We start from the raw sequence: 40,382 nt of genomic DNA, 5'->3' as shown, positions 1-40,382 counted from the left end.
TCCGCCGCCGTCCGGAACGGCAACGGCAACTCCTTCTTGGACTCCTCCAACTCCTGCTGCGCCGCGTTCTCCTCACCCTCACGAACAATGAACCCACCACCGACCGAAAAGAACGTCGCCTCCTTCACGACATTCCCCTCAGCATCGGAAACAGCGAACTTCATCCCATTCGTATGCCGCGGCAACACCGTCAACGGATGCAACACCATATCCTCCACCGCATACGGCAACTCCACACCCCCACCGGAAGCACCAGCAAGATTTAAGGTCCCAGTCTCCGCGATCGCAGCGAGCCGCTCCTCCACTTCCTCGGGAAGGATCAGCTCAGGGTGGTAGCCCTCCAAACCCAACAACGTGGCAGTCATCGTCCCGTGCCCACGGCCCGTGGCAGCCAACGAGCCATAGAGGTCCACCCGCAACGACGCCACCGACCCCAGGACACCACTGTCCTTCAGCTCGCCAGCGAACACCGCACCAGCCCGCATCGGCCCCACAGTATGCGAACTCGACGGACCAATACCCACAGAGAACAGATCGAAAACACCAACAGCCATAGCCGGGATCCCTTTTATACAGCTTGAAACGGTCCGGCAGATGGTCCTGCCGGATGGCCACTTCCGCTCGTGACGGAAGTCGACCGAAGCACGACGCCGGATGGCCCCCAAAGGCGGCAACCCGGCGTCGCAAGTTATTCAGTTACTACAATCCACGCTACGCCCGCGAAGTCCGTTTCGGGGCTTCGCTGCCGAACAAGCCGTGCTCACGGCATATTCCGCAGCTGGCCAACGAATCGGCGGGAGGACGAGCCCGGACGTGGCCCCAATGGGACCGGCGGCCCCATCGGGCCGCCTCAGGTACTTAGGAGAGGTCTCCGCCATTCTTGGAGGCGTATTCCTCGGCCGAGAGCAGCGGGCCGTCGGACTCAGCGGCGACCTTGAACAGCCAACCTGCACCGTAGGGGTCGTTGTTGATCAGGGCGGGGTCCGAAACAACGGCGGCGTTGATCTCCGTGACCTCACCCGTGACGGGCGAGTAGAGATCGGATACGGACTTGGTGGACTCAACCTCGCCGCAGGTCTCGCCGGCAGTGACAGTGGAGCCGACCTCGGGCAAGTCAACATACACGATGTCGCCCAGTGCGTCGGTGGCAACCTCGGAAATACCAACTGACACCGAGTTGCCCTCCCCGCGGGAGACCCACTCGTGCTCGTCGGAGTACTGAAGTTCGGGCGCTACTTTGGGCATTCTGTTTCCTAACGTGTGGTGAATGAAAAACTTGCTATTTTTGGCGCTTGTAGAACGGTAGCGCAACGACTTCGAAAGACTCCGTCTTGCCACGCAGGTCGATGTCCAAGGCCGTACCAACCTCGGCAAATTCGACGTCGACATAGGCCAACGCCACCGGGTATCCAAGGGTCGGGCTCGGCTGGCCCGAAGTCACTTCGCCCACCACGGCACCGTCTTTGAGCACCGGGTAGTGGCCGCGTCCAGCACGACGCCCCAGGCCCTTGAGACCCACCAGCTTGCGTCCGGTAGTGGACCCGGCGCCGTCAGCCTTCAACGCGGCCAGCGCATCCTTGCCTACGAAGTCGCCTTCCTTGGACAACGCGACCACGGGGCCGAGCCCTGCTGCGAAGGGGTTGCCTTCGCGGGAGAGTTCGTTGCCGTACAGGGGCATACCGGCTTCCAAGCGCAGCGAATCGCGGGATGCGAGGCCGGCGGGGACCAGTTCCCCTTCCTCGGCGACGGCGGTGATTGCCTGCCACAGGGCGGCTGCGGATTCGTTGGAAACAAAGATCTCGAAACCGTCTTCACCCGTGTATCCGGTGCGCGCCAAGAGCAGGTCCTGGCCGCTGCCTGCCATAAGGAAGGTCACCTCGACGGCGGCGTAGTACTTGAGCCCGGTGACCAGTTCGTGCTGTTCGGCCGGAACCAAACGCAGGAGGATGGCTTCCGCGAGGGGACCTTGGACGGCGATGAGGGAAGTGGACGCGGAGGCGTCCTCAACCACAACATCGAAACCTGCTGCACGCTCCAACAACGCCCCAGCTACAACCTTTGCATTGCCCGCATTCGGCACCACGAGGAACTTCTCCGCACCGCGACGGTAAACGATCAGGTCATCGATAATTCCGCCGTCTTCCTGGCAGATCAGCGAGTACTTGGCCTTGCCGTCAGCCATGGCGGAGATCTTGCCTACCAGGGCATAGTCCAAAAACTCTGCGGCCTGGGGGCCGGTGACCCAGACTTCGCCCATGTGGGAGAGGTCGAACAGGCCGGCCGACTTGCGGACTGCATGGTGCTCGGCCAGCTCGGAGCTGTACTTGAGCGGCATCTGCCAGCCACCGAAATCGGTGAAGGACGCGCCAAGCTTTTTGTGCTCTTCGTAGAGCGCTGTGTAGTTCTCAGTCATCGCGGGAACCCCTTAGTTCTCGAAGTCTTCGATCGGAGGGCAGGAGCAGACGAGGTTGCGGTCCCCTGCTGCGCCGTCGATGCGGCCAACCGGCGGGAAGTACTTGTCCTGCTTCAGGTGGTGGACGGGGAAGGCGGCCTGCTCGCGCGGGTACGCACGGTCCCAATCGGAACTTACGACGGCGGCTGCCGTGTGGGGCGCGCGGCGAAGCGGGGAGTCCTGCACGGAGAAGTCGCCGGCAGCAACCTGGTCGATTTCCTTGCGGATGGTGATCATGGCTTCGATGAAGCGATCGATCTCCACGAGGTCCTCGGACTCGGTGGGCTCCACCATCAAAGTGCCGGCCACCGGGAACGCCAAGGTGGGAGCGTGGAAGCCGAAGTCGATGAGGCGCTTGGCCACATCTTCAGCGGTGACGCCTGTCTTGGCGGTCAGTTCGCGGAGGTCCAGGATGCACTCGTGTGCCACGAGTCCGCCCTCGCCGGTGTACAGGACCGGGAAGTGGTCGTTAAGACGGGACGCGATGTAATTCGCGGCCAGCAGCGCGGACTTGGTGGCTTCGGTCAGGCCCTTGCCACCCATGAGCTTCACGTACGCCCAGGAGATCGGGAGGACGCCGGCGGAACCGAAACGGGACGCCGAAATCGGGACATCCTTGCCCTCGGTCCACGACGCGGCATCGCCGGGCATGAACGGAGCCAGGTGCGCCTTGGCTGCAACCGGGCCAACACCGGGACCGCCACCGCCGTGCGGGATGCAGAACGTCTTGTGCAGGTTCAGGTGGGACACGTCGCCACCGAACTTGCCTGGCTGAGCCAAACCAACAAGGGCGTTGAGGTTGGCGCCGTCGATGTAGACCTGGCCACCGGCCTCGTGGATCGCGTCGCAGACCTCGCGGACGTCGGCATCGTAGACACCGTGCGTGGACGGGTACGTGATCATGATGGCCGACAAGGCGTCGCGGTGGGCTTCGATCTTCGCCTTCAGGTCAACGTGGTCGATGGTGCCATCGGGGGCCGTCGCCACAACAACCACCTTCATGCCGGCCAGTACTGCCGAGGCAGCGTTGGTGCCGTGGGCAGAGGCCGGGATCAGGCAAACATTGCGCTGGTCATCGCCATTGGAGAGGTGGTAGCCACGGATGGCCAGCAGGCCGGCGAGCTCACCCTGGGAGCCGGCGTTCGGCTGGATGGACACCTGGTCGTAGCCGGTGATCTCGGTCAACTGGGCCTCGAGGTCGGCGATCAGTTCGCGCCAGCCGGCCGTCTGGGAATCCGGAGCGAACGGGTGGATGGAGGCGAACTCCGGCCAGGAAATAGCTTCCATCTCAGCCGTGGCGTTGAGCTTCATGGTGCACGAACCCAACGGAATCATGGTGCGGTCCAGTGCGAGGTCGCGGTCCGAGAGCTTCCGGATGTAGCGCAGGAGCTGGGTTTCGGAGCGGTGGGTGTTGAACACGGGGTGCTGCATGAAGTCACTCGTGCGCTCAACGGAAGCCTCCAGTGCAAAGCCTTCCACGGCGTCGGTAACCGAAGCACCAAAGACATCAAGAACACCGCCGACAACCTCAGACGTAGTCGTTTCATCGACGGAGATTCCCACCAAATCGGCGTCGATGCCGCGCAGGTTGATCCCCTTGGCTTCGGCGGCGGCGATGATCTCCGCCGCTTTGCCCGGGACGCGGACCGTGACGGTGTCGAAGAACGAACCATGGAGGACCTCGACGCCGGCAGCCTTCAGCGATGAGGCAAGGGTGCGGGCGTGGCCGTGGGCGGTCTCGGCGATTGCCTTCAAGCCTTCGGGGCCGTGGTAGACGGCGTACATCGAAGCGACGATCGCCAGCAAAGCCTGGGCCGTGCAGATGTTGGACGTGGCCTTCTCACGGCGGATGTGCTGCTCGCGGGTCTGCAACGCCAAGCGGTAGGCGGGGACACCGGCGTCGTCCTTGGAAACACCCACCAGGCGGCCCGGCATGGAGCGCTCGAGGCCCTTCTGGACGGCCATGTAGGCAGCGTGCGGGCCGCCGAAGAACAGCGGCACACCCAGGCGCTGCGCGGAACCGACGGCGATGTCAGCGCCCTGCTCGCCCGGAGGGGCAATGAGCGTCAGGGAAAGGAGGTCGGCGGCTACGGTGACCAGCGCACCGCGTTCCTTGGCCTCGGCGATCACGGCGGAGTGGTCGAACACGCGGCCGGAAACGCCGGGCTGCTGGAGGACGACGCCGTTGATGGCGCCTTCCGGGAGGCCTGCGCTCAAGTCAGCGACCTCTACTTCGAAGCCGAGCGCTTCGGCGCGGCCCTTCACGATGGCGATCGTCTGCGGCAGGCAGTCGGCGTCGAGAACCGTCTTGCCGTCCTGGGCTGTCTTGTTCTTGTTCGCGCGGCGCATCATCAACACGGCTTCGGCTACTGCAGTTGCTTCGTCCAGCAGGGAGGCATTGGCGATCGGCAGGCCAACGAGGTCCTGGACCATGGTCTGGAAGTTCAGGAGCGCTTCGAGGCGGCCCTGGGAAATTTCCGGCTGGTAGGGGGTGTAAGCCGTGTACCACGCCGGGGATTCGAGGATGTTGCGGCGGATCACCGGCGGGGTGATGGTGTCGTAGTAGCCCTGGCCGATCATCTGGACGGCGGTCTTGTTCTTGGAAGCGAGCTTGCGGAGCTCGGCCAGCACCTCGACTTCGCTCAGCGCGTTCTGCAAGGTCAGGGCAACGTCCTGGCGGATGTCGTTGGGAACGGCGGTGTCGACCAGCGAATCAACGGAGTCGAAACCAACTGACTTAAGCATGGTGTCGATGTCGGCCTGGCGGCGGGCGCCGATATGCCGATCGACGAAGGTGGTGGAGGCAGAACTAACCGTCACGAAGGAACTCCAATACTTGGGCGGCGTTTGGGTACGCCACAGCGGCTCGGGTTCCTCCCCGCTCTGTATTGGACCTGAGAGTTTCCGCGTGTTGTCCGCACAACGAATCGCTTGCACCGTCGGTGAGCACAGCATCCAACGCCAAGGGCGCAGAGTGCCTGCTGCTTTCCAGAGTTGCCTCGCCGCGGCGGTGCGTGGGCCTGAGAGATTCCTGGGGAGGGTTTGCTCCTACGGCGCCTGCATCACGTGCCTGCAGGACTCTCCCGCCGCAGATCAAAGGCATGTTCAGTTGTCTATGGGCACCGCTTTGGGCACGCCACAAGGGTTAATTGTCCTACGTTCAGAGCCCTGCGGCAAATGCATGCAGCGTCACTTCCGCAGGCGGTCCAAGACTCCCAGCAGGATTTCGACGTCGGCCTCCCGGTCAGTGTTGCCGGCGTCCTGCCCGCCTTCGAACATCGCATTGAAATACAGCCCGTCACCCATGTAGCTGACAGCCTTGGCGACCTCCGGTCCGACGTCCTCAGCCAGCACGCCCAGCCATTGCCGCTGAATTCCGGCGAACCTGCGACGGGTTTCTTCGTGCGCCACCTCGGCCAGGCGGGTCGCGGCCACGAAAGCCCGGTCCATGGGGGTCCCACCCCACAGCGAAGTGCGGATGAAGTACGCGGCTGCACCGTCCGGCGCCGCCTTCATCCGCTCTATGTCCTCCTGCGCCAGCTCATCCAGGCGCTCCAGCAGGGCGCTGATCAGGGCTTCCTTGTTGGGGAAGTGGTACAGCAGCCCGCCCTTGGAGACCCCAGCCCCCTTTGCAACGGCGTCGAGGGTGGCCGCCCGCTCCCCCACCTCGATGAGGAGGGATTCGTAGGCATCCAGGACAGCGTCCCGGGCAACTGGTTTTCGTGGCATGTGTACATCATTCCCTAAAGGCTGGCTGGGATTCCATTTGAAACTATACCGTCTGGACGGTACAGTTAGAGTCATGTTCTCGCCGTCCTCCACCCAAGCACCCCGTTCCGCACGTCCATCCCTGGGCAAGGCAGCTCCGTGGCGCGACTGGACGGCCCTGGCATTGCTGATGTTTCCGGTGCTGCTGGTGGCCGTCGATAACACCGCCCTCACCTTCGCCCTGCCCGAAATCGCCCGTTCCCTGGACGTCGGCGGCATACAGCTCTTGTGGATCGTGGACGCGTATCCGCTGGTGTTGGCGGCCCTCCTGGTTTCCATGGGCAACCTCGGGGACAGGATCGGACGACGCCGGTTGCTCCTGCTGGGCAGCACAGGTTTCGCTGCCGTTTCGGCTGCTACAGCCTTCGCGCCATCCGCTGAATGGCTGATTGCCGGACGGGCCGCACTCGGCGTCTTCGGTGCCATGTTGATGCCGTCAACGTTGTCCTTGATCCGGAACATCTTTACCGATCCCAACCGCAGGCGGCTCGCTATCGCGGTGTGGGCTGCAGGCTTTTCCGGCGGCGCTGCCCTCGGTCCCATCTTCGGCGGCTGGCTGGTTGAGCACTTCTGGTGGGGCGCAGTCTTCCTGGTGGCAGCCTTCCTGCTCCTGCCGCTCCTTGCCTTTGGCAAGGTACTGATTCCTGAATCCAAGGACGCCAACCCTGGCCGGGTCGACGTACCCAGCATTGTCCTGTCGGTCATCACCATGGCGCCCTTCGTGTACGGCATCAAGGAATTCGCAGTCCACGGCTTCGGAGCGTCGGCAGTTGCTTTCATGGGCTTCGGCCTGGTGATGGGCATCCTGTTCGTCCGCCGCCAGCAGAGGATCGAAAGCCCCATGCTGGACGTTGGCTTGTTCAAGAACAAAGTGTTCAGCACCGCGATCGTGGCCAACATCCTGTCCCTGTTCTCCATGACGGGCTTCATCTACTTCTTCGCCCAGCACCTGCAGTTGGTTGAAGGGCAGTCCCCCATGGAGGCCGGAATCGCCATGATCCCAGCGCTCCTGGCGACCGTGGTCGCCGGCCTGCTGGTGGTACCGCTCGTCAGGAAAGTCAGGCCTGGTTTTGTTGTGGCTGGCGGACTGACGCTAAGCGCAGTCGGGTATCTGGTGGCTGTCATGGGCGACCACGGCAGTGGACCCGTATTCCTCCTCGCAGCCCTGACGGTGCTGGCAGTGGGAGTTGGCGCCGCGGAGACCATCTCGAACGACTTGATCCTGGCTTCCGTGCCGGCAGACAAGTCCGGAGCGGCCTCTGCCATCTCCGAGACCGGCTACGAACTCGGTTCACTCATGGGAACTGCGGTGCTCGGTTCGATCCTCACGGCGTCCTACCAGCACAACCTCGTCATTCCCGACGGCGTACCCACCGAAGCTGCGAGGAAGTCCGGGGAAACCCTCGCCGGCGCAGTTGACGCTGCATCCGGCCTGCCCACCCAGCTGTCCGAGGCATTGACCACCGCCGCCCGGATAGCCTTCGACTCCGGCGTCCACATCACTGCGGCGATTGGGCTGGTATTGATGGCCGGTGCGGCAGTGATGGCCGCCGTCGTACTCCGCAAGGTTCCCAAAGCGAAGTAGGAACTACACCGCTTCGGTAGGTGCGGCCATGTTGTCGACGCCGGCAGTCAGTTGGTCGATTCGGTCAAGGGCATCGCTGAGCTTGCCAACAGTGGTCCACAGACCGGGGTGCTGCTCCCTGACCTCCTCAAGCGGAGTCCCCGCGGAGGTCAGGGACGCCAGGTCAAAGCTCACGTTGGTCCGGGCCCCAGCAATTGCCGCCCTCAGGGCGCCAAACCCCACCACAACATCGGCGATGAGGGCTGGGTTGCCATGGGATGCAAGCCAGCCAAGGTCTTCGATGGCCTTCATAGCGCGCTCGCCCAAGACAGCGGAGGCCTTGGCTGCTTCCACAGAGGCGCGGTGAATGGCCTCCTCGCGTTCCGGACCGGGGTCAAGGCGGAACGCGGCCCCGAAGGCGTCGGAAGCAGCGGCGTCGTCGTCCGCGAGCTGGAGGGCAGTTTTCCTGAGCTCCTTGGCCCTGGCGTGAATGGCAGAAAGCTCGTCCCGCTCATGGTCTTCGGGCTCCGTATAGCCAGCCACCATGGAGGTCAGGGCAGCCGCAATGGAGAGCATCACCCCGGTCCCGGCACCACCACCGGGCGAACCGCTCGACTCTGCCAAGGCTTTAGTCCAGTCCTCAACTGTGGAACTCTGCGTGGTGACGGGTTGGGCTTTGCTCATGCCATCCAGTCTGCCGCGACTGTTCAGTCTTCGCACATACCGGGTGGATACACTGGCCAGACCGAAGGCGTCGAACGAAGAGGGTAGAACCATGACCATTGACCTCGAAGAACTTTACAAAGACCTGCACGCCAACCCGGAGTTGTCTTTCCAGGAGACCCGGACTGCCAGGATCGCCGCCGGGCACTTGGAAAACCTGGGATTCACGGTTCACCGCAACATCGGCAAAACCGGCGTGGTGGGCCTTTTGGAGAACGGCCCCGGACCCGTCGTAATGCTCCGGGCGGACATGGATGCCCTCCCGGTCAAGGAATCCACCGGGCTGGCCTACGCAAGTAACGCCATGGGTGTAGACCCCGACGGCAACGATGTCCCGGTTATGCATGCCTGCGGCCACGATGTCCACGTCAGTTGCCTGGTCGGAGCGGCCGAATCGCTTGCCGGGCAGCGTGACCAGTGGCAAGGAACCCTCATTGCCGTGTTCCAGCCTGCCGAAGAATGGGGTGGCGGCGCGAAAGCCATGGTGACCGACCGCCTCTACGACACAGTGCCCAAGCCGGATGTGGTCCTCGGACAGCATGTTGCGCCCTTCCCCGCTGGTTGGTTCGGCATCCGGGCAGGCGTCACCATGGCTTCAGCGGACTCCCTTAACGTCACCCTGCACGGACGAGGCGGACACGGATCCCGTCCCGAAACCACTGTTGATCCCGTCCTCATGGCCGCTGCCGCCACAGTCCGCTTGCAGGGCATTGTGTCGCGTGAGCTCGCCGCCAGTGACTCCGCCGTGGTGACCGTTGGGCAGATCCACTCCGGAACGAAGAACAACATCATCCCCGAGACTGCAACCCTGGGCCTCAGCGTCCGCACTTTCAGCGACTCCACCAGGGACAAGATCCTCGGCTCGATTGAACGCATCGTGCAAGGCGAAGCGACAGCCTCCGGCGCTCCCAAGGACCCGGAAATCCATTTCGAGGAGCACTTCCCGCTGACGGTCAACGACGAATCGGCGGCAGGCAGAATCACCGCGGCGTTCAAGGCACGGTTCGGGGCGACGCAGGTCATTGACCCGGGACCCGTATCGGGCAGCGAAGATGTGGGAGCCCTGGCCAAGGGTGCCGACGCGCCCTTGGTGTTCTGGTTCCTTGGTGGCGCGGATCCTGAACTCTTCAGGGAATGGGCCACTACCGGCCGGCTCCCCGAGGACATCCCGTCCAACCACTCACCCTACTTCGCCCCTTTGATCCAGCCCACGCTGGCCAAGGGAACGGAGGCGCTCGTGACCGCAGCCCTGGAGTACCTGGGCTCATCGCACTTGGGCGACCAGAACAGCTAAGCGGGGCGGCCGCCATGGAAAAGGCGCCGGTAGCCCGGCGCCTCTGTGCGGATCTACTGTTCGTTCCAGCCCAGGTGTTTCCTAGACTTTCTCGTGGATGCGGTCCACCTTCGGTTCGTAAACCTCAGGCTCACGGCGACGGCGTGCCAGGAAGGTCCATAGTGTTCCTTCCGTCCCGCGGCTGGTCTCAGCCGGGGCAGCAGGCTCTTTGGCCTCGGTGGTGCGGGTCTCGGGCTTGCGCGCGGAGTCCTTCTTCGTGCGCCGCTCGAAGTCGTCATAGTACGCGTAGCACATGCCAACCTCCTTTAGTGGCGATCCTTTAATAGTCCTCGCACTCCGGGCGTACGTCGACCATTTTTTATCGGGCAGCCTCCACCGCCAGCCTTGTCTCCTCAGCCACAAGGTGGGCGTTGATCGCAGCTCCAGCCATGACGCCCGAAGCGGCCGATGCCATGACCTGTCCCATGAGGTCGACTACATTTCCGGCAGCCCACACTCCCGGCACCGACGTGGCCCCGCCCAGGGGGTTCACTTCGACGTGGCGACCAACTCCCATGGGGTGTTCCACTACCGGAACGCCAAGGGATTCCAGCACCGCGGACCGAGCCTCCAGCCTGGCGCCCGTCACTACCGCTGCCACAGGGATGACTGCTCCCGAGGCCAAGACGACACCAGTCAGCGCATCATTGACCACCTCGAGTGACCGAACTTTTCCCTCGACAACGTTGATGGACCGGGCGGCCAACTGCTCCCATTCCTCGTCTGTCGGCTCAATGATGTCATTGAGGAACAGCGTGATATCCGGACTCCACTGCCGAAACAGCATCGTCTGGTGCAGGGACATGGGTCCCGCGCCCAGAATCCCGATCGCCGCGTTCCGCACTTCCCAGCCATGGCAGTACGGGCAGTGCAGGACGTCTCGACCCCACCTCTCGTGGATGCCCTCAATCTCAGGCAGCACATCCGTAAGCCCGGTAGTAATCAGCAGCCGCTGCGCCTTGACTGTCCGCCCCTCCCCCAACTCCACCTCAAAGGAGAGCTCCGCGCCTTCCTCAGCCGCCGACGTCGCACGTGCCGCAATGGCGACTCCATTCACGATGTCTACCCCGTATCCGAGCGCCTCCTCCCGTCCGAGTTCCAAGAGCTCCTTGGGATTGATGCCGTCCCTGGACAGGAAGCCGTGGACTCCGGCGGCAGGAGCGTTCCGGGGTTCGCCGGCGTCGATCACCAAAACGGACCGTAGGGCCCTGCCGAGCGTGACAGCGGCACTTAACCCGGCTGCGCCACCTCCGATCACCACGACTTGGTACTCGTTGGCCAACTGTTTGTTTTCGAGCCTGTTCACTGTGCCTCCATCAACTTCGAACGGCCATTCACCGCTCCTTCCATGGTTGGGCAGCAACAAAGTATTCAGCAAGAAAAGTTGCCGATATGGCAAACTGGGATCATGACTACCGATCTCACAGCAATGCTCGACGCCGTCGGCCCGCGCCTGCGCGCGATGCGGAACCAGCGGAACCTTACGCTCGCCGAAGCTTCTGAAGGGACCGGCATCTCTGTCAGCACGTTGTCGCGGCTGGAGTCGGGTCAACGGAAGCCCACCCTTGAGCTGTTGCTTCCGATAGCGCGGCTCCACCAGGTCCCGCTTGAAGAGTTGATTGACGCGCCGGAAACTGGAGATCCACGCATCCACCTCAAGCCCCATGTTCACCACTGGGGCACCGCACTCCCCCTCACCCGCAGGCCCGGCGGGATACAAGCATTCAAGATGGTGTTGAAAAGTGGCACAGGCAAGGAGGTCCCGGAGCCGCAATCCCATGAGGGCTACGACTGGATGTATATCCTCAACGGAAAACTCCGGCTGGTCCTGGGCGAAAACGACTTCATCCTCAAACCCGGTGAAGTGGCGGAGTTCGACACACGCACCCCGCATTGGTTCGCCAGCGCCACCTCCGAGCCCGTGGAACTTTTGACGCTCTTTGGCCAGCAAGGCGAACGGCTGCACGTCCGGGCGCGACCCAAGCGGCAGGATTAGCGGGCTCGCGGACTAAGGAGCTGGCGGACTTAGAAGCTGGCGGACTATGAGGCCAGGAATTCTTTGGCACTACGGCGCTGAATGCCGGTGTCCATGCCTGCGTCAGGCTGGTTGATCTCGGTCCATAGCTGATCGAGCGACAGGCCAAGTGCGTCGGCAATCGCGGCCACTGTGGGAAAGGCAGGAGTAGCGACCCGGCCGGACTCGATTTTGCGCAGCGTTTCCGGGGAAACGCGGGCATCCAGAGCGATCTCCAGCATTGAGCGCGTTCCCCTCGCTCGACGTAACAGCGCACCAAGACGCTGTCCACGCTCGGCCTCTGCGGGTGTTAGTGGCAACCTGACCATGGCTCCAATTCTAATACCGGGATAATATGGCCGGGATAGTTATTGGAAATACCCCAGAAAGGTTCCGCATGATCGAGATCCTCAGCACCGGCGAACTGACACGCGCAAAAGCTGCAGGGGCATTGGTGGCCAACATCCTGCACACCCTGAAAAACCGTTGCACTGTTGGGACCAACCTCTTGGACATCGACCAGTGGGCCAAGGCCATGATCCTGGAAGCCGGCGCAGTATCTTGCTACGTGGACTACGCTCCGTCCTTTGGGCGCGGACCCTTCGGCCATTACATCTGCACAGGCGTCAATGATGCCGTCCTCCACGGCCTGCCGCGGGACTACGCCCTGGCCGATGGCGACCTCCTGACACTGGACCTCGCCGTTTCCCTGGACGGAATCGCCGCCGATTCTGCCATCAGCTTCATCGTCGGCGACACGAAACCCGCCGAGAGTGTGGCCATGATCGAGGTAACCGAACGTGCCTTGCGTGCTGGCATAGCGGCGGCCCGACCCGGCGCCCGCATCGGTGACCTTTCCTACGCCATCGGCTCAGTTCTCAGCGAAGCCGGTTACCCCGTGAACACTGAGTTTGGTGGCCACGGGATCGGATCAACCATGCACCAGGAGCCGCACGTCCCCAACATGGGCCGGCCGGGACGGGGCTACAAGCTCCGCCCCGGCCTACTCCTCGCTTTGGAGCCCTGGGTCATGGCCGATACAGCCCAACTGGTCACGGACCCGGATGGCTGGACACTTCGCAGCGTCACGGGTTGCCGGACGGCCCACAGTGAGCACACCATCGCGATCACCCATGATGGAGCCGAAATACTCACCCTGCCCACAGTGGCTTAGGTCAACACCGCTGGCAGTAGATCCTCGGCGGAAGGATGCTGCTGAACCTCACTGGATTCAGGCTCCAGATGCGGCTCCGTCTCCTTCTCCGGAACGGCTCCGTGTCCTGGTAGTGGTGGGGCTTTTGATTGGTAGGTGTGTCCGGTGGGTGTTTGGAGTTTGAGGGTGTGGCGGGTTTCGGGGTTGGCGTTGCCCTGGGCGGTGGTTGCGGTCCAGCCGGGGTGTTCTTTGGTGTGGTTGCACGCTTCGCAGAGCCCGGCGCCGTTCTCCAGTGTGGTGGCTCCGCCCTCGCGCCAGGGCACGACGTGGTCGATGTGCCGGATGGGCGCGTCGCAGTACGGTGTGCGGCAGGTGGCATCGCGGGTCTCAATGAAGCGTCGCAGCCTCGGTGGGAAGAGCCGTGATTTGGAATCCGTGGTCAGCAGCTCCCCGGTGGTTGGGGCGGTGTAGAGCCGCCGCAACCAGACGCCGTACTCAGGATCCCGCACAGTGGCCCCTGACCGCCCTACGGTGCTGGCTGCGCATTCGGGGTCGCCCGCCGGCGTGGGGTTGGTGAACTCGCGTGCCCAGTGGGCCGGGACGATGCCGTAGCCCTGAAGCCTCGCCGGTTCACTCTCGCCCTGGAACAAAGTCCGGTCCGTCATGACGAGCTGGACCTCGACACCGCTGATCCCGCCGGGTTTACCGGTCAGACGCTCCACGAGGGTGTCGGCCATGACCTGGCTCCGGGTCCGCTCCCCACCGGAGCTGGCCCCTGCACGGGACCGGCCAGAGTCCGCCGCCCGCGACAACGCCGCATAAACCGCGACACCTTGGGCAGCCGGCAGCAACGCGGTCAGGACCGTCATGGTATCCGGGGCAGGGCGCAAGTCCACGGTCCGGTCGGACGCGGCACGGGCCGCACGCTGGGCCACCGACCGGGGATCCCGCCGATACGCCGCAGCCCGCGCCGCGGCGATGATCTCCTTGTCCCCGACCCCCTCAAAAGTCCCCGCATCGGCAGCCAGTTCCGCATCAACCGCGGCCCGGTCCTCCACAGACAAACAGGCTGTTTCCCTCACCAGCAACGTAGCCCGCCACTCATTCAAGAGCCCTGATTCGAGGGCGGCCATCGTGTGCGGCATCTCCGTGACAAGAGCCTTCCCCAGCCCGAGGAGCCGCGAGCCCTTGTTCGGCGACTCCCGCCGCGCCAACGCAACCTGGGCTCCCACATCATTGCCGCGCTCGGACACTGGAACACCCGCCGCAGCCTGGCCGGCGCGCACACCCACATCGAACGCCACCGCCACCCTCGCCTGCAAAGCGGTGATGGCGGACTTCAGCTCCTCCAGAGCACGGAGCTGATCAATCAACTCACCGCTCCCGTCGCCGAGACGGACGGCACCCAAAAGTACGATGAGATCAGAAACCCGGGGTGTCGCCTCCAGGGACAATAGACCCGCGACAGGATCAGGCTCACCTACCGCTGCGCCCGCTTGCCAGCCCCGAATCTGCTCCATACCCCAACTCTTCCAGCCCCCAAAAGAGCACAGAAGGCACCAACCGCCCTATGTGGAAAACCCCAAAGTCCAGAACAAAACCACCCCGGACCACCGTCATAAACGATTCCGATTCATTTTCCCCTTGCGCTCGGGCGTGACTGACGCCATACTAAATGAACGCTATTCATTTAGTGACTGTCGTCTCACCGGAGTACATGCCACCATGATTGAAATAACCTGCCTCGAAGCCCCCACTTCCCTGGCCCGCACCGAGCCCTCCACGCGAACGCCGCTTCGCGTCGGCGTCGTCCAGCACCGCTGGCATGCTGACCAAGCCGCCCTCCACGCCGAACTTACCGAGGGGATTGAACGCGCAGCCAAGCTGGGAGCCACCGTTGTTTTCCTGCCTGAACTGACGCTCTCCCGCTACCCCGCCGATACCAAGCCGAAGAACGACCCCGCCGCGGGCATCCGGCCTTCGGACATCACCGAGGACCTGTTGACAGGCCCCACCTTCACTTTCGCCGCTGAGGCTGCCCGGAAATACGGCATTTCCGTTCACGCCTCGCTGTACCAGAGGGCCGAAAACCCGGATGGCACGGACGACGGCCTTGGCCTGAACACGGCAATCCTGGTCTCCCCCGCAGGAGAATTGCTCGCCCGCACGCACAAGCTGCACATCCCCGTCACGGCTGGCTACTACGAGGACAAGTTCTTCCGCAAGGGCCCCGAAGCCGAAGATGCCTACGCTGTCCACGCACCGGCAGAACTTGGCGGCGCCCGCCTGGGCATGCCCACCTGCTGGGATGAATGGTTCCCCGAGCTCGCCCGTATGTACTCCCTGGGCGGTGCCGAAATCCTGGTCTACCCGACGGCGATCGGCTCCGAACCGGACCACCCGGACTTCGACACGCAGCCACTGTGGCAGCAGGTCATCGTGGGCAACGGTATCGCCAACGGCCTCTTCATGATCGCCCCCAACCGCTACGGCAACGAGGGCACCCTGAACTTCTACGGCTCTTCCTTCATCTCGGACCCCTACGGCCGGATCCTGGCCCAGGCACCCCGTGACGAATCCGCCGTCCTGGTGGCCGACCTTGACCTCGACCAGCGCAAGGATTGGCTCACCCTCTTCCCCTTCCTGGCCACCCGCCGCCCCGAAACGTACGCCCGCCTCACCGAACCGGTGAACGCGGACGCACCTCTCGGCTCCAGCCCCGTTGTAAGCCGGCAGCCCCAGGCAGTATCCGCATGAGCGCCTGGCGCATGCCGTCCGAGACGGCTCAACAGGACCGCGTCTGGATGGCGTTCCCCACCGGCGGCTACACCTTGGGGGACACCGAGGAAGAGGCGCACGCCGCGCGCTCGACGTGGGCCGCCGTCGCCAACGCCATCCTTGAGTTCGAGCCTGTCACCATGGTGGTAGCGCCCGACGACGTCGAAACGGCCGCGCGCTACCTCGACCCTCGCGTTGAGGTACTTACCGCTGAGCTGAACGATGCCTGGATGCGGGACATCGGGCCCTCGTTCGTGCTGGATGCGAACAAACAGCTCGGAGCCGTGGACTGGATCTTCAACGGATGGGGTGGCCAGGACTGGGCCACCTGGGACAAGGATTCGTTGATCGCCGCCAACATCACCAACCGCGCCGGCGCAACGCATATCCCGTCCGGGATCGTGAACGAGGGCGGCGGCATCCAGGTTGACGGTGAGGGCACAGTCCTCGTCACCGAGACCGTCCAACTGGACCAAGGCCGCAACCCCGGCCTGACCAAGTCCGACATCGAGCAGGAGCTGGCCCGGACCATCGGCGCAACACACGTGGTGTGGCTGCCCCGGGGCCTGACCCGCGACTCGGAGAAGTTCGGAACCCGTGGCCACGTGGATATCGTGGCCGCCATCCCCAGCCCGGGAACCCTGCTGGTCCACTCCCAGCAGAATCCCGAACACCCGGATTACAAGGTTTCCCGGGAAATCATCGACTTCCTGCGCACCACCCATGACGCAGCCGGACGGGAATGGAACATCATCGAAGTTCCCGCCCCGGAAGCCCTCACTGACGACGAGGGTTACGTGGACTACAGCTACATCAACCACCTTGTAGTCAACGGCGGAGTCATCGCCTGCAGTTTCAACGACCCCACGGACGAGAAAGCACTCCGCATTCTCGCCGATGCCTACCCGGGGCGCCGCGTTGTCAGTGTTGACGCGCGCGAACTCTTCGCCCGGGGCGGCGGCATCCACTGCATCACGCAGCAGCAGCCTTCGGCCATCTAGAAAGGGCCCTTCATGAGCCAGACAATCCGTGCCGGTGCCTCGAAAAGCACCAGCGCCGCTGCAGAGTCGCACGACATCAGCGGCAAGGGACTGAAGACGGGGCAGTTGGGGCTCCTCGCCGTCGTCGTTCTTGGCATTTCAACCATCGCCCCGGCGTACACCCTCACCGGTGCGCTCGGCCCAACCGTCAATGAAGTCGGGCTGCAGTTGCCCGTCATTTTCCTTATCGGATTCATTCCGATGATTCTGGTCTCGCTGGCCTACAGGGAGCTCAATGCGGACTCCCCGGACAGCGGCACCACGTTCACCTGGGTCACCAAGGCGTTTGGTCCTTGGGTGGGCTGGATGGGCGGTTGGGGCCTGTTGGCTGCCAACATCATCGTCCTGTCCAATCTTGCCGGTGTCGCGGTGGACTTCTTCTACCTGTTTCTTGCGCAAGCTACCGGTTCCCCTGAATTGGCGGATCTTGCATCGAACAAGCTCCTCAACGTAGCCACGTGTTTCGTCTTCGTGGCGCTGGCCGTCTGGATCAGCTACCGCGGCCTGCACACCACCAAGATCGTCCAGTACGGCCTGGTCGGCTTCCAGCTGTTGGTTCTGGGAATTTTCGTCGCCATGGCATTCGCCAACTGGTCCACCTCCGAGACTGCCGTTCCCTTCAGCTGGGAATGGTTCGACGTCACCAAGGTTGAGACCTTCGGCCAGATCGCCGCAGGCATTTCACTCTCGATCTTCGTCTACTGGGGTTGGGACGTGTGCCTGACCGTGAACGAGGAAACAGCCAACGGCAAGAAAACCGCAGGTGCCGCGGGCACCCTGACGGCAGTCATTGTCCTGGGCATCTACTTGCTGGTCACCATTGCCACCATGATGTTTGCCGGCGTCGGCGATACCGGAATCGGGCTGAACAACCCCGAGAACCACGCCAACGTGTTCACAGCACTGGCCTCCCCGGTCATGGGGCCGTTCGCGATCCTCATGTCCCTTGCGGTGCTTTCCAGCTCGGCTGCTTCCCTGCAGTCCACCTTCACCTCGCCGTCCCGCAGCTTGCTCGCCATGGCGCACTACGGGGCCCTGCCGGAGCGTTTCAGCCACATGAGCAAGAAGTTCTCGACGCCGGGCTTCGCCACCGTCGCGGCCGGCGTCCTGTCCGCGGGCTTCTACGCGGTGATGCACGTGATCAGCGAGAACGTCCTCAACGACACCATCCTGGCCCTGGGCCTGATGATCTGCTTCTACTACGGGCTCACGGCCATCGCTTGTGCCTGGTACTTCCGCAACAGCGTGTTCAGCAGTGTCCGCAACTTCTTCCTTCGGTTGGTTTGCCCGGTGTTGGGCGGCGTTGGCCTGTTCGTGGTGTTCCTGCAGACCGCGATGGACAGCTGGGATCCGGAGTTCGGCAGTGGCTCGGAGATCTTTGGCGTGGGACTCGTGTTTATCCTCGGCATCGGAATCCTGGCCTTGGGTGCCGTGGTCATGCTGGTCCAGTCCCGCATGCGGCCCGGCTTCTTCCGGGGCGAGACCATCCGGAAGGATACTCCGGCGCTGGTGGTCCCGGAGTAAGCTGCGCCGAAAACGCTGGAAAGCTGCCAGTTCGCCCGGAAACTTCCGTGCGAACTGGCAGCTTTCCCGCTATCTGGGCCTCACCAGGCTCAGGCGCTACCAGTGATGGGCAACATCCACCACAAGCCGGGAGCCGCCGTCGGGTCCGTCCAAAGTGAAGACCCTGAACGGAAGCCGGGCCCGGACACCCAGGCCGACGCTGGTAGTGCCTTCGAAGCTGCCCGCGTAAACCACCTGACGGAACGTCTGGTAACCGGAAACGTTCGAGAGTTCAGCCTTGGCCGCAGGCAGGTAAGTAGGCTGCCCCTGCTGGTCATAGGAAGGCGCTGTGACCATCACCTGCAGGTCCGCATCGCCCAACATCGGCACCGGGAATCCGCTGGGATCCAGCGTCACCACCGGAACGTATTGCACGGAATAGCCGGCAACTTTGCCGGTCATATCGATCACCAGGCGGTCAAAGCACGGCTGCTCCCCCGTGCGCACACCAGTGACATTGGCCGGACTCATATCCGGATCAGCCTTGGCCAACGAGCCCCAGGTGATACCGCAATACGATGCCGCCGAGGCTGGCCCCGGCGCCGCTAGACCGAGCCCGGCAGCTGCCAAAACCGCCGCCAAGCCCGCTCCAATTTTCCTCATTTTTTGTGCCCCCTTCAGGCGAAGTTGATACTTCAACTCTAGGAGTGCAGGTGAGGAATCGTGCGGGTTGTGGCCGCTTCGGCGCATAACCGTTAAGGGGACCCCCGGCTGATCACGGGAGAGTCATTGGAAGCCGTTTAGAAGGGCAATTCAGGGTTCTTTAGGGCCGCATCTGCCACGTTTTCGTGACCGAAGATAACGTGACCAACGCGTTACTCAGCCTTCGCAGTCCTTGCAGAACTTGAGGCCGTTCTTTTCCAGCGCGATCTGGGACCGGTGACGGACCAGGAAACAGGAACCGCACGTGAATTCGTCGGACTGTTCCGGGACCACAACAACAGTCAGTTCCTCGCCCGAAAGATCCGCGCCGGGAAGGTCGATTCCTTCGGCAGTATCGACGTCCTCAACGTCGATGACAGCGGTCTGGGCACTGCCCCCGCGGGACGCCTGCAGGGCCTCAAGCGATTCAGCCGGAGACTCTTCTTCTGTCTTGCGCGGGGCGTCGTAATCAGTAGCCATTGAGGGTTCGCTTTCGTTGCTGCATAGTGCCTATTCCGGCACCTCAGTGAAGCAGTTTAGGGCATACTACCCGGCATTAACGAAAAGTGTGCCCAACGCAACATTTGCAGCTTCCAACGCGCTTCCTACATGGCTTTCGGGACCCGCCCTGCGTGGGATTGGATGGCCTGGGCGCTTGCAACGGTGACGCCGCTCAGGGCAGGCAACCAAGTCCAATCCTGACCTGTCCCACGCGGTTCGCCCTCTTCGCCCCCAACACAATCCAGGACATATGCCGCCTCGATCCAGCGCCCGAAGGCTTGCCCCATGCGGGCTGCCAGTGCGGCCAGTGATGTGATCATGGGCCCAAGCTATCCACCCGGCATGTGGGGGCCGTTTCCGGATGGTCACCGGTTTGTTAACTCTCAGTCCTGCAAAGCCTGTTCCACGATGTACTCCGCGATGGCCATGGAGGAAGTAGCCCCGGGAGACGGTGCGTTCCGCACCAAAACAGTGTCCCGGCGTCGTGCGATGACAAAGTCGTCCACCAGCGATCCGTCCCCATTCATGGCCTGGGCGCGGACGCCCCGGGTGCCGGGAAGAACCGTGGCCCCCTCCAGCGAGGGCACAAACCGTACTGCTTCGCGGATGAATTTCTTCCGGCTCAGCACCGTCTGGAATTCGCGGACTGCGGACGGCACGTTCTGCCGCGCAAAATTCCAGAAGCCCGGGAACAGCGCATAATCAAGGACATCCCGGACCCGGACATCTTTCCATCCATAGGATTCCCGGCCGAACGAAATGAAGGCGTTGGGGCCAAGCATCATTTCGCCGTCGATGCGCTTGGTGAGATGCACGCCAAGGAATGGGTGCTTGGGGTCCGGGACAGGATAAATGAGGCCCTTCACCTGTTCGCGCGCCGCACGTTCCAGAAGGAAGTATTGCCCAAAGAACGGCACGATCCTGGGAACTGGCGGCTCGCCCGTCGTCTTCGCCAGTCGGTCCGACTGGAGACCCGCGCAAGCAACCACCAGGTCAAAGTGTTCGGCGCCTTGATTCGTATGGACCACCACGCCGTTTGCTTGCTGTTCCAGCGAAGTCACTTCCCGCCCCAGCAGGATGGTCCCACCCGAGCTGCGGACGTCGTCGGCGAGCGCTTCGGTGATTGCTGTGTAGTCAACGATCGCCGTTTCCGGCGAGTGCAAAGCAGAAAGTCCGACGGCGTTCGGCTCCACCTCGCGTATCTGGTCGCCGCGCAGCATCCGCGCTCCAGGAACACCGTTGGCCGTGGCGCGCACGAAGATGTTGTCCAGGCGTTCTTGCTCTTCGGCCGTCTGCGCGATGACAAGCTTCCCGCAGGCTTCGTACGGCAGGGCTTTCGCGGCGCAGAAGTCCCGCAGCAGCTCCACTCCCCTGCGGCACAACCGTGCTTTCAGCCCACCCGGTTCGTAATAGAGGCCCGCGTGGACCACCCCGGAGTTGTGGCCTGTTTGGTGGGCGGCGAGCCGGTCTTCCTTCTCGTAGATGGTGACTTGTGCGCCGTCGAGCCTGTTGGCGAGTTCCCTGGCAACCGCGACGCCGATGATTCCGCCTCCCACCACGGCACAGCGTTTGATCGTCTTCATGACTGGCACTCCTCATCGTTGGGGCTGGTCCGCGTCAGTCACAGCATTTCACGCAAGTGGCTTGCGGGCACGCAGGCCGTGGCACTCTGGCCGTGGGCACGCAAAAGGGGCGGCACACTGGGTGCCGCCCCTTTTACGTGGTACGTGGGTTACTACGCAGTCGGCTGGTCGAAACGCTGGCCAGCCGGGTTGGACGGCAGGAGTGCGAAGACCAGGACAGCAAAAGGAATGACGATCAGGAATGCAAGCCATCCACTCAGATTGGCGTCATGGAGGCGACGGACAACCAAGGCGATCCCGGGGATCAGCGTCGCAAGGCCCCAGACGATGGCAAGGATAAGGCCAATAACATAGACCGGGCCAAGAGCCGGAACTCCATCTGAATCGACAGAGATGCCAGTGGTCATGAGGATATTGAGCACGATCAGAACAATCGCGTTCACCAAGGTCCACCACCAGTATTCACTGCGGCTGGCGCGGCCGCTAAAGGCAGTGTACTTCTTGAAGAAACGCTGGACAGCGGCACCGATCGGCGCGCCGTAGTAAGGAGCCCACAGCGGCGGCTCGCCGGCCTGTGCGCCATATGGCTGGGTCTGTTGCGGTTGTTGCGGGTAGCTCATTGGAATATCCCCCGGTTCGTTGTGATAAATGCATACTCAGAGACGAGTCGACCCAATCGTAATGCCCCGAACGCCATTTAGGCAGTTCGATGGACAAAGTTAACCCGGATTTAGCCCATTGACGGATTATGTCGGCCCCACAGTCGCTCAAGCGGGTGGGATGTGAACGAGCGTCCCGCTCAAGCGGGTGGTATGTGAACGAGCGTCCGGCTCAAGCGGGTGGGATGTGAACGAGCGTTGGGTTAGGGCTACCGCGCGTAATGCTTCCGCAGGTCGGTTTTCCTGATCTTCCCGCTTGCAGTGCGCGGCATCTCCTCCACGAAAACCACGGACTTGGGGATCTTGTAACGGGCCAGCCTGCCGTCCAAGTGCGAGCGCAACTGTTCCTCGGTCAATGCAGCGCCCTCCCTGAGGGTGACGATTGCCCGGGGCACTTCACCCCATTTCTCGTCGGTCACTCCGATCACGGCCACGCTCCCGACAGCCGGGAGCTCTGCAATGGCTGCTTCCACCTCTGCGGGATAAATGTTCTCCCCGCCGGAAATGATCATGTCCTTGAGCCGGTCTGAAACGAACAAGAAGCCTTCCTCGTCCAGGCTCCCCATGTCACCGGATCGGAACCAGGACGAATCGGAATAGCTTTCCGCCGTGTCCTCGGGGCGGTTCCAATATTCCTTGATGACGTTCGGCCCGGAAATCTGGATTTCGCCCACTTCTCCGGCTCCCAGGATCCCGCCGAACGGGTCAACGATCCGCACGTCCGTGAAGAAGTGCGGTAGCCCTGCCGAGCCGGCTTTGTCCTTGGAAGCGGCGACCGGCAGCATGGTTGCGCCGGGCGCAGTTTCGGTCATTCCGTAGCAGGCAGTAAAGCCGATACCGCGTGCTTCGTAGGCGTCCAGCACCCGTTGCGGGACGGCGGAACCGCCGCAGGTGAGCTTGTCCAGGGAGCTGAGGTCCGCCGTCGACCATTCCGGATGGTCACAGAGCATTTGGAAAGTGGTGGGGACGCCATTGAGGGTGGTCACGTGATGCCGCTCCACCAGCTCCAGGACGCGTCCGGCGTCGAATTTGGCTTCGAGGATCACGGTGGCGCCCTTGAGCAGCATGGGCAGCAAACCCATGTCCAGGGACGCTACGTGGAAGAGCGGCGAAATCATGAGCGCTACGTCGTTCCGGCACAGGTCCATGTCCACCACGGTATTGATGCAGTTCCAGGTGATGTTGCCGTGAGTCAGCAGCGCACCCTTGGGCTTGCCGGTGGTGCCGGAGGTGTAGAGGATCATGGCGGCGTCGTCCAGGGTCACCACAGTGTCCAGCGGCGTCCCGTCCGCGGCGTCAATTGCCTCGCCATAACGTTCGACGCCGGACCGCACCTTAACAGCGGCGCCTTCAGGGTCGTCGTCGGACGCCACTACAAGCCGATGGGTCACCGCGGTGTCTGCCACCGCGGCGGTTGCGACGGTGTCCAGGGCGGCAGCACTGACCAGGAGCCGCGCGCCCGAATCCTGTAGCTGGAACTGCAGCTCAGGGGCGGCCAGGCGCGTGTTCAGCGGAACGAAGATTGCTCCGACCAGCCCGCAGGCAAAGAAGGTTTCCACGAACGAAGGGTGGTTCTCGCCGAGATACGCCACGCGATCGCCCTTGGCGACTCCCCTGTCCTTGAGGGCGTTGGCCAGGTGGTCGGTGCGGTCGGCCAGTTCACGGTAGCTCATGACCTGGTCACCGGAGACAAGCGCCGTTTTTGGTCCGGACTTGTTGCGGCGGCGGTGCATCCAGGATCCAACTCCGTTGTTGTCCATGTGCGTATTCCTAACTAACCGTTGAGAGGTCGTTGTTCTTAGACTCCCGCGTCAGCAGGATGAAGACAATTGACACCAGCGACATGACGGACAGGAAGATTACGACAGGGACGATGCTCTGGCCGGAATCCTTGTAAAGTCCGGCAACGATTCCGGGTGTGAAGCCCGCACCGATCAACGTCGCCAATTGATAGCCCACGGCCGCGCCTGTATAGCGGTTGGTGGTCCCGAACTGCTCGGAAACGAACGCTGCCAGTGGGCCGTAAAGGGATGAGTGCAGGACCAAGGCCACGGTGAACGCGAGGAAGATCAGGGCGATGTTGCCTGAGCTGAGCATCCCGAACATCGGGACCAGGTAGAGGATGAACAAGGCCAGACCGGTGACCATTACTGGACGGCGACCGAAGCGGTCGGACAAACGGCCGCCGAGCAGCACAAACAGGATGGAGATGGCCGAAGCTCCCGCGAAGGCATAGAGCACGCCCTGCTGGGGAGCACCCTTGGAAACTGCGTAGGTGACAGAGAACGTCGGCAGCACTACCTGGAGGCCAAATCCTGCGGCTCCGGCAAACATGATCATGATCAGGGCCTTGGGACGCTTCAGCACCTCCAGGAGCGGGATCCTCCGTTTGGTCCCCCGGGCACTTTCCTTGGCCACGGCCTCGGCGAAGATCGGGCTTTCGGAAACCCGCAGCCTGACGAACATGCCAACGATCAGTAGGACAAACGAAAGCAGGAAAGGAACGCGCCAACCCCAGGCCAGGAAGGCGTCCTGCGGGAGGGCCGAAAAGATGCCCATGACAACGGTGCCGAGCACGGCACCCGTCGGCGCACCCGCGTTCACGAACGACGCCGCGAAGCCGCGCCGCTTGCGATCGGAATGTTCCAACGCCATGAGCGCGGCGCCGCCCCATTCACCGCCGACGGCGATGCCCTGGCAGACGCGCAGGACCACCAGAAGCACGGCTCCCCAGGGTCCGATCACACTGGAGCCCGGGATAAGGCCAATCAGGGTGGAAGCGATGCCCATCATGGCCATGGAGATGATCAACATCCCCTTGCGGCCGATCCGGTCACCGAAATGGCCGAAGATGATGCCGCCCAGTGGCCTTGCAACATAGCCTGCCGCAAACGTTGCATAGGCCGCGACGACTCCTACCCACTCATCCGTTCCGGCAAAGAACACCTTGGGGAAGGCAACAGCTGCCGCCGTCGCGTACAGCAGGAAGTCGTAGAACTCGATGGTGCTGCCCAGATAGCTGGACAAGATGACCGTGCGCGCTTCCTTGCGCTTTGCGGCCGTGCTCGGCGATGCGAGTGCAGTGTGTCCTGACATGGCTGTTCCTTCGAAGAGGAGGGACTGTGGTTTGAAAAAGGGTCTATTTGTAGAAGCGGCTTATTTGTAGAAGCGTGCGAGGAACTCGGCCACGACGGCGGGGCGTTCCTGCCCTTCGATTTCGATGGTGGCGTTGACCTTGATCTGGGCGCCGCCCTTGACCTCGGTGACTTCGGCGATGCTGCCGCTCATGCGGACCTTGGAGCCGACCTTGACCGGGGACGTGAAGCGGACTTTGTCCAGGCCGTAGTTGACCTTGGTGGTGACGCCCTCGACGTCGAACAGCTCGCCCCAGAAGGGAATGATCAAGGACAAGGTGAGGAAGCCATGGGCGATCGGGGCGCCGAAGGGTCCGTCCTTCGCGCGCTCGGGATCAACATGGATCCACTGCTGATCGTCCGTGGCGTCGGCGAACAGATTGATTTGCTGCTGGGTGATTTCACGGTAGTCGGTGGTGCCCAGGTCCTTGCCGGACATGGTGAGCAGGGTGTCGAAATCGACGACGAGATTGGGCATCGTTGCCTCCTGGTAGTTGTGTTGTCAGAGCGGGTTAGCGGGTGAAAGCACTTTCGCCCGTAAGGGCTCGGCCGATGATCAGCGCATTGATCTCGTGGGTGCCTTCGTACGAATAGACGGCTTCGGCGTCGGCGTGGAAACGCGCGACGTCGGCGGCGAGCGTGATGCCGTTGCCGCCCACGACTTCGCGGGCCAGGGCGACGGTTTCGCGCATCATGAGGGATGTCTGCATTTTGGCCAGCGCGGAATCCTGGTCCCGGTAGGTGCCTTGGCTTTGTTGTTCGGTCAGGCGCACCACGAGTGAAAGTGATGCGGTGACGTTGCCGAGCATCCGGGCCAGCTTTTCCTGCACCAACTGGAACGAACCCAGGTTTCTGCCGAACTGTTGGCGTTTCTTTACGTAGGCCAGAGCGGCCTCGAACGCACCGGCTTGGATACCCGTGGCGATCCACGCGACGTCCGAGCGCATGGCCCGCAGCATCGCGGCAACATCCTTGAACGAGTTCACGTTGTGCAGGCGCATGGCCTCGGGGACCCGGACGTTATTCAGGGTGATGTGGGCGTTCTGCATCATGCGCAACGAGGCCTTGCCGTGGATCTTCTCCAGGTTCACCCCGGGAGCCGTGCGGTCCACGAGGAATCCTTTGACCTGGCCATCGGTGACGTCCCGGGCAAACACACACAGTACATCGGCCGTGGAGGCTCCCCCGATCCAGCGTTTCGCGCCGTCCAGAACCCAGCTGCCGCCGTCGAGCTGTGCGTCGAAGCGGGCGGTGGTGGCGAGTCCACCGGCGATGTCAGAGCCGTGCTCGGGCTCGGTCAGGGAGAAGACGCCCTTGAGCGAGAAGTCGATGACCTCGGGCATCCACTCCTTCTGCTGCTCCTCCGAGGCACCCACCCGGATCGCGGTCCGGAACAGCCCTGCCTGGGCGGTGTACCAGGTGGCCAGCGAGGCATCCGTGCGGGCAAGCTCGAAGATCCGGAACCCTTGGTAGATGCCCCGTGCGGATTCCGCGAATGGTTCCATCAGGTCAAGGTCGATCAGCGGTTGCGCCAGTTGCTCCGGGAATTCTCCCCGCTCCCAGTACTCGGCCAACAAGGGCTTTGCCTCGGTGTCCAGGAAGTCCCGCAGCCGGGCCAGCACGGCGCGCTCGTCGTCGCTAAGGAGCGCTTCGGCGTCGTACCAGTCCGCCGCGGAGTAAAGGCGGGCACCCACGCCGGCTTCCGTCGTCGTGCTTGTCACCATTTCAGCCGCCCAACCCGAGCAGCCGGACGGCGTTGTCCTTGAGGATCTTCGGGCGGACCTCGTCCTTGAGCGGCAGGTCCGCGAACGCGCCCAGCCACTTCTGCGGCGTGATCAGCGGGAAGTCCGTGCCGAATAGGACCTTGTCCTGCAGCACGCTGTTCGACAAACGCACCAGCGACTCCGGGAAGTACTTCGGCGACCACCCGGACAGGTCGATGAACACGTTGGACTTGTGCGTCGCGATCGAGTTCGCCTCGTCCTGCCATGGCACCGAGGGGTGGGCCATGATGATCTGCAGGCCCGGGAAATCCGCTGCCACGGCGTCCAGCAACAACGGGTTCGAGTACGCCAGCTTGATCCCATAGCCACCCGGCAGGCCCGCACCCATACCGTTCTGCCCGGTGTGGAAAATACAGGGCAGCCCCAGTTCCTGCAGCGATTCCCAGAGCGGGTAGAACTGCTCATTGGATGGATCAAAGCCCTGCAACGACGGGTGGAACTTGAACCCGCGTGCGCCGAGCTCCACTGCCTGGTGCTTCGCTCCGGCGATCGCGTCCTCCCCCATGCGCGGATCCACGCTGCCGAACGGGATCAGTACATCATTGTTCCGCGCAGCCCCCTCGATCAGTTCCGGGATGCTGTTCGGTTCGTGCTTCAGTTGCGTCCGCGCATCGACCGTAAAGACGACGGCGGCCATGTTCAGTTCGCGGTACACCTCCGCGATCCTGTCCAGCGACGGGGTCCGGTCCTCAGCCTTGAAGTACTTCGCCGAGGCCTCCGTCAACGCATCCGGGAGCGAGCCGTGGCCGCAGCTGTCCACTTCGAGGTGGACGTGCATATCGATCGCGTCCAGTTTCCCGGCGTCGATGCCAAGTTCGTAACGGGTGGCCATGATCAGTGCGCCTGCGCCGGTTCGGGCTGCAGTTCCTCGGGCAGCGGCACGAATTCCTCGCCAACGCTCTGCAAGGCCGCCGGGCCGAAGAGCGATCCGGCGTTCTCCACCAGGGCCTCATAGCTCCAGCCACCCTCCCGATACTCGGTGCTCGCCGCCGTCGGGTGGGTCCAGACCTGCAGCCGGTCACCGCCGGCACCGATCGCCTGGCCGGTAATGCCCTCTGCCTCATCCGAGGCGAGGAAGGCAATCAGTCCGGCGACGTCGTCGGCCGTTCCGAAACCGAGGTCGTGGCGGAAGAACGCCGGCATCGCTTCGCCGCGTTCCTCTGCTTCCACCGCTTTCTGGAAGTACGGAACTGTCTTGGTCATTGCAGTGGCGGCCACCGGGATCACGCTGTTCACGGTGACGCCGGCCTTCTTCATTTCCAGAGCCCAGGTACGGACCATGCCCACGATCCCGGCCTTGGCAGCGGCGTAATTCGTTTGCCCGAAGTTGCCGCGCTGGCCGGTCGGCGAGCCGATGGTGATGATGCGGCCGGGAATGTTGTTTTCCTTGAAGTATGCGAAGGCCTCACGGACACACGTGAACGTGCCTTTCAGGTGGACGTTGATGACCAGGTCAAAATCCTCGTCGGTCATCTTCAGCAGGCTCTTGTCGCGCAGGATCCCGGCGTTGGTGACCAGGACGTCCAAACGCCCGAAAGCCTCGACAGCGCCCGCCACCAACGCCTTTGCCGCGTCCGTTGTACCCACCGGAACCACCACGGCGGTGGCCTTGCCGCCATCGGCTTCAATCTGCGCGACAGCCTCAGCGGCGGTCTCCGCGTTCACGTCATTGATAACGACGGCGGCACCCTGGCGGGCGAGCTCCCTCGCGTAAGCGAGTCCAAGACCCTGCCCACTCCCGGTAACGATTGCAACCTTGCCGTTCAAGCTCATGGCGTGCTCCTTCGCATGCAGTAACCGGCCGAAGCCGGTGCGCCCGATCCCCTGTCAACGTGAGATCCTTGTCATGATCAATGAGAATACGGATCATTGAAAAAGTCAACGATTGTTTTTCATTACTATTGGAGTTGTCATGGGCCCGCAAAGCACCGAAGTGGAAACCCCGCGCCTGGCCGAAGCCAAAATCGGCAACGATGTTGGCCTCCTGCTGGCCAAACTGCACGCCACGGGTTCCCTCTTGAACAACAAGGCGCTGGCGGATTACGGACTCAGGGAGCGCTCCTTCTCCGTGCTGACACTGGCCTGCAGCGGGCTGGAACCCACGCAGCGCGAGCTCGCCGACTTCCTCAGCCTGGACCCCAGCCAGGTAGTCAGCCTGGTTGACGACCTCGAACACCGGGGCCTCGTCAAACGGGCCCAAGGGAAGCAAGACCGGCGTGCGAAGATCATCGTCTCTACGGCTGAAGGCCGGCGGATCCACAACAAGGCCCGGGCAGCGCTGGAAGCGTGCGAGGAAACTCAGCTGGCAGCGCTCAGTGAGGAAGAGAACGCGGAGCTGAGGGCGCTGCTGAAGAAGGCGCTGTGGGGTCCGCCTTCCAACCAAACTTCGTGAATCCCCGGGGCTGACACAGCCTCATGGACAGCTGCACAGTGGCCTGCGCAGGCGGTATGCAATTGTCCATATCGGGCGGCCGTCCGCTTGTGTCAGGATCAGGGACCATGAACTTCCCTCTCTTCCACGATCCCCTGCAGGGCGCCGTCACCGTTGACGCACCTGCCCGAGATCCGCAGGCTCACCGTCAAACCCGCACAGCCAACCGGCCGGCCCGGCAGACAACCCACGGATCAGAACCTGCCCGCACCTCAAGGCAACGTGAGGTAGCAAAGGTCGCCGAAGACCTCCAGGCCTTGATGGCGAGGACCAGCGAACGGCACTAGCTAACCCTCAGTCGCCGTAAGTCGCACCGCCGGTTGGGTAGTATCCAGACAAAGTAGTCGACTTGGCCAAAAGCGGCTACAGCCCAACACCGAGTACATCGTCGACCACTGCACTAAAATGCGGACAGCGTGGGTGGCCTTACAGCCGATACATTTGAGCGCTTTACACGGATGCGACGGGTCGGGTCGAGCGCGTAGACACCTTCGCCGGCATCCAGGGGGCCTGGTCCACCGAACTAAACAAGCGCATGCCCAACGTCACCTATAACGTAGTGGCAACAGCCGACGGGGGTCTTAAGAACCACTTCACGATCATCACCGATGACTTCGCCAAGCCCAAGAGCGTCGAGGCACACATCACCGGGCTTCTCAAAGGCGTCATCAACCGCAACGCATGGCAGCAAATACTCGCCGGCCTACGTGTCGGCGGACCCGGCTACGACGGCGGCCACCTCATCGCCTCACTCTTCGCCGGCCCTGGCGAAGGAGCCCATCTCCTCGCCCAACTCATGTTCCAAAACAGAGGCCACGGAGTCCCCAACGCGCCCGCCAACACCCAGGCCTTTTTCCAACTCGAAAGAGACCTCATGACAAAAGCTCTCCACCGCATCGACACCGGACAACCCCTAGACTTACACCTAAAGGTAGAAGCCGTCCCCGGGCCAAAACCCGGGCTGCCGTCGGCCGTAATTGTCGATCACCAGTTCGGCCATGAGAAGAGAAAGACCAAGGTGTTCCCTAATCTTCCGTCAACAAAGGATGATCGCGAATGACGTCTGGAAGGCCGATTGACAGCGAGAGTGTGCGCCGCGGGTTGCACCGACTGCAGGCCGAAACCTTTGTTGAAGGTGCCCTGGGCTTCAATGCCCAGGAAGTAATAAGCACTTCTGTCGTCCATCAAGCCTGCTCAAGCCGGTCTGAAGACATCCTTCGGAACGGCGTCTGGGGTTACGCGGAAGGGTTTCTCAATTTTTCCATTCAATCCATGGACTACTGGCTTCAAAATGTCCAACGTGAGTCCTACGAGCGGGGAGCCGGAACCTGGACGAGCTGCAAGGTCTACCTCTACCCGGACAGGGAAGGAATATTGGAGACCTTTGATATCGAGCTTATCGAGCGAGACAACCACGGCAACCTAACGGATCGTCCTGCGGACGCCCTTACGCTCTTCCAGGACCTCAAAGCCTTTCCGCGCACCTTGGACAACATTCCGCAGTGGATGTGGACGGTGTTCCGCGCCGAAGGCGTGACCCCACCGGTCTACAACCCGGAACTCGGAACAGTCGACTGGGCCAACAAACGACTCCCCGTCACCGCCACTGGCACCGATTTCTCCGCCGAACCGGAAGTCATCGACCCCTCCAAAGAGCCCGGCGTCTTTGCCAAAATCGGCAAGAAGCTCTTCGGCGGCTGAAAGCAGTCGGAGCGCTCACCTACTTCGCTGCCGACACCGGCTACCTTCCGGAAGACCCGCTGGTTGACCTGTGCCAGCCGAGGGGCGGCACTCTGGCGGTCCTGAAGACATGGAGTTCGGAAGCCGTTCAGGAGTATGAAGTCGTCTTCAGGAAAGTCAACGCCGCAACCCCAACGGCCGCGCGGCGGGCTAAGCGCCCGGCCAATGATGACCGAAAATAGGCGCGACAGTTTAGCCACGACTGAAGATCAGGATGGAACTCATGAAAGATCCAGGCGGGGTTATCGCTGAGCGTGACGCATTGAACAACTTGGGAAGACTTCTCCACGGGCTGCTAGGCCCGGGCGATGAACGGGTTGGATATATTGCAAACGTTACAGCTTCAACAAACGAACAGAGGATTCATATATTCAATCCGGACGGAAGATTTTCTTCACCGGATGGCGCGTTCAACGATGCGGCTGGCTCGTACGAACTATCCCGAGCCATGAAGGAGCTACGCATGGCCGCCTATAAACCCGGCTTGGGCACGTGGTTCAGCATCAAGATGGTTGTTACGGCGGCTGGCAGCGCCTCGGCAGAATACAACTATGACGACGAGCCTGAGTGGGATTTTCCCGTCGGTGGTGCTGCCTACGTCCGGGACCAGGAGAAGTACCACCGCAGTGAGGATATGATTTTAGGTTGGCTAAAGCAGAAATTGCAGGAGGGTCGCGCGCAAGCTGGTGGCTGAATTTGAAATCAAAGCCGGGTATGTCTGGCATCCTGTGCATATTTAGCCAAATCAGCAGGAAGCGTTTCAACGTCCAAGGCCGTGCAACCTGATAGAACGAATGTCAACTGCTGGCTCCGGGCCGGAAATAGCATTCTTCCAAGCTCGACGCATTGAGGAGGCATTGGAGTGGTGACAGGAACAGTGAAGTCCGGAGATGAAGTTGCCAGCGGTCTTCAACGGCTGCAGGCTGAAGGCTTCGCCGAGGGCGCCTTAGGCTTCGGCGCCCAAGAGGTGGTGAGCACTTCTATCATTCATCAGGCGTGGTCACAACAGACTGAGAAGATCCTGAGGGACGGCATCTGGAGGCCCCGGAGCTTTGCATTGGAGTTTTCAAAAGAGTCGATGATTGACTGGCTCGAGGAAGTACGCCGCGAGTCCTACATCCAGGGTATTGGAACCTGGACTAGCTGCAATGTCTATCTCTACCCGGACCGCGACGGAAAACTTGAGGTCTTCGACGCCGAGCTCCTCAGACCCGCCAATGAAACAACCGTCCCGGATCGCCCCGCGGACGCAATGACACTCTTCCAGGACCTCAAGGCCTTCCCGCGCACAGTGGACAACATCCCGCAGTGGATGTGGACGGTGTTCCGCGCCGAAAAAATGACCCCACCGGTCTACAACCCGGAACTCGGAACAGTCGACTGGGCCAACAAACGACTCCCCGTCACCCCCACCGGCACCGACTTCGCTGTTGAACCGGAAATCATTGACCCCTCCAAAGAACCCGGCGTCTTCGCGAAAATCGGCAAGAAGCTCTTCGGCGGCTAGATGCCTCAGGTAGGCAACCAACGCCATTCACAACCCAACGGAACCGGCTGGGCCGGACTTCGCATGACCTGCTCCAACAGGAATAACCCGCTACCATCCTCACCATGGGCATCCACATCGGCACCTCGGGCTGGAGCTACGACCATTGGGAGAACGTGCTCTATCCCCAGGGCCTCCCAGCGGCCAAGCGCCTGGCCCACTACACAGCGCGTTTTAACACAGTCGAGCTGAATGCCAGTTTCTACCGCTGGCCCCGCGATACCACCTTCGCAGGTTGGCGGGAACGGCTACCGGCGGGATTCGCAATGTCAGTCAAAGCGCCGCGCGGGCTTACGCACGCCAAGAAGCTATACAGCCCAGAGGTGTGGGTGGAACGGATCGTCCGCTGCTGGCACGAACTCGGCGACAAAAGAGCCGTACTCCTGGCGCAGCTCCCACCAGATCTTGAACGCGACGATGCGCGGCTCGACTACTTCCTGGCCGCCCTGCCGCACTGGATCCGAGTCGCCGTCGAGTTCAGGCATGACAGCTGGGACCACCCGGACGTGTACGCGCTCCTGGAACGCCACCAGGCCGCCTACTGCATCATGAGCGGCGCCAACCTGCCGTGCATCCTCCGCGCCACCGCCCCGTTCGTCTACATCCGGCTGCACGGCCCGGATCACCAGCACCTCTACGGAGGCTCCTACTCAGAGGACGATTTGAGGTGGTGGGCGGACAGGATCCGCGAGTGGAGCGGCTCCGGCAAGGACGTTTACGCCTACTTCAACAACGACGGCGGTGGTAACGCCGTGCGTAACGCTGACACTCTGCGGTGGCTGCTTGGGGTCAGCTGACCTGCGACGTTTACGCCAAGCGACCGCGCACGATCTCGCTGACGGTCTTGCCGTCGAAGCGCCCTGCCACCTGTGCGGTCACAGGTTTCATGACAGCGCCGATGGACCTCATGGACAGTTCGTGGCCTTCGGCTTTCAGGGCCGCTATGGCCTCGTCCACGATGGCCTCTACTTCTTCACGGGTGAGCGCTTTGGGAAGGTAGGCCTCAATAATCTCGGCCTCGGCAACTTCGGCAGCTGCGCGGTCGGTTTCACCGGCCTCGGTGTAGATGCGCGCCGTGTCCCGTCGCTTCGCTGCTTCCTTCTGAAGCAGCGAGGTAACCTGGGCGTCGTCGAGTTCTACCGGCGTCTTGCCGGACTTCTCGCGCGTGGTGATTTCACCCAGGACATTGCGAACCGTGGTCAGGGCAACCTTGTTGCCTGCCTTCATGTGATCGACGACGTCGGCCTTCAGGCGTTCTTTGAGTGTCATGCTTCTCCTTGTTCGGGATTCCTCCTGCCATCTTCCCAGCTGAACCCGCAGGCCGCTCAATGCCGTGAAATTAATGCTTGCGAACGGAATAATAAGCATGCTTAGCTAATTGAAATACTTGGCGCTGAGGAGGAACCCACCATGCCCCTTTCAGAACGGGAGCGCCGGGTCCTGGAACAGCTCGAGCGAGAACTCTTCATCCAGGATCCCGACTTGGCCCGTCAGCTGGAATCAGGCGTCCCCGTGCGCACCCCCGTCCACCCGCGCATCCGGGATGTCATAGCCGCCGCTGCGGGAGTCCTCCTGGTGCTGCTGGCGATACCCCTGCACGTCATTCCCTTTGCCCTCGCCGGCATCCTTCTTGTGGTCCACGCGGTGTTCTCCCATCGCAACTACAAGAAGCAAGCCCCGTCACGACTCCTTTGACGGGATCGCCCCCGGCGGTGCCTGTTCGGGAGGTTCGATCTTCAGCGGGCTGCTGACCGCCACTTGGGCTGGACTGTGGAGGAGGTAGCCATTGAGCCAGGAGAACAACGCCCGGATCTTTTGCTGAAGTCCGGACAACAGCGCGAGGTGGACTAGAAGCCAGGATAAAAACGCGAAAATTCCCTGCAATTGGATGCGCTTTCGGCCGAGTTCTGCCACGGCAGCACCCCGACCCACCATCGCCATATAGCCCTTGTCGACATATCGGAACGGGGTCCGGCTGCCCCCGGCAAGCTCAGCAAGGATGTTTTTGGCAGCCCATTTTCCTGCTTGCTGCGCCACCGAACCCAGCTGCGGCAGCTTGGCACCCGTGGAGTCCGTGATGTTGGCGGCATCGCCAATGACGTAGACGCCTTCTACGCCCGGCGCAGTCAGGTCCGGGTTGACATCAATCCGCCCACCTCTCCCCTGGGCCAGTCCCGACCCGGCAATGATGTCGCCGGCCTTCAAGCCACCGGCCCACACGACGATCTGTCCCGGTACGGAGCTTCCGTCCGCCAACGTCACACCGTCCCGCCGTACTTCGGTAACCCCGACGCCCATGTGCAGCTGGACGCCCACCTTCTTCAGGTGCTCGGTGGCGTACTTCTGGGATTTGGACGAAAACATGTTCAACACGCTGGGCACCATGTCCACCAGATGCACCCGGCACCGGGCCGCGAGCTCGGGCGAAAAGTACTTCTGGACTACATATTTGACGTTTTCGGCCATGGCCCCAGCAGTTTCAACGCCAGTCGGTCCCCCGCCAACCACCACAACATCCACATGGCTGTCCGGGTTTCCATCAGCCTCGTCCAGTAATCGGGTGAGCCCCGCGCCGAGCCTGGTCGCGTCAGTAACGGAGTAGAGAGGATAGGCCAACCCTTCCGCGCCCGGGGTACCGAAAAAGTTAGGGACTGCCCCAACGGCCAGGACCAGCTTTTCGGCCCGCAGGGTCTGACCGTCAGCTGTCGTCACAGTCCGTTGTGCGGCATCAACCGATTCCACCTTTGCGGTGAGAACCTTGACCGTTTTCAGACGGCGGAACACCGAACGGAGCGGCCGGGCAATCGCCGATACGCCAATCTGGGAGGTTGCCACCTGATAGAGCAGGGGCTGGAACTGGTGGTAGTTGTTAGAGTCGATCAGCAAGACCTCTACACCCTTGCGACCGAGTTCCCGGGCTGCTGCAACGCCTGCAAAGCCGCCACCGACCACGATGACTTGGTATGTGTCTTTCATGCGAGCAACATACTTCACTGGCGGTCCGGGCAACAGAGGTTCCCGATCCGGCGTCGGGCGTTTATTCTCTGGACCGGTGGGTACGCAGTGGGTAGTGTTCTGCATTCGGCAACGCACGCGAAAGGGGTGGCTTTTGTGAACGAGGACGGTCTGACAGACGCGGTGCAGGAAGCTGGTGCCGTGGAATTGTTGCTGGTCCGGCATGGTGAAAGCGAAGGAAACGTGGCGGCCACCGAGGCACGGCTGGCGGGAGCGGAGGTCATCGACGTCCCCGCAAGGGACCCTGATGTTAACCTCTCGGGAACCGGTCAGGACCAAGCCAAGGCCCTGGGGATCGCGTTGGCCCGCATTGCAGAAGACATGAGGCCGGACGCCGTCGTTTCCTCCCCTTACGCCCGCGCCCGGCAGACCGCGGAGATCGCCGTCCAAACCGCCGGATGGCCCGTGAAGGTACTCACCGACGAACGCCTCCGTGACCGTGAACTGGGCATCCTGGACAGGCTGACACGCTTGGGAGTGGAGAACCGCTACCCAGGTGAAGCCGAACGCCGGTCGTGGCTCGGCAAGTTGTACTACCGGCCACCCGGTGGCGAATCGTGGGCGGACGTTGCGCTCCGGCTCCGCTCCGTCCTGGACGAACTCAACACGTTGGGAACAGGCCAGCGGGTGATGCTGGTCTGCCACGACGCCGTGATCCTCCTTGTCCGGTACGTACTGGAGGGCATGTCCGAGGAGGAAATCCTGGACCTCGCCGCAACTACATCAGTGCTGAATGCCTCCATCACGCGGTATGTGCGTCCCACCGGTGCCGGTCCCTGGGAATTGGAGAGCTTCAATGTTGCCGACCACCTCACGGAACAGGGCGTCACCGTCACCGAGCACGCCGGAGATGCCAGTGTCCACCCGCAGTGAGCCCACCCTGGTGACCCCGTCGCTTCTTCGGGACTGGCCACTGCCAGCCCCAGGCGACGACAAGTATTCCCGCGGAGCAGTATTGGTGATTGGCGGTGCAAGGGCGACCCCCGGAGCGGCCATCCTTGCGGGGACTGCGGCCCTGCGGGCCGGGGCAGGCAAAATATCGTTGGCCGTCGCCGAATCCGCCGCAGTGCAGGTGGGCGTTGCGTTGCCGGAGTGCGGGTCGCTCGGACTGCCGGAAAGCGCGGACGGGTCTCTGACGGGCGAAGGACTGGACAGGATCGCCTCTTACCTTGAACGCGCCGACACCGTGCTGGTTGGCCCGGGCCTGGACGACCTCGAACTCGCAGAATCGCTGCTCCGGGCCTTGTTGGAACGGGAGGAACCCGACGGTGACTCGAAAGCCGAGGGAGGTCCCGCCGTCGTGCTTGACGCGTATGCGCTCGGAGCGCTGGGGAAAGTTGAGGATCTGCTGGAACCATGGCGTGGCCGCCTGATCCTCACCCCCAATCCGACGGAGGCCGGAGTGCTGCTGGGCAGGGAAGTCGAGGATCTGGAAGCTGCCGTGGCCGACATTGCCCGGCGCTTTGATGCCGTAGTGAGCTGCCAGGGGTTCATCGCGGGACCCCACGCCACCAAAGGCCAGGAGTCCGAACTTTGGAAGATCACCACTGGCTACGGCGGATTGGGGACCTCGGGCAGTGGGGACGTCCTGGCCGGGGCGATTGCGGGGCTCAGGGCCCGTGGAACCAGCAATGCGCAGGCCGCCTGCTGGGGCACCCACCTGCATGCGGCCGCCGCGGATCGCCTGGCCAGTAAGTTGGGTCCGCTCGGATTCCTGGCCCGCGAGCTTGCCGACGAACTGCCGGCGCTGATGTTGGAACTGAATACCTGAAGTCCTCGGATAGGCTCCCAGCATGGGGACAACAGAAAAGAACGCTCATGCGTTGCGGGTCACCGCTAGCTTGCTCGGGCTGGTTGGAATAGCCGCCTATGCAGTGACTGCAGCACTGCAGATCCTGGTGTGGAACCCTCTCGCCGCTGTTCCGGGTGCCACGCTGGAGGAGATCCATGAGGGTCTGGCCCGAAGTAACGAGTCCATTTCCATTGCGGCAGTTGTGACGTGGTGGAGCATTGGAACGCTTCTTGCCGCCGTTGTGGTTCTGCTGACTGCAACGCGGGTTATCGCACGGATGGGAATCGTTGTAATCCTGGACCTCTTGATCTTGGCTCTTGGAGCACCCATCTACTTCTTCACATCATTTTCCGCCGGAATGGCTTTGGCCGATGCGTTCTTCATCTCCGGTGGTGACTATGCACCGTGGGGTGGGTTGCTGTGCCTGATGAGTGCGGCGGCGTTGGCAGCCGCAGTGTTGGTCACGATCTTCCGTAAGCGCCCCGCCCCCGCCCCCGCCTAAGCGGGCTTCAGCAATTCATGCTCGACGACGGCGGTACTGGACAGAGTCTTGTATCCCTCCTGTTCGAACAGGACAGTAATGACGTCGTCCTCGTGCCGCATTACCAGTCCGGGACCCCAGTCCTTGTGGATCACGGTGGACTGCAAGGGGAACTTTTGCTCGGCAGCTGAATGGCTGCCCCGGACCACGTCATCATTACGGACATCAGCGCAGGCATCGCAGTTACCGCACGGCTCCGCCAGTTCCTCCCCGAAGTAGCCCAGGAGGAACTGGCGACGGCAAGCGTCCGTCTCAGCGTAGGCCCGCATCATGGTGAGGCGGGACTGGTCAACGCGTTGCCGTGCCTCGGCAAGTTCGACCGCCCGATTCACCAGCGTGGTCGGTTTCGCCTTGGAAGCAAGCCTGGTTCCGCTTGCCGGTTTTCACCGCGCCCGCCTCTTCCAACTGGTTGAGCAACCCGGTGATGCGTCGTGCCGGTAGTCCTGTCAGCTCCGCCAGCGCGGACTTCGGGGCTGGCCCACCGGCGTTCTTGATCACCTTCAGCACAGTTTTCAGGGCTTCGGGGTCCGGGGAATGGGTACCAAAGAACTTGCGCAGCCCCAGGTCCTCTGCCCGGTAATGAAGGATCGCCGCAGCGGCACAGCCATCACGCCCCGCCCTGCCGATTTCCTGGTAATAGGAGTCCAAGGACTCCGGAATGTCGGCGTGCACCACGAACCTCACGTTGGGCTTGTCGATCCCCATGCCGAAAGCGGTGGTGGCCACCACGACGTCCAGTTGGTCCTCCAGGAACCTCTCGTGGATGCCCTCGCGGTCAGCGTCCGACCGCCCCGCATGGTATGCCTCCGCGCGCAGGCCTTGTGCCGTCAGCTTGGCGGCGTAGTTCTCGGTGTCCTTCCGTGTGGCGGCATAGAGAAGCCCCAAGCCCTCCGTCCGGGCCAACTCCACCACCTGCTCCACAACGGCCTTGCGCTTGGCTTTGTCCTCCTGGTGCCTTTCAACGGCGAGGCTGATGTTCGGCCGGTCGAACCCGCGGACCAGGATCAGGGGATCCCGCATACCAAGCCGCTGCACGATTTCGTCCCGCACCGGCGGGGATGCTGTTGCGGTAAGCGCGATGACCGGCGGATTCCCCAGCTGCTCGCGGACGTTGCCCAGTTCCAGATAGTCAGGACGGAAATCGTGTCCCCAGGCGGATACACAATGTGCCTCGTCCACCACGAACATGGAGATGCCCAGCGCTGCGATCCGTTTCACGGTGTCCTGCTTGGCCAGTTGCTCGGGCGCGAGGAAAAGGAAAACCGCTTGGCCCGATTCGACCGCCAGCCAGGCCTCCTCCACTTCCGAATCGCTCCGGGAGGAATTTATGGCGACTGCGGCGCCGTCGCCAAGATGCTCGGCGAGCCCCTCAATCTGGTCCTCCTGCAGCGCGATCAGCGGTGAAACCACGACGGCGGGGCTCTGAGCCTGCTGGTGAAGGTACAGTGCCGCGACCTGGTAGGTGGCGGATTTTCCATAGCCGGTTGGCATGACTGCCAGGACGTCGCGGCCCCGGGCAACGGCACGCATGCCGGCGAGTTGGCCATCGCGCAGCTCAGAAAGGGAAAAGGAGGACGCCGCAAGGGCGGCGAGGGCAAGGTCAGCTGACATCGAAAACAGGGCTCCGCTTGGTGGTTCCTGCGGCCACTTGCATCAGCCGAGATCTCCAGCCTAGCGCGATCTGGAGCCCACCCTCGCCTTCCGCATTCGGGTTGTGGATAACCCTGCCGATGGGGCTGCTGCGTCCAGTCGGCTTCCGGGTCAGCAGATTATCGTCGATGGAACGGCACTGCTGGACCATACATTGGTCGAGTTGGGTACACGGTACTGGGATTCCACGGAGTACTTCCAAGTACCGCGTGCCACACCTTGTGCACCCCCGGAATCGTATTGAGCCGCGCCAGCGACGAGGTCGATTTCTGTGACACTGCCGGTAGGGCTGATCAATCTGAGAACGTAATAGTTCGCCCGGGCTTCGGTGCCAGTAGCTGTTATCGCAATCCTGAGACGGTATTTTCCGCTGCTCCCCACCGAGTCACAGCTGGCAGATATGGAATTCCCAGTTGGAGCCGTCATGGTGTACGCACTGGCAAGGACCGTGGCGGTGGTGTTGGTGTCGAAGGCGGCGTAGGCCGCCGGGGCACCGATCAGGAAACACGCAGCGAGGGCAGCTATGGACGTAGCCCAGAGCCGGCGAGATCTGTTCGCCTGATTCTTCACCGTGGTCCCCCTCCCTCCGCCGGCGCGACGGTAGCTTCCGCGCGTTGTTAGCCCTTGCACCTATTACTTTCCGCGACGTGGCTCAAGAAATCGTCAAGGCCCCCTTTGGTTGCCCTCAAGAACGGGCAATGGCCCGACCCCGCCGATGGGCTCTTCAACCTCCGTTCCTGGCCCTGCGGTTTTCTTGAGGTTTTCCTGAGGAAGTGCTGATCGAACACAGGATTTGTTCTTGATCCAGGCCCGGCAAAGTAATTCCTGTCAGCCACACAGGCTGAAAAGAACAGGCCGGCCGGTCTCACGGTGGCCACCCGAAAGGACACTGATCCCCATGGCCATCAGCCTCAAAACCACCTCCGGCAAAATCCTCGCCTCCGTCGCACTGGTCGGCACCGCAGCCGCCGTCGCC

41 protein-coding genes, 1 pseudogene and 1 riboswitch are annotated in these 40,382 nt (G+C 62.5%); of the genes and pseudogenes, 18 read left to right on the top strand and 24 right to left on the bottom strand.

Going from position 1 to position 40,382, the window contains the following annotated elements; genetic code table 11:
- The 5 genes from PJL15_RS20555 to PJL15_RS20535 form a co-directional block, all read right to left on the bottom strand.
- Positions 1–554, bottom strand: a 554-nt coding sequence (locus PJL15_RS20555) for a serine dehydratase beta chain (RefSeq protein WP_281452989.1), incomplete at its 3' end; no start/stop codon positions are given.
- 304 nt (positions 555–858) lie between these two features.
- The gene (gene gcvH, locus PJL15_RS20550; RefSeq protein ID WP_281452988.1) at positions 859–1,245 is read right to left on the bottom strand and encodes a glycine cleavage system protein GcvH; all 387 of its coding nucleotides are present in this window, start codon (positions 1,243–1,245) and stop codon (positions 859–861) included.
- Between the two features lie 34 nt (positions 1,246–1,279).
- On the bottom strand, positions 1,280–2,413 hold the full coding sequence (gene gcvT, locus PJL15_RS20545; RefSeq protein ID WP_281452987.1) for a glycine cleavage system aminomethyltransferase GcvT: 1,134 nt from the start codon (positions 2,411–2,413) through the stop codon (positions 1,280–1,282).
- Between the two features lie 12 nt (positions 2,414–2,425).
- Positions 2,426–5,272 (bottom strand): aminomethyl-transferring glycine dehydrogenase, encoded by a 2,847-nt coding sequence (gene gcvP / locus PJL15_RS20540; protein ID WP_281452986.1) that lies wholly within the window; start codon positions 5,270–5,272, stop codon positions 2,426–2,428.
- Positions 5,273–5,450: 178 nt separating this feature from the next.
- Positions 5,451–5,548, bottom strand: a riboswitch (glycine riboswitch).
- A gap of 93 nt (positions 5,549–5,641) precedes the next feature.
- Positions 5,642–6,181 carry a TetR/AcrR family transcriptional regulator gene (locus PJL15_RS20535; RefSeq protein WP_281452985.1) on the bottom strand — a complete coding sequence of 180 codons (540 nt, stop codon included), beginning with the start codon at positions 6,179–6,181 and terminating at the stop codon, positions 5,642–5,644.
- Between the two features lie 73 nt (positions 6,182–6,254).
- Here PJL15_RS20535 and PJL15_RS20530 point away from each other — a divergent pair, with 73 nt between their 5' ends.
- Positions 6,255–7,805 (top strand): MFS transporter, encoded by a 1,551-nt coding sequence (locus PJL15_RS20530; RefSeq protein WP_281452984.1) that lies wholly within the window; start codon positions 6,255–6,257, stop codon positions 7,803–7,805.
- A gap of 3 nt (positions 7,806–7,808) precedes the next feature.
- On the opposite strand, the gene PJL15_RS20525 is transcribed toward PJL15_RS20530, so the two are convergent.
- Positions 7,809–8,468: a cyclodeaminase/cyclohydrolase family protein gene (locus PJL15_RS20525; RefSeq protein ID WP_281452983.1), complete on the bottom strand. Its 660-nt coding sequence runs from the start codon at positions 8,466–8,468 to the stop codon at positions 7,809–7,811.
- Between the two features lie 91 nt (positions 8,469–8,559).
- Between PJL15_RS20525 and PJL15_RS20520 the strand changes: the two genes are divergently transcribed.
- On the top strand, positions 8,560–9,801 hold the full coding sequence (locus PJL15_RS20520) for an amidohydrolase (protein WP_281452982.1): 1,242 nt from the start codon (positions 8,560–8,562) through the stop codon (positions 9,799–9,801).
- 81 nt (positions 9,802–9,882) lie between these two features.
- On the opposite strand, the gene PJL15_RS20515 is transcribed toward PJL15_RS20520, so the two are convergent.
- A complete protein-coding gene (locus tag PJL15_RS20515) occupies positions 9,883–10,095 on the bottom strand; it encodes a hypothetical protein (RefSeq protein WP_281452981.1) in 213 nt (70 codons plus the stop codon).
- Between the two features lie 64 nt (positions 10,096–10,159).
- Positions 10,160–11,146 carry an NAD(P)/FAD-dependent oxidoreductase gene (locus PJL15_RS20510; RefSeq protein ID WP_281452980.1) on the bottom strand — a complete coding sequence of 329 codons (987 nt, stop codon included), beginning with the start codon at positions 11,144–11,146 and terminating at the stop codon, positions 10,160–10,162.
- A gap of 102 nt (positions 11,147–11,248) precedes the next feature.
- On the opposite strand from PJL15_RS20510, the gene PJL15_RS20505 reads away from it, so the two are divergent.
- Entirely contained in the window at positions 11,249–11,836 is a 588-nt protein-coding gene (locus PJL15_RS20505) for a helix-turn-helix domain-containing protein (RefSeq protein ID WP_281452979.1), read from the top strand.
- Between the two features lie 44 nt (positions 11,837–11,880).
- On the opposite strand, the gene PJL15_RS20500 is transcribed toward PJL15_RS20505, so the two are convergent.
- Positions 11,881–12,183: a helix-turn-helix domain-containing protein gene (locus tag PJL15_RS20500; protein ID WP_281452978.1), complete on the bottom strand. Its 303-nt coding sequence runs from the start codon at positions 12,181–12,183 to the stop codon at positions 11,881–11,883.
- 68 nt (positions 12,184–12,251) lie between these two features.
- On the opposite strand from PJL15_RS20500, the gene map reads away from it, so the two are divergent.
- Positions 12,252–13,028 carry a type I methionyl aminopeptidase gene (gene map / locus PJL15_RS20495; protein WP_281452977.1) on the top strand — a complete coding sequence of 259 codons (777 nt, stop codon included), beginning with the start codon at positions 12,252–12,254 and terminating at the stop codon, positions 13,026–13,028.
- On the opposite strand, the gene PJL15_RS20490 is transcribed toward map, so the two are convergent.
- Positions 13,025–14,527 carry an HNH endonuclease gene (locus PJL15_RS20490; protein WP_281452976.1) on the bottom strand — a complete coding sequence of 501 codons (1,503 nt, stop codon included), beginning with the start codon at positions 14,525–14,527 and terminating at the stop codon, positions 13,025–13,027. The genes map and PJL15_RS20490 overlap by 4 nt on opposite strands.
- Before the next feature lie 205 nt (positions 14,528–14,732).
- Here PJL15_RS20490 and PJL15_RS20485 point away from each other — a divergent pair, with 205 nt between their 5' ends.
- From PJL15_RS20485 to PJL15_RS20475, 3 genes are read left to right on the top strand one after another with little or no spacing between them, the layout of a single operon-like run.
- A complete protein-coding gene (locus PJL15_RS20485) occupies positions 14,733–15,764 on the top strand; it encodes a nitrilase-related carbon-nitrogen hydrolase (protein ID WP_281452975.1) in 1,032 nt (343 codons plus the stop codon).
- Positions 15,761–16,786, top strand: a complete 1,026-nt coding sequence (locus PJL15_RS20480) for an agmatine deiminase family protein (RefSeq protein WP_281452974.1) — start codon at positions 15,761–15,763, stop codon at positions 16,784–16,786. Before PJL15_RS20485 ends, PJL15_RS20480 begins: the two co-directional genes overlap by 4 nt.
- Positions 16,787–16,798: 12 nt before the next feature.
- Positions 16,799–18,349: an APC family permease gene (locus PJL15_RS20475; protein WP_281452973.1), complete on the top strand. Its 1,551-nt coding sequence runs from the start codon at positions 16,799–16,801 to the stop codon at positions 18,347–18,349.
- Positions 18,350–18,445: 96 nt separating this feature from the next.
- On the opposite strand, the gene PJL15_RS20470 is transcribed toward PJL15_RS20475, so the two are convergent.
- The 11 genes from PJL15_RS20470 to PJL15_RS20420 form a co-directional block, all read right to left on the bottom strand.
- Positions 18,446–18,991, bottom strand: coding sequence for an AMIN-like domain-containing (lipo)protein (locus PJL15_RS20470; RefSeq protein WP_281452972.1), 546 nt, complete (start codon positions 18,989–18,991; stop codon positions 18,446–18,448).
- A gap of 216 nt (positions 18,992–19,207) precedes the next feature.
- Positions 19,208–19,510, bottom strand: a complete 303-nt coding sequence (locus PJL15_RS20465; protein ID WP_281452971.1) for a DUF4193 domain-containing protein — start codon at positions 19,508–19,510, stop codon at positions 19,208–19,210.
- A 125-nt stretch (positions 19,511–19,635) separates the two neighbouring features.
- On the bottom strand, positions 19,636–19,851 hold the full coding sequence (locus PJL15_RS20460) for a hypothetical protein (protein WP_281452970.1): 216 nt from the start codon (positions 19,849–19,851) through the stop codon (positions 19,636–19,638).
- A gap of 63 nt (positions 19,852–19,914) precedes the next feature.
- Entirely contained in the window at positions 19,915–21,114 is a 1,200-nt protein-coding gene (lhgO, locus tag PJL15_RS20455; protein WP_281452969.1) for an L-2-hydroxyglutarate oxidase, read from the bottom strand.
- A 152-nt stretch (positions 21,115–21,266) separates the two neighbouring features.
- Complete coding sequence (locus tag PJL15_RS20450; protein WP_281452968.1) at positions 21,267–21,734, bottom strand: DUF805 domain-containing protein; 468 nt, start codon at positions 21,732–21,734, stop codon at positions 21,267–21,269.
- Between the two features lie 248 nt (positions 21,735–21,982).
- Entirely contained in the window at positions 21,983–23,533 is a 1,551-nt protein-coding gene (menE, locus tag PJL15_RS20445; protein ID WP_281452967.1) for an o-succinylbenzoate--CoA ligase, read from the bottom strand.
- A gap of 10 nt (positions 23,534–23,543) precedes the next feature.
- On the bottom strand, positions 23,544–24,869 hold the full coding sequence (locus PJL15_RS20440) for an MFS transporter (protein ID WP_281452966.1): 1,326 nt from the start codon (positions 24,867–24,869) through the stop codon (positions 23,544–23,546).
- A 60-nt stretch (positions 24,870–24,929) separates the two neighbouring features.
- On the bottom strand, positions 24,930–25,385 hold the full coding sequence (locus tag PJL15_RS20435; RefSeq protein ID WP_281452965.1) for a MaoC family dehydratase: 456 nt from the start codon (positions 25,383–25,385) through the stop codon (positions 24,930–24,932).
- A 34-nt stretch (positions 25,386–25,419) separates the two neighbouring features.
- Positions 25,420–26,631 carry an acyl-CoA dehydrogenase family protein gene (locus tag PJL15_RS20430; RefSeq protein ID WP_281452964.1) on the bottom strand — a complete coding sequence of 404 codons (1,212 nt, stop codon included), beginning with the start codon at positions 26,629–26,631 and terminating at the stop codon, positions 25,420–25,422.
- Between the two features lies 1 nt (position 26,632).
- A complete protein-coding gene (locus PJL15_RS20425) occupies positions 26,633–27,523 on the bottom strand; it encodes an amidohydrolase family protein (protein WP_281452963.1) in 891 nt (296 codons plus the stop codon).
- A 2-nt stretch (positions 27,524–27,525) separates the two neighbouring features.
- Positions 27,526–28,464, bottom strand: a complete 939-nt coding sequence (locus PJL15_RS20420) for an SDR family NAD(P)-dependent oxidoreductase (RefSeq protein WP_281452962.1) — start codon at positions 28,462–28,464, stop codon at positions 27,526–27,528.
- A gap of 139 nt (positions 28,465–28,603) precedes the next feature.
- Here PJL15_RS20420 and PJL15_RS20415 point away from each other — a divergent pair, with 139 nt between their 5' ends.
- The 7 genes from PJL15_RS20415 (at position 28,604) to PJL15_RS20385 (ending at position 33,205) form a co-directional block, all read left to right on the top strand.
- Positions 28,604–29,083, top strand: coding sequence for a MarR family winged helix-turn-helix transcriptional regulator (locus PJL15_RS20415; protein WP_281452961.1), 480 nt, complete (start codon positions 28,604–28,606; stop codon positions 29,081–29,083).
- A gap of 107 nt (positions 29,084–29,190) precedes the next feature.
- A complete protein-coding gene (locus PJL15_RS20410) occupies positions 29,191–29,409 on the top strand; it encodes a hypothetical protein (protein ID WP_281452960.1) in 219 nt (72 codons plus the stop codon).
- A gap of 248 nt (positions 29,410–29,657) precedes the next feature.
- The gene (locus PJL15_RS20405; protein ID WP_281452959.1) at positions 29,658–30,182 is read left to right on the top strand and encodes a DNA/RNA non-specific endonuclease; all 525 of its coding nucleotides are present in this window, start codon (positions 29,658–29,660) and stop codon (positions 30,180–30,182) included.
- Positions 30,179–30,823, top strand: coding sequence for a hypothetical protein (locus tag PJL15_RS20400; protein ID WP_281452958.1), 645 nt, complete (start codon positions 30,179–30,181; stop codon positions 30,821–30,823). The genes PJL15_RS20405 and PJL15_RS20400 overlap by 4 nt, the downstream gene beginning before the upstream one ends.
- Positions 30,824–31,085: 262 nt before the next feature.
- A complete protein-coding gene (locus PJL15_RS20395) occupies positions 31,086–31,556 on the top strand; it encodes a hypothetical protein (protein WP_281452957.1) in 471 nt (156 codons plus the stop codon).
- A 384-nt stretch (positions 31,557–31,940) separates the two neighbouring features.
- Positions 31,941–32,369 (top strand): hypothetical protein, encoded by a 429-nt coding sequence (locus tag PJL15_RS20390; protein ID WP_281452956.1) that lies wholly within the window; start codon positions 31,941–31,943, stop codon positions 32,367–32,369.
- A gap of 104 nt (positions 32,370–32,473) precedes the next feature.
- Positions 32,474–33,205, top strand: a complete 732-nt coding sequence (locus PJL15_RS20385) for a DUF72 domain-containing protein (protein WP_281452955.1) — start codon at positions 32,474–32,476, stop codon at positions 33,203–33,205.
- Between the two features lie 10 nt (positions 33,206–33,215).
- On the opposite strand, the gene PJL15_RS20380 is transcribed toward PJL15_RS20385, so the two are convergent.
- Positions 33,216–33,677, bottom strand: coding sequence for a GatB/YqeY domain-containing protein (locus tag PJL15_RS20380; RefSeq protein WP_281452954.1), 462 nt, complete (start codon positions 33,675–33,677; stop codon positions 33,216–33,218).
- 141 nt (positions 33,678–33,818) lie between these two features.
- Between PJL15_RS20380 and PJL15_RS20375 the strand changes: the two genes are divergently transcribed.
- The gene (locus PJL15_RS20375) at positions 33,819–34,103 is read left to right on the top strand and encodes a DUF3040 domain-containing protein (RefSeq protein ID WP_281452953.1); all 285 of its coding nucleotides are present in this window, start codon (positions 33,819–33,821) and stop codon (positions 34,101–34,103) included.
- Here PJL15_RS20375 and PJL15_RS20370 read toward each other — a convergent pair.
- Positions 34,089–35,384, bottom strand: a complete 1,296-nt coding sequence (locus PJL15_RS20370; RefSeq protein WP_281452952.1) for an NAD(P)/FAD-dependent oxidoreductase — start codon at positions 35,382–35,384, stop codon at positions 34,089–34,091. The genes PJL15_RS20375 and PJL15_RS20370 overlap by 15 nt on opposite strands.
- A 126-nt stretch (positions 35,385–35,510) precedes the next feature.
- On the opposite strand from PJL15_RS20370, the gene PJL15_RS20365 reads away from it, so the two are divergent.
- Genes PJL15_RS20365 through PJL15_RS20355 form a run of 3 tightly spaced genes read left to right on the top strand, consistent with a single transcriptional unit; the run spans position 35,511 to position 37,717 of the window.
- The gene (locus PJL15_RS20365; RefSeq protein ID WP_281452951.1) at positions 35,511–36,296 is read left to right on the top strand and encodes a histidine phosphatase family protein; all 786 of its coding nucleotides are present in this window, start codon (positions 35,511–35,513) and stop codon (positions 36,294–36,296) included.
- Entirely contained in the window at positions 36,274–37,194 is a 921-nt protein-coding gene (locus tag PJL15_RS20360; protein WP_281452950.1) for an NAD(P)H-hydrate dehydratase, read from the top strand. The genes PJL15_RS20365 and PJL15_RS20360 overlap by 23 nt, the downstream gene beginning before the upstream one ends.
- A gap of 22 nt (positions 37,195–37,216) precedes the next feature.
- A complete protein-coding gene (locus PJL15_RS20355; protein ID WP_281452949.1) occupies positions 37,217–37,717 on the top strand; it encodes a hypothetical protein in 501 nt (166 codons plus the stop codon).
- Here the strand turns inward: PJL15_RS20355 and PJL15_RS20350 are convergent.
- Positions 37,714–39,367, bottom strand: a pseudogene (locus PJL15_RS20350) (RecQ family ATP-dependent DNA helicase). The gene PJL15_RS20355 and the pseudogene PJL15_RS20350 sit on opposite strands and share 4 nt — an antisense overlap.
- Positions 39,368–40,382 lie beyond the last annotated feature (1,015 nt).

It is taken from the genome of Paenarthrobacter nitroguajacolicus, assembly GCF_029952445.1.
GTDB classification, from domain to species: Bacteria; Actinomycetota; Actinomycetes; order Actinomycetales; family Micrococcaceae; genus Arthrobacter; species Arthrobacter nitroguajacolicus_B.
The sequence above is the reverse complement of the archived record's forward strand: the minus strand, read 5'-3'. Positions and strand labels throughout refer to the sequence as shown.

Excerpts from the sequence above, each read along its gene's own strand:
- gcvH (WP_281452988.1), bottom strand. The coding sequence starts at position 1,245 with ATGCCCAAAGTAGCGCCCGAACTTCAGTACTCCGACGAGCACGAGTGG.
- gcvT (WP_281452987.1), bottom strand. The coding sequence starts at position 2,413 with ATGACTGAGAACTACACAGCGCTCTACGAAGAGCACAAAAAGCTTGGC.
- PJL15_RS20535 (WP_281452985.1), bottom strand. The coding sequence starts at position 6,181 with ATGCCACGAAAACCAGTTGCCCGGGACGCTGTCCTGGATGCCTACGAA.
- PJL15_RS20530 (WP_281452984.1), top strand. The coding sequence starts at position 6,255 with ATGTTCTCGCCGTCCTCCACCCAAGCACCCCGTTCCGCACGTCCATCC.
- PJL15_RS20525 (WP_281452983.1), bottom strand. The coding sequence starts at position 8,468 with ATGAGCAAAGCCCAACCCGTCACCACGCAGAGTTCCACAGTTGAGGAC.
- PJL15_RS20520 (WP_281452982.1), top strand. The coding sequence starts at position 8,560 with ATGACCATTGACCTCGAAGAACTTTACAAAGACCTGCACGCCAACCCG.
- PJL15_RS20515 (WP_281452981.1), bottom strand. The coding sequence starts at position 10,095 with ATGTGCTACGCGTACTATGACGACTTCGAGCGGCGCACGAAGAAGGAC.
- PJL15_RS20505 (WP_281452979.1), top strand. The coding sequence starts at position 11,249 with ATGACTACCGATCTCACAGCAATGCTCGACGCCGTCGGCCCGCGCCTG.
- PJL15_RS20500 (WP_281452978.1), bottom strand. The coding sequence starts at position 12,183 with ATGGTCAGGTTGCCACTAACACCCGCAGAGGCCGAGCGTGGACAGCGT.
- map (WP_281452977.1), top strand. The coding sequence starts at position 12,252 with ATGATCGAGATCCTCAGCACCGGCGAACTGACACGCGCAAAAGCTGCA.
- PJL15_RS20490 (WP_281452976.1), bottom strand. The coding sequence starts at position 14,527 with ATGGAGCAGATTCGGGGCTGGCAAGCGGGCGCAGCGGTAGGTGAGCCT.
- PJL15_RS20485 (WP_281452975.1), top strand. The coding sequence starts at position 14,733 with ATGATTGAAATAACCTGCCTCGAAGCCCCCACTTCCCTGGCCCGCACC.
- PJL15_RS20480 (WP_281452974.1), top strand. The coding sequence starts at position 15,761 with ATGAGCGCCTGGCGCATGCCGTCCGAGACGGCTCAACAGGACCGCGTC.
- PJL15_RS20475 (WP_281452973.1), top strand. The coding sequence starts at position 16,799 with ATGAGCCAGACAATCCGTGCCGGTGCCTCGAAAAGCACCAGCGCCGCT.
- PJL15_RS20470 (WP_281452972.1), bottom strand. The coding sequence starts at position 18,991 with ATGAGGAAAATTGGAGCGGGCTTGGCGGCGGTTTTGGCAGCTGCCGGG.
- PJL15_RS20465 (WP_281452971.1), bottom strand. The coding sequence starts at position 19,510 with ATGGCTACTGATTACGACGCCCCGCGCAAGACAGAAGAAGAGTCTCCG.
- PJL15_RS20460 (WP_281452970.1), bottom strand. The coding sequence starts at position 19,851 with ATGATCACATCACTGGCCGCACTGGCAGCCCGCATGGGGCAAGCCTTC.
- lhgO (WP_281452969.1), bottom strand. The coding sequence starts at position 21,114 with ATGAAGACGATCAAACGCTGTGCCGTGGTGGGAGGCGGAATCATCGGC.
- PJL15_RS20450 (WP_281452968.1), bottom strand. The coding sequence starts at position 21,734 with ATGAGCTACCCGCAACAACCGCAACAGACCCAGCCATATGGCGCACAG.
- menE (WP_281452967.1), bottom strand. The coding sequence starts at position 23,533 with ATGGACAACAACGGAGTTGGATCCTGGATGCACCGCCGCCGCAACAAG.
- PJL15_RS20440 (WP_281452966.1), bottom strand. The coding sequence starts at position 24,869 with ATGTCAGGACACACTGCACTCGCATCGCCGAGCACGGCCGCAAAGCGC.
- PJL15_RS20435 (WP_281452965.1), bottom strand. The coding sequence starts at position 25,385 with ATGCCCAATCTCGTCGTCGATTTCGACACCCTGCTCACCATGTCCGGC.
- PJL15_RS20430 (WP_281452964.1), bottom strand. The coding sequence starts at position 26,631 with ATGGTGACAAGCACGACGACGGAAGCCGGCGTGGGTGCCCGCCTTTAC.
- PJL15_RS20425 (WP_281452963.1), bottom strand. The coding sequence starts at position 27,523 with ATGGCCACCCGTTACGAACTTGGCATCGACGCCGGGAAACTGGACGCG.
- PJL15_RS20420 (WP_281452962.1), bottom strand. The coding sequence starts at position 28,464 with ATGAGCTTGAACGGCAAGGTTGCAATCGTTACCGGGAGTGGGCAGGGT.
- PJL15_RS20415 (WP_281452961.1), top strand. The coding sequence starts at position 28,604 with ATGGGCCCGCAAAGCACCGAAGTGGAAACCCCGCGCCTGGCCGAAGCC.
- PJL15_RS20410 (WP_281452960.1), top strand. The coding sequence starts at position 29,191 with ATGAACTTCCCTCTCTTCCACGATCCCCTGCAGGGCGCCGTCACCGTT.
- PJL15_RS20405 (WP_281452959.1), top strand. The coding sequence starts at position 29,658 with ATGCCCAACGTCACCTATAACGTAGTGGCAACAGCCGACGGGGGTCTT.
- PJL15_RS20400 (WP_281452958.1), top strand. The coding sequence starts at position 30,179 with ATGACGTCTGGAAGGCCGATTGACAGCGAGAGTGTGCGCCGCGGGTTG.
- PJL15_RS20395 (WP_281452957.1), top strand. The coding sequence starts at position 31,086 with ATGAAAGATCCAGGCGGGGTTATCGCTGAGCGTGACGCATTGAACAAC.
- PJL15_RS20390 (WP_281452956.1), top strand. The coding sequence starts at position 31,941 with ATGATTGACTGGCTCGAGGAAGTACGCCGCGAGTCCTACATCCAGGGT.
- PJL15_RS20385 (WP_281452955.1), top strand. The coding sequence starts at position 32,474 with ATGGGCATCCACATCGGCACCTCGGGCTGGAGCTACGACCATTGGGAG.
- PJL15_RS20380 (WP_281452954.1), bottom strand. The coding sequence starts at position 33,677 with ATGACACTCAAAGAACGCCTGAAGGCCGACGTCGTCGATCACATGAAG.
- PJL15_RS20375 (WP_281452953.1), top strand. The coding sequence starts at position 33,819 with ATGCCCCTTTCAGAACGGGAGCGCCGGGTCCTGGAACAGCTCGAGCGA.
- PJL15_RS20370 (WP_281452952.1), bottom strand. The coding sequence starts at position 35,384 with ATGAAAGACACATACCAAGTCATCGTGGTCGGTGGCGGCTTTGCAGGC.
- PJL15_RS20360 (WP_281452950.1), top strand. The coding sequence starts at position 36,274 with ATGCCAGTGTCCACCCGCAGTGAGCCCACCCTGGTGACCCCGTCGCTT.
- PJL15_RS20355 (WP_281452949.1), top strand. The coding sequence starts at position 37,217 with ATGGGGACAACAGAAAAGAACGCTCATGCGTTGCGGGTCACCGCTAGC.